The 57,671-nt window shown below is 45.0% G+C and carries 58 protein-coding genes (2 of these 58 cut by a window edge); 43 read left to right on the top strand and 15 right to left on the bottom strand.

The genetic code is table 11. The features are described 5' to 3' along the window. The 8 genes from rplO to rplQ all read left to right on the top strand — a co-directional run. Positions 1–351 carry the 3' portion of a 50S ribosomal protein L15 gene (gene rplO / locus A3739_RS15670; protein ID WP_068475231.1) on the top strand. It extends 84 nt beyond the left edge of the window, so the window shows 351 of its 435 coding nt (coding positions 85–435); its start codon lies beyond the left edge, outside the window; its stop codon occupies positions 349–351. A 6-nt stretch (positions 352–357) separates the two neighbouring features. Continuing rightward, positions 358–1,689, top strand: coding sequence for a preprotein translocase subunit SecY (gene secY, locus A3739_RS15665; RefSeq protein WP_068475234.1), 1,332 nt, complete (start codon positions 358–360; stop codon positions 1,687–1,689). A 36-nt stretch (positions 1,690–1,725) separates the two neighbouring features. Next, positions 1,726–1,839: a 50S ribosomal protein L36 gene (gene rpmJ / locus A3739_RS28170; protein WP_082862969.1), complete on the top strand. Its 114-nt coding sequence runs from the start codon at positions 1,726–1,728 to the stop codon at positions 1,837–1,839. Between the two features lie 137 nt (positions 1,840–1,976). Beyond that, complete coding sequence (gene rpsM, locus A3739_RS15660; protein ID WP_068475237.1) at positions 1,977–2,333, top strand: 30S ribosomal protein S13; 357 nt, start codon at positions 1,977–1,979, stop codon at positions 2,331–2,333. A gap of 13 nt (positions 2,334–2,346) precedes the next feature. Then, positions 2,347–2,736: a 30S ribosomal protein S11 gene (gene rpsK, locus A3739_RS15655; protein ID WP_068475240.1), complete on the top strand. Its 390-nt coding sequence runs from the start codon at positions 2,347–2,349 to the stop codon at positions 2,734–2,736. Positions 2,737–2,750: 14 nt separating this feature from the next. Next, the gene (gene rpsD / locus A3739_RS15650; RefSeq protein ID WP_068475243.1) at positions 2,751–3,371 is read left to right on the top strand and encodes a 30S ribosomal protein S4; all 621 of its coding nucleotides are present in this window, start codon (positions 2,751–2,753) and stop codon (positions 3,369–3,371) included. A gap of 35 nt (positions 3,372–3,406) precedes the next feature. Next, a complete protein-coding gene (gene rpoA / locus A3739_RS15645; protein ID WP_068475246.1) occupies positions 3,407–4,411 on the top strand; it encodes a DNA-directed RNA polymerase subunit alpha in 1,005 nt (334 codons plus the stop codon). A gap of 33 nt (positions 4,412–4,444) precedes the next feature. Then, positions 4,445–4,834 carry a 50S ribosomal protein L17 gene (gene rplQ / locus A3739_RS15640; RefSeq protein WP_068475250.1) on the top strand — a complete coding sequence of 130 codons (390 nt, stop codon included), beginning with the start codon at positions 4,445–4,447 and terminating at the stop codon, positions 4,832–4,834. 189 nt (positions 4,835–5,023) lie between these two features. Here the strand turns inward: rplQ and uvrA are convergent, their stop codons facing one another. Beyond that, positions 5,024–7,849: an excinuclease ABC subunit UvrA gene (uvrA, locus tag A3739_RS15635; protein WP_068475253.1), complete on the bottom strand. Its 2,826-nt coding sequence runs from the start codon at positions 7,847–7,849 to the stop codon at positions 5,024–5,026. Positions 7,850–8,002: 153 nt separating this feature from the next. Between uvrA and A3739_RS15630 the strand changes: the two genes are divergently transcribed. From A3739_RS15630 to A3739_RS15570, 13 genes are all read left to right on the top strand, one after another. Then, entirely contained in the window at positions 8,003–9,370 is a 1,368-nt protein-coding gene (locus A3739_RS15630; RefSeq protein ID WP_068475256.1) for an MFS transporter, read from the top strand. A gap of 126 nt (positions 9,371–9,496) precedes the next feature. Continuing rightward, a complete protein-coding gene (gene ssb / locus A3739_RS15625) occupies positions 9,497–10,057 on the top strand; it encodes a single-stranded DNA-binding protein (RefSeq protein WP_068475259.1) in 561 nt (186 codons plus the stop codon). Positions 10,058–10,218: 161 nt separating this feature from the next. Continuing rightward, a complete protein-coding gene (locus tag A3739_RS15620) occupies positions 10,219–11,148 on the top strand; it encodes a hypothetical protein (protein ID WP_068475261.1) in 930 nt (309 codons plus the stop codon). Beyond that, entirely contained in the window at positions 11,145–11,630 is a 486-nt protein-coding gene (locus tag A3739_RS15615; protein ID WP_068475263.1) for a hypothetical protein, read from the top strand. Before A3739_RS15620 ends, A3739_RS15615 begins: the two co-directional genes overlap by 4 nt. Continuing rightward, positions 11,623–12,153 (top strand): hypothetical protein, encoded by a 531-nt coding sequence (locus A3739_RS15610; protein WP_068475265.1) that lies wholly within the window; start codon positions 11,623–11,625, stop codon positions 12,151–12,153. The genes A3739_RS15615 and A3739_RS15610 overlap by 8 nt, the downstream gene beginning before the upstream one ends. Beyond that, positions 12,143–13,861, top strand: coding sequence for a GspE/PulE family protein (locus A3739_RS15605; RefSeq protein ID WP_068475267.1), 1,719 nt, complete (start codon positions 12,143–12,145; stop codon positions 13,859–13,861). The genes A3739_RS15610 and A3739_RS15605 overlap by 11 nt, the downstream gene beginning before the upstream one ends. After that, positions 13,848–15,071: a type II secretion system F family protein gene (locus tag A3739_RS15600; RefSeq protein ID WP_068475269.1), complete on the top strand. Its 1,224-nt coding sequence runs from the start codon at positions 13,848–13,850 to the stop codon at positions 15,069–15,071. The genes A3739_RS15605 and A3739_RS15600 overlap by 14 nt, the downstream gene beginning before the upstream one ends. Before the next feature lie 120 nt (positions 15,072–15,191). After that, complete coding sequence (locus A3739_RS15595) at positions 15,192–15,428, top strand: hypothetical protein (protein ID WP_068474827.1); 237 nt, start codon at positions 15,192–15,194, stop codon at positions 15,426–15,428. A gap of 67 nt (positions 15,429–15,495) precedes the next feature. Further along, a complete protein-coding gene (locus A3739_RS31240; RefSeq protein WP_304439251.1) occupies positions 15,496–15,990 on the top strand; it encodes a type II secretion system protein in 495 nt (164 codons plus the stop codon). Continuing rightward, positions 15,965–16,486: a type II secretion system protein gene (locus A3739_RS15585; protein WP_082868885.1), complete on the top strand. Its 522-nt coding sequence runs from the start codon at positions 15,965–15,967 to the stop codon at positions 16,484–16,486. Before A3739_RS31240 ends, A3739_RS15585 begins: the two co-directional genes overlap by 26 nt. After that, positions 16,483–16,965 (top strand): prepilin-type N-terminal cleavage/methylation domain-containing protein, encoded by a 483-nt coding sequence (locus tag A3739_RS15580; RefSeq protein WP_068475274.1) that lies wholly within the window; start codon positions 16,483–16,485, stop codon positions 16,963–16,965. The genes A3739_RS15585 and A3739_RS15580 overlap by 4 nt, the downstream gene beginning before the upstream one ends. Then, a complete protein-coding gene (locus A3739_RS15575; RefSeq protein ID WP_068475276.1) occupies positions 16,955–17,416 on the top strand; it encodes a PilW family protein in 462 nt (153 codons plus the stop codon). Before A3739_RS15580 ends, A3739_RS15575 begins: the two co-directional genes overlap by 11 nt. 2 nt (positions 17,417–17,418) lie before the next feature. Then, positions 17,419–17,760 (top strand): hypothetical protein, encoded by a 342-nt coding sequence (locus A3739_RS15570; RefSeq protein ID WP_068475278.1) that lies wholly within the window; start codon positions 17,419–17,421, stop codon positions 17,758–17,760. A gap of 7 nt (positions 17,761–17,767) precedes the next feature. On the opposite strand, the gene glnG is transcribed toward A3739_RS15570, so the two are convergent. From glnG to glnA, 4 genes are all read right to left on the bottom strand, one after another. Then, positions 17,768–19,204, bottom strand: a complete 1,437-nt coding sequence (glnG, locus tag A3739_RS15565; protein WP_068475279.1) for a nitrogen regulation protein NR(I) — start codon at positions 19,202–19,204, stop codon at positions 17,768–17,770. Position 19,205: 1 nt separating this feature from the next. Then, positions 19,206–20,279 carry a nitrogen regulation protein NR(II) gene (gene glnL, locus A3739_RS15560; protein WP_068475281.1) on the bottom strand — a complete coding sequence of 358 codons (1,074 nt, stop codon included), beginning with the start codon at positions 20,277–20,279 and terminating at the stop codon, positions 19,206–19,208. Positions 20,280–20,485: 206 nt separating this feature from the next. Beyond that, positions 20,486–21,004: a DUF4124 domain-containing protein gene (locus tag A3739_RS15555; protein ID WP_082868883.1), complete on the bottom strand. Its 519-nt coding sequence runs from the start codon at positions 21,002–21,004 to the stop codon at positions 20,486–20,488. Positions 21,005–21,102: 98 nt separating this feature from the next. Beyond that, a complete protein-coding gene (glnA, locus tag A3739_RS15550) occupies positions 21,103–22,509 on the bottom strand; it encodes a glutamate--ammonia ligase (protein WP_068475283.1) in 1,407 nt (468 codons plus the stop codon). Between the two features lie 494 nt (positions 22,510–23,003). Between glnA and typA the strand changes: the two genes are divergently transcribed. The 8 genes from typA (at position 23,004) to waaF (ending at position 33,709) form a co-directional block, all read left to right on the top strand. After that, positions 23,004–24,809 carry a translational GTPase TypA gene (gene typA / locus A3739_RS15545; protein ID WP_197472355.1) on the top strand — a complete coding sequence of 602 codons (1,806 nt, stop codon included), beginning with the start codon at positions 23,004–23,006 and terminating at the stop codon, positions 24,807–24,809. 126 nt (positions 24,810–24,935) lie between these two features. Continuing rightward, positions 24,936–25,373: a D-aminoacyl-tRNA deacylase gene (dtd, locus tag A3739_RS15540; RefSeq protein ID WP_068475285.1), complete on the top strand. Its 438-nt coding sequence runs from the start codon at positions 24,936–24,938 to the stop codon at positions 25,371–25,373. Positions 25,374–25,950: 577 nt separating this feature from the next. Next, positions 25,951–26,901 (top strand): porin, encoded by a 951-nt coding sequence (locus tag A3739_RS15535; protein ID WP_068475287.1) that lies wholly within the window; start codon positions 25,951–25,953, stop codon positions 26,899–26,901. Between the two features lie 103 nt (positions 26,902–27,004). Further along, complete coding sequence (locus A3739_RS15530; RefSeq protein WP_068475289.1) at positions 27,005–27,667, top strand: CYTH domain-containing protein; 663 nt, start codon at positions 27,005–27,007, stop codon at positions 27,665–27,667. A gap of 3 nt (positions 27,668–27,670) precedes the next feature. Beyond that, positions 27,671–28,582, top strand: coding sequence for a DUF547 domain-containing protein (locus A3739_RS15525; protein WP_068475291.1), 912 nt, complete (start codon positions 27,671–27,673; stop codon positions 28,580–28,582). 115 nt (positions 28,583–28,697) lie between these two features. Beyond that, the gene (gene glnE, locus A3739_RS15520; RefSeq protein WP_068475293.1) at positions 28,698–31,601 is read left to right on the top strand and encodes a bifunctional [glutamate--ammonia ligase]-adenylyl-L-tyrosine phosphorylase/[glutamate--ammonia-ligase] adenylyltransferase; all 2,904 of its coding nucleotides are present in this window, start codon (positions 28,698–28,700) and stop codon (positions 31,599–31,601) included. 147 nt (positions 31,602–31,748) lie between these two features. Next, on the top strand, positions 31,749–32,669 hold the full coding sequence (locus tag A3739_RS15515) for a branched-chain amino acid transaminase (RefSeq protein WP_068475295.1): 921 nt from the start codon (positions 31,749–31,751) through the stop codon (positions 32,667–32,669). Between the two features lie 29 nt (positions 32,670–32,698). Then, entirely contained in the window at positions 32,699–33,709 is a 1,011-nt protein-coding gene (gene waaF, locus A3739_RS15510) for a lipopolysaccharide heptosyltransferase II (RefSeq protein ID WP_068475297.1), read from the top strand. 239 nt (positions 33,710–33,948) lie between these two features. Here waaF and A3739_RS15505 read toward each other — a convergent pair whose 3' ends face one another. The 3 genes from A3739_RS15505 to A3739_RS28165 are packed head-to-tail and all read right to left on the bottom strand — an operon-like array spanning position 33,949 to position 36,846. After that, positions 33,949–34,536, bottom strand: coding sequence for an SIS domain-containing protein (locus A3739_RS15505; RefSeq protein ID WP_068475299.1), 588 nt, complete (start codon positions 34,534–34,536; stop codon positions 33,949–33,951). Between the two features lie 43 nt (positions 34,537–34,579). After that, on the bottom strand, positions 34,580–35,149 hold the full coding sequence (locus tag A3739_RS15500; RefSeq protein ID WP_068475301.1) for a D-glycero-beta-D-manno-heptose 1,7-bisphosphate 7-phosphatase: 570 nt from the start codon (positions 35,147–35,149) through the stop codon (positions 34,580–34,582). Further along, the gene (locus tag A3739_RS28165) at positions 35,146–36,846 is read right to left on the bottom strand and encodes a glycosyltransferase (RefSeq protein ID WP_082878444.1); all 1,701 of its coding nucleotides are present in this window, start codon (positions 36,844–36,846) and stop codon (positions 35,146–35,148) included. Before A3739_RS28165 ends, A3739_RS15500 begins: the two co-directional genes overlap by 4 nt. A 110-nt stretch (positions 36,847–36,956) precedes the next feature. Between A3739_RS28165 and A3739_RS15490 the strand changes: the two genes are divergently transcribed. Next, positions 36,957–37,850, top strand: coding sequence for a lysophospholipid acyltransferase family protein (locus A3739_RS15490; protein ID WP_068475303.1), 894 nt, complete (start codon positions 36,957–36,959; stop codon positions 37,848–37,850). 7 nt (positions 37,851–37,857) lie between these two features. Continuing rightward, on the top strand, positions 37,858–38,604 hold the full coding sequence (locus A3739_RS15485; protein WP_082869027.1) for a hypothetical protein: 747 nt from the start codon (positions 37,858–37,860) through the stop codon (positions 38,602–38,604). Here the strand turns inward: A3739_RS15485 and A3739_RS15480 are convergent. Then, entirely contained in the window at positions 38,589–39,293 is a 705-nt protein-coding gene (locus A3739_RS15480; RefSeq protein WP_197472354.1) for a 3-deoxy-D-manno-octulosonic acid kinase, read from the bottom strand. The two genes, A3739_RS15485 and A3739_RS15480, sit on opposite strands and share 16 nt — an antisense overlap. A 17-nt stretch (positions 39,294–39,310) precedes the next feature. After that, a complete protein-coding gene (locus tag A3739_RS15475) occupies positions 39,311–41,335 on the bottom strand; it encodes an ELM1/GtrOC1 family putative glycosyltransferase (RefSeq protein ID WP_068475307.1) in 2,025 nt (674 codons plus the stop codon). A gap of 87 nt (positions 41,336–41,422) precedes the next feature. Here A3739_RS15475 and waaA point away from each other — a divergent pair, with 87 nt between their 5' ends. Further along, positions 41,423–42,688: a lipid IV(A) 3-deoxy-D-manno-octulosonic acid transferase gene (waaA, locus tag A3739_RS15470; protein WP_068475309.1), complete on the top strand. Its 1,266-nt coding sequence runs from the start codon at positions 41,423–41,425 to the stop codon at positions 42,686–42,688. On the opposite strand, the gene A3739_RS15465 is transcribed toward waaA, so the two are convergent. After that, positions 42,685–44,037: a TolC family outer membrane protein gene (locus A3739_RS15465; RefSeq protein WP_068475311.1), complete on the bottom strand. Its 1,353-nt coding sequence runs from the start codon at positions 44,035–44,037 to the stop codon at positions 42,685–42,687. The two genes, waaA and A3739_RS15465, sit on opposite strands and share 4 nt — an antisense overlap. Positions 44,038–44,203: 166 nt before the next feature. Between A3739_RS15465 and A3739_RS15460 the strand changes: the two genes are divergently transcribed. The 9 genes from A3739_RS15460 to A3739_RS15420 all read left to right on the top strand — a co-directional run bounded on the left by A3739_RS15460 (position 44,204) and on the right by A3739_RS15420 (position 52,671). Continuing rightward, positions 44,204–44,818, top strand: coding sequence for an NUDIX domain-containing protein (locus tag A3739_RS15460; protein WP_068475313.1), 615 nt, complete (start codon positions 44,204–44,206; stop codon positions 44,816–44,818). Positions 44,819–44,821: 3 nt separating this feature from the next. Then, a complete protein-coding gene (locus A3739_RS15455) occupies positions 44,822–45,274 on the top strand; it encodes a DUF1249 domain-containing protein (protein ID WP_068475315.1) in 453 nt (150 codons plus the stop codon). 244 nt (positions 45,275–45,518) lie between these two features. After that, the gene (cpdA, locus tag A3739_RS15450; RefSeq protein ID WP_068475317.1) at positions 45,519–46,319 is read left to right on the top strand and encodes a 3',5'-cyclic-AMP phosphodiesterase; all 801 of its coding nucleotides are present in this window, start codon (positions 45,519–45,521) and stop codon (positions 46,317–46,319) included. Further along, on the top strand, positions 46,309–46,896 hold the full coding sequence (locus A3739_RS15445; RefSeq protein ID WP_068475320.1) for a YqiA/YcfP family alpha/beta fold hydrolase: 588 nt from the start codon (positions 46,309–46,311) through the stop codon (positions 46,894–46,896). Before cpdA ends, A3739_RS15445 begins: the two co-directional genes overlap by 11 nt. 62 nt (positions 46,897–46,958) lie before the next feature. After that, complete coding sequence (gcvT, locus tag A3739_RS15440) at positions 46,959–48,047, top strand: glycine cleavage system aminomethyltransferase GcvT (protein ID WP_068475321.1); 1,089 nt, start codon at positions 46,959–46,961, stop codon at positions 48,045–48,047. A gap of 46 nt (positions 48,048–48,093) precedes the next feature. Then, positions 48,094–48,492, top strand: a complete 399-nt coding sequence (gene gcvH, locus A3739_RS15435) for a glycine cleavage system protein GcvH (RefSeq protein WP_068475323.1) — start codon at positions 48,094–48,096, stop codon at positions 48,490–48,492. Between the two features lie 96 nt (positions 48,493–48,588). Further along, complete coding sequence (gcvPA, locus tag A3739_RS15430) at positions 48,589–49,959, top strand: aminomethyl-transferring glycine dehydrogenase subunit GcvPA (RefSeq protein WP_068475325.1); 1,371 nt, start codon at positions 48,589–48,591, stop codon at positions 49,957–49,959. After that, complete coding sequence (gene gcvPB / locus A3739_RS15425; RefSeq protein ID WP_068475327.1) at positions 49,959–51,407, top strand: aminomethyl-transferring glycine dehydrogenase subunit GcvPB; 1,449 nt, start codon at positions 49,959–49,961, stop codon at positions 51,405–51,407. The genes gcvPA and gcvPB overlap by 1 nt, the downstream gene beginning before the upstream one ends. A 76-nt stretch (positions 51,408–51,483) precedes the next feature. Next, positions 51,484–52,671, top strand: coding sequence for a class I SAM-dependent rRNA methyltransferase (locus A3739_RS15420; RefSeq protein ID WP_068475329.1), 1,188 nt, complete (start codon positions 51,484–51,486; stop codon positions 52,669–52,671). Here the strand turns inward: A3739_RS15420 and A3739_RS15415 are convergent. Beyond that, a complete protein-coding gene (locus A3739_RS15415) occupies positions 52,649–53,491 on the bottom strand; it encodes an imelysin family protein (protein WP_197472353.1) in 843 nt (280 codons plus the stop codon). The genes A3739_RS15420 and A3739_RS15415 overlap by 23 nt on opposite strands. Before the next feature lie 21 nt (positions 53,492–53,512). Beyond that, positions 53,513–54,172, bottom strand: a complete 660-nt coding sequence (locus A3739_RS15410; RefSeq protein ID WP_068475334.1) for an HAD family phosphatase — start codon at positions 54,170–54,172, stop codon at positions 53,513–53,515. A 215-nt stretch (positions 54,173–54,387) separates the two neighbouring features. On the opposite strand from A3739_RS15410, the gene rppH reads away from it, so the two are divergent. Both rppH and ptsP read left to right on the top strand, forming a co-directional pair. After that, a complete protein-coding gene (gene rppH / locus A3739_RS15405; protein ID WP_068475386.1) occupies positions 54,388–54,867 on the top strand; it encodes an RNA pyrophosphohydrolase in 480 nt (159 codons plus the stop codon). Between the two features lie 23 nt (positions 54,868–54,890). Then, on the top strand, positions 54,891–57,191 hold the full coding sequence (gene ptsP / locus A3739_RS15400; RefSeq protein WP_068475336.1) for a phosphoenolpyruvate--protein phosphotransferase: 2,301 nt from the start codon (positions 54,891–54,893) through the stop codon (positions 57,189–57,191). Between the two features lie 14 nt (positions 57,192–57,205). On the opposite strand, the gene A3739_RS15395 is transcribed toward ptsP, so the two are convergent. After that, entirely contained in the window at positions 57,206–57,544 is a 339-nt protein-coding gene (locus tag A3739_RS15395) for a gamma-butyrobetaine hydroxylase-like domain-containing protein (protein WP_068473934.1), read from the bottom strand. 16 nt (positions 57,545–57,560) lie between these two features. Further along, positions 57,561–57,671: the final stretch of an ATP-dependent protease ATPase subunit HslU gene (hslU, locus tag A3739_RS15390; RefSeq protein WP_068475338.1), read on the bottom strand. 1,227 nt of this gene lie beyond the right edge of the window; the window shows 111 of its 1,338 coding nt (coding positions 1,228–1,338); its start codon lies off the right edge, out of view — the gene reads right to left on this strand; it ends in the stop codon at positions 57,561–57,563.

The following is a 57,671-nucleotide window of genomic DNA, read 5'->3' as shown; positions in this document are numbered from 1 at the left end:
AAGACTGGTGGCCGTGGTCACAAAGGTTTGAAGTCACGTTCAGGTGGTTCAGTAGCACCAGGTTTTGAAGGTGGTCAACAACCTCTAGCGCGTCGTTTGCCAAAGTTTGGTTTTTCGTCGCGTCAAGCTAAGTATGTAGCAGAGATTCGCCTTAATGAGTTAGAGCTCGTTGAAGGCAACGTTGTCGATCTAGATGCGCTTAAAAATGCAAATCTAGTTCGTCGAGATTCGAAATCTGCAAAAGTTATCCTTTCTGGCGAAATTAAGTCAGCAGTTACTGTTCAAGGTTTGAGAGTAACTAAAGGTGCTCAAGCTGCTATTGAAGCAGCCGGTGGTAAAGTCGAGGAATAATAAGTAATGGCTAAGTCTCCAGCGATGCAAGGCGGATTCGGAAAGGGGCTTGATGAACTCAAGTCTCGTTTGTGGTTCGTTTTTCTTGCAATCATTGTTTACCGTATCGGGGCACATATTCCCGTACCAGGAATTAACCCAGAACGGTTGGCGGCACTGTTTGAGCAAAACCAAGGCACGATCTTGAGCTTGTTCAACATGTTCTCAGGCGGCGCGCTTGAACGCATGAGTATCTTTGCCTTGGGGATTATGCCTTACATTTCAGCCTCGATTATTATGCAGTTAATGACTGCGGTTACACCGAGTTTGGAACAGCTTAAGAAAGAAGGTGAAGCGGGACGTCGTAAGATCTCCCAAATGACGCGCTATGGTACGGTGGCTTTGGCCTTCGTTCAGGCGTCAGGTATGTCAGTAGGTTTAGCATCACAAGGTGTTACGTTTACGGATGGCTTTAGCTTTTACTTTTTAGCGGTAACAACTTTTGTTTGTGGTGCTGTTTTCCTAATGTGGTTAGGCGAGCAAATCACTGAGCGTGGAATTGGTAATGGTATTTCATTATTGATCTTCGCAGGCATTGTCGCAGGTTTACCAGGTGCATTTGGCCAGTCGTTTGAAGCGGCGCGTCAAGGCGAACTGAATATTCTTGCGCTCTTGCTCATTGGTGTGTTTGCTGTACTAACGGTCGGTTTTGTTGTGTTCATCGAACGTGGACAACGTCGACTAACTGTCAATTACGCCAAGCGTCAGACAGCTCGTGGTGGTTACAGCCAGCAATCTAGCCATTTGCCTCTTAAGGTCAATATGGCAGGTGTAATTCCGCCAATCTTCGCGTCGAGCATACTACTGTTCCCAGCATCTATGGGTCAGTGGTTCGGTCAGAGCGAAGGTATGGAATGGCTTGCGGATATTTCGCAAGCATTAGGCCCAAGTCAGCCTCTTTACATCATCCTGTTTGCAGCGGCAGTTGTTTTCTTCTGCTTCTTCTATACAGCGTTAATGTATAACCCTCGTGAAGTAGCAGAGAATCTTAAGCGCTCTGGTGCATATCTGGCTGGTAACATTCGTCCTGGCGAGCAAACTGCAAATTACATCGATAACGTACTTACGCGTTTAACAATATTCGGTGCTGCTTATATTACAGCAGTATCATTACTGCCACAGTTTATGGTTGTTTGGTTCAATGTACCGTTTTATTTCGGCGGAACCTCACTTCTTATTGCGGTAGTTGTGGTGATGGACTTTATGGCTCAAGTGCAGTCGCACCTGATGTCTCATCAATATGAGTCTGTTATGAAGAAATCAAACCTTAAAGGTTACGGTAACAGCGGAATGCTGTGATAACCGGTAGGTTTTAGCAAATAGTTGGAGCAGATAATGAAAGTTCGTGCTTCGGTAAAGAAGATTTGCCGTAACTGTAAAATTATTCGTCGCAATGGCTCAGTTCGAGTCATTTGCTCAGAACCTCGTCATAAGCAACGCCAGGGTTAAACCAGGCTTGTAAAAGGGCGTGACATTCCCTTGATTTATTTTTGATCAAGGTATATGATTCGCGCCCTTTTTAATGACGGTAACAAATATGGCCAAGGGAAATCCCTAAGGTCATTGAATTAAGCGGAGTTAGATGAATGGCACGTATAGCCGGTGTCAACATACCTGACAATAAGCACGCAGTGATTTCACTGACGTACATTTATGGTGTAGGTAGAACGACAGCATACAAACTTTGCGACGCAACAGGCGTTACTCCAACAGCTAAAGTTAGCTCGCTAACTGAAGAACAGTTGGATTCGCTTCGTACTGAGGTCACTAAACTGACCGTTGAAGGTGATTTGCGCCGTGAAGTACAAATGAACATTAAACGTTTGAAGGATCTTGGTTGCTTCCGTGGTCTTCGCCACCGCCACAGTTTGCCTGTGCGTGGTCAGCGTAGTAAGACTAACGCTCGCACTCGTAAGGGTCCACGCAAACCAATTCGTAAATAAGTAGGAAACAGTAATGGCAAAGCCAGGTACACGTACCCGTAAAAAGGTGAAAAAGACTGTTGTTGACGGAATGGCGCATATCCACGCTTCATTCAACAACACTATCGTGACCATTACAGATCGCCAAGGTAACGCTCTTTCATGGGCAACTGCAGGTGGTTCTGGATTCCGTGGTTCACGTAAGAGCACACCTTTTGCTGCGCAGGTAGCAGCTGAAAGAGCCGGTAACGCGGCTGCTGAATACGGCCTCAAAAACCTAGAAGTTATGGTTAAAGGGCCTGGGCCAGGACGCGAGTCCGCTGTTCGAGCACTAAACGCTTGTGGTTACAAAATCACAAACATCACTGACGTAACGCCGATTCCACACAACGGCTGTCGTCCATCGAAGAAACGTCGCGTTTAGGGGAGAACAGATAAATGGCTCGTTATATTGGACCAAAATGTAAACTGTCTCGTCGTGAAGGGACAGATCTGTTTTTGAAGAGCGGTGCTAAGGCACTAGACCAAAAATGTAATCTTGAAACTGCACCAGGCATGCACGGCGCTCGTCGTGGTCGTTTGTCTGAGTACGGTACTCAGCTCCGTGAGAAACAGAAAGTTCGTCGTTTATACGGCGTATTAGAGAAGCAGTTCCGTGGCTATTACAAAGAAGCAGCGCGCCGTAAGGGTGCGACTGGTGAGAACTTGCTTCAGCTTTTAGAACAACGCCTAGACAATGTTGTATACCGTATGGGTTTTGGATCTACTCGTGCAGAAGCACGTCAGTTAGTTTCGCACAAAGCGATCCTTGTAAATGACAATGTTGTAAACATTGCTTCATATCAAGTGAAAGCGGGCGATACTATCTCTGTTCGTGAAAAAGCAAAGAACCAATTGCGTGTTAAAAACGCAGTTGAATTGGCGGGCAACCGTGCGCCAGTTGAGTGGGTCGAAGTTGATACAAGCAAGCTTGCTGGTACATTTAAGTCAGTACCAGAGCGTAGCGACCTAACAGCTGAAATCAACGAAAACCTAATCGTCGAGCTTTACTCTAAGTAAGCTTTGTATCTACAACATAACGTATAGGGGCGTATATGCAGCGTTCAGTAAATGAATTCTTGAACCCACGTAACATTGAAGTTCAGGAATTAAGTGCAACACATGCGAAGGTGGTTCTAGAACCATTAGAAAGGGGTTTCGGGCACACTCTTGGTAGTGCGCTTCGTCGTATCCTTCTGTCTTCAATGCCTGGTTGTGCGGTAGTAGAAGCTGAAATCGACGGTGTATTGCATGAATATAGTGCCATTGAAGGCGTACAAGAAGATGTGATTGAAATTCTTCTTAACCTCAAAGGCCTAGCAATTGTTATGCATGCTAAGGATGAGGCGACTTTGACGCTCACTAAGAAAGGATCGGGTCCGGTTCTAGCTAGTGACATCCAGGTAGATCACGATGTAGAGGTTCTTAACCCTGATCACGTGATCTGTAATTTAGGTGACAACGGCGAAGTGAACATGAAGCTTAAAGTTTCACGTGGTCGCGGCTATGAGCCTGCGGATCAGCGTAACTTGGGTGAAGATGAAACTCGCGCGATTGGTCGTCTACAATTGGATGCGTCTTACAGCCCAGTAGCACGTGTTGCTTACTCTGTTGAGAATGCACGTGTTGAGCAGCGCACCGACTTGGATAAGTTGGTTATTGATTTAGAGACAAACGGCACGATTGATCCTGAGGAATCGATTCGTCGCGCGGCGACAATCCTTCAGCAGCAACTTGCTGTGTTTGTTGACTTTGATAACGAGAAAGAACCTGTGCAAGAGGAAGAAGAGGAAGAAGTCGATCCTATTCTTCTGCGTCCTGTGGATGACCTTGAACTTACGGTTCGTTCTGCGAACTGTTTGAAAGCAGAGAACATCTACTATATCGGTGATTTGATTCAACGCACTGAAGTAGAACTGCTTAAAACACCTAATTTAGGTAAGAAGTCCCTTACCGAGATTAAGGATGTTCTAGCGTCTCGTGGTCTTTCTTTAGGTATGCGTCTTGAAAACTGGCCGCCAGCTAGTTTAAAGGGCGATGATCGAGTGTTGGCTCACTAAGCCGCCTCGACTAGACAGGTAAGGAATTAGAAAATGCGTCATCGTAAAAGTGGTCGTAAATTCAACCGCAACAGCTCGCACCGTAAGGCGATGTTTAAAAACATGGCTGCATCTTTGGTCGAGCACGAGTTGATCAAAACGACATTGCCGAAAGCAAAAGAGCTTCGCCGTGTGGCTGAGCCTTTGATTACTCTAGCTAAGAATGATTCTGTAGCTAACCGTCGTTTAGCGTTCGCTCGCGTTCGTAATGACGAAGTTGTTGCTAAGTTGTTTGATGAACTAGGCCCACGCTACAAAGAGCGTCCTGGCGGCTATATTCGCATCCTTAAGTGCGGTTTCCGTACTGGTGATGCTGCGCCAATGGCTTACGTAGAGTTGGTTGACCGTCCTATCGTTGATGAGATCGACGAAGACGAAGAGTAAGCTTTTCAGAGTTACCGCTCAACGAAAAAACCCAGTCTACTGACTGGGTTTTTTTATGCCTGAATTTCGCCTGCAAGCACATTTTAGGCGAAGGTAAGATGGTTAAAAGTATGAAACACGTAATATTCAGTGATCGCTAGCACAAGGTGCGATTACGACTCAATGAATGTTGGTGTGTGGCTAAGCTTATTACAGCATTGGTTTAAGAAATTGTCCTGTAAACGAGCCGGGTATTTCAGCAACTTGTTCTGGTGTGCCCTCAGCAATGATATTTCCTCCACGCGTACCACCTTCGGGGCCAAGGTCAACGATCCAGTCAGCCGTCTTTATCACATCAAGATTGTGTTCAATTACCACAACGGTATTACCGTGGTCCCGTAAACGATGTAGTACGGTGAGTAATTGTTGTATGTCGTAGAAGTGCAAGCCCGTCGTTGGTTCGTCGAGGATATACAGAGTTTTGCCTGTATCCCGCTTAGATAATTCTTTGGCAAGCTTTACTCTTTGCGCTTCGCCACCTGAGAGTGTGACAGCGCTTTGTCCTAAGCGAATATAGGACAGTCCTACATCGATGAGTGTTTGGAGTTTTCTTGCGATGAACGGGACGGCATCGAAAAATTCTCGGGCATCCTCGATCGTAAGATCGAGCACCTCGTTGATGTTTAATCCTTTGTACTTGATATCGAGTGTTTCGCGATTGTAGCGCTTGCCCTTACATACATCGCATGGAACGTATACGTCAGGCAAGAAGTGCATTTCTACTTTGATTACGCCATCGCCCTGACATGCCTCACAACGACCGCCCTTTACGTTAAAGCTAAAGCGTCCTGGTTTATAGCCTCGGCTTCTTGCTTCTTGGGTGCCTGAGAATAACTCACGAATCGGAGTAAACAGTCCAGTGTATGTGGCGGGGTTAGAGCGCGGTGTTCTTCCGATAGGGCTTTGATCTATGTCGATGACTTTATCGAAGAGGTCTAGCCCCTTAATTTGATCGTACGATGCCGCCTCTAATGTCGTTGCCTTGTTAAGTTCTGTCGCAGCGAGCGGGTAAAGCGTTGAGTTGATCAGGGTCGATTTCCCAGAGCCTGAAACGCCTGTGATACATGTTAACAAGCCTTCTGGGATGTTGAGTGTGACGTCATTTAGATTGTTTCCATTCGCGCCGATTAAGCTCAATTGTTTTTTCGGATTTGGAGCTGTGCGTTGTCGAGGTATTTCAATTTTTTTCGTTCCGCTCAAATATGCGCCAGTAAGTGAGTTCTCGTCACGCATGACTTGCTCAGGAGTGCCTTGGGAGACAATCTCACCGCCGTGTACGCCAGCGCCTGGCCCGATATCGATAACATAATCTGCGAGTCTGATGGCGTCTTCATCGTGCTCGACAACGATAACGGTATTTCCAAGTTCTTTCAGATGAGTAAGAGTCTTAAGCAGGCGTTCATTATCTCTTTGATGAAGGCCTATAGAGGGTTCATCGAGTATGTACATAACGCCAACTAATCCAGCTCCAATTTGACTAGCCAATCGAATACGCTGCGCTTCGCCTCCTGATAAAGTATCCGCGCTGCGGTCGAGTGTCAGGTAGTCCAGGCCTACATTGACCAAAAACTCCAAGCGTAATTGGATTTCCTTCAGAATTTTTTCAGCAATTTCTCCTCGCTTACCGGTAAGAGATAACTCTTGATAATAAGTGAGTGCTTGGCCAATAGGCATTTTAATGACTTCGGGGAGCGTCGTTTCTTCAATGAATACGTGGCGAGCGCTTTCCCGCAGGCGTGAACCATGGCAACTTGGACACGCTTGCATGGTTAAGTAGCTTGCTAGCTCCTCACGTACCATTTGTGATTCTGTTTCTTTGTAACGACGCTCCATGTTGGGAATGACACCTTCAAAGGGATGCTGTCGTTGCATGGTGTCGCCACGAGAATTGACATAATTAAACGCAATCTCGTCAGAACCGCTGCCGTTTAATATGATGTCCTTGATGTGTTCGGGAATGTCCGCAAACTTCGTATCGATGTCTACCCCATAGTGCTGCATGACGCTCGATAATAATTGGAAGTAGTAGATGGTTCTGCGATCCCAACCTTTTATCGCGCCCTCTGCAATGGTGAGTGTGCCGTCTCTCACGACGCGAGACGGATCGAAAAACTGCTTAACCCCTAGTCCATCACATGTCTGACATGCGCCTGAAGGATTGTTAAAGGAGAACATTCTCGGCTCAAGTTCACTGATAGAGTATCCACAGACAGGGCAGGCAAAACGTGACGAGAAGATAAGCTCTTCCATCTGATCATCACTATCCATTGGGGCAATGACGGCGATACCATCGGTGAGCTCTAGGCAGGTTTCGAAGGACTCTGCGATACGCTGTTGAATGTCATCTCGGACTTTAAAGCGGTCAACGACGACCTCAATGGTGTGTTTCTTGTTCTTGTCGAGCGCTGGCGCATCATCGATATCCACTACGAGCCCGTTTATACGTGCGCGAATAAATCCCTGAGCTTGGAGCTCTTGAAATGTGTGTAAATGCTCCCCTTTACGGTTTTGAACAACCGGTGCAAGCATCATCAGCTTGCTGCCCTCTGGGAGTTCGCATACTTTATCAACCATTTGACTGACTGTTTGGGCGTCTAAGGGTAGGTTGTGAGTAGGGCAGCGTGGTTCGCCTGCGCGAGCGTATAGTAATCGCAGATAATCGTATATTTCTGTGATTGTACCGACGGTAGAGCGCGGATTATGGGATGTCGACTTTTGCTCAATCGATATGGCTGGCGATAAACCTTCAATATGGTCAACTTCGGGCTTGTCCATCATGGATAAAAACTGACGCGCATATGTCGAGAGTGATTCGACATATCGGCGCTGGCCTTCTGCATAAAGCGTATCGAAAGCGAGTGATGATTTGCCTGAACCAGACAGGCCTGTAATTACTATTAATTTGTCGCGAGGGATCTCTAAATCAATGTTTTTTAAGTTATGAGTTCGCGCTCCGCGGACAGTAATGTTTTCCATGTTGAAACTTCGTGACGCCAAAACATGCAATTATAGCGCTGAAACATCTTGTTAGGGCATTAATAAAATGATTTTGTCGGACAGTAAAGCGCTTAACTTCACATTCTTTGGTGATAGAATACGCGCCCTTTCTAATGTTTTGATGTTTATTTTATGAATTCAATTGAGCGTAAATCCGTTTTGTCTTTGGCGATGCTGTACGCCACACGGATGCTTGGTTTATTTATGGTATTGCCTGTTTTCGTTTTATACGGAAATGACTTGCACGGTGCAACGCCCGCTTTAATCGGTTTGGCTATTGGAGCTTATGGTCTCAGTCAGGCGCTTTTACAAATCCCATTTGGTGCGCTCTCTGATCGTTATGGGCGCAAGCCGCTTTTATATATAGGTTTAGTGATCTTTTGCCTTGGTAGCGTGGTAGCCGCATTAAGTGAATCGATATATGGCGTGATCATCGGCCGGTTTATTCAAGGTGCAGGTGCGATAGCCGCGGTCATCATGGCCCTGTTAAGTGATCTAACAAGCGTGGAGAGTCGCACGAAATCAATGGCATTCGTCGGTATGTCGATTGGCGTAAGTTTCACCATTGCGCTCATCCTTGGTCCTTTAGTCGCGAAGCTGGGTGGGTTACAGGCGATATTTTGGTTAACGGCAGCGCTCGCGGCATTCGCATTGATCTGGACAAAAGTGTCCATTCCAACGCCCGCGGTTCGCACCAGACATCGTGACACCCGCGTATTTTCAGATCAGATTCTTGATGTGCTGAAAGATAAAGAATTGTTGCGACTCGATTTTGGGATCTTGGTCTTACACCTTGTATTAACTGCGATGTTTATCGCTATCCCTGTGTCCTTGGTTGATAGTGTGGGCTTGTCGAGTGAGCAACATTGGTGGTTGTATTTACTCGTATTAGTAGGTTCCTTTATTGCGATGATTCCGCTAATCATCGTTGGTGAGACGAAGCAAAAGATGAAGCCTATATTCTGCGTGGCAATCATCTTGGTGTTGATAGGTGCGTTGGCAATGTCGTCTTTTCAAACGGCATTAAGTGGATTTATTGTTTCGTTGTTTGTGTTTTTTATGGGCTTCAATTTACTGGAAGCCAGTTTGCCTTCGCTCGTCAGTAAAATAAGCCCTGCAGGTTCAAAAGGCACTGCAATGGGCGTCTACTCTACTAGCCAATTCTTCGGTGCTTTCTGTGGTGGTTTGTTAGGGGGCGTAGTCTTATCTGAATATGGCGTAAACGGCGTTTATTACTTTTCTGCAGCATTACTCACTGTTTGGTTTTTTGTCGCAGCAACAATGAAAAAACCAAAGCACGAAAGAACAGTGACTGTCTTTTTTAAATCGGATCTCGATCAAAATGAAATTGATGATCTGGGCGATGCACTTATCTCAATACAGGGCGTTGAAGATGCAGTCGTTGTGTCAGAGGGAGTAGCCTACTTGAAAGTGATTTCAACGAAGTTTGAAGAAGCTTCGCTAGAGCCTCTGAAAAAACAATATCCTTATCAATCCTAGGCGCTATTTCCGTTCAAGTTGATGGTAAAACTAGGGTAGTCGTGAGACAATGCGACACATATTTAGACGCATTTAATTATTAATTTAAGACGCAAAGGACGGCGTTAATATTGGAAGGGGAATAGCATGGCCAGAGGCATTAACAAGGTAATTTTAATTGGTAATCTTGGGCAGGACCCAGATGTTCGTATGAGCGCTCAAGGTTCAGCCATTACAAACCTTAATCTCGCAACAGATGAAAGTTATAAAGATAAGCAAACTGGTCAAATGGTTCCTAAAACTGAATGGCACAGAGTTGTGTTGTTTAACCGCCTAGCAGAGATCGGTCGTGACTATTTGCGCAAAGGCTCAAAAGTTTATATTGAAGGTCGTCTACAAACGCGTAAGTGGCAAGATCAAAATGGCCAAGATCGCTATACCACTGAAATTGTAGGTAATGAGCTTCAAATGTTGGATTCTCGTGGTGCTGGCATGGATCAACCCGGGCAACAGCAGGGTGGTTATGCACCACAGCAGCAAGCTGCTCCTCAGCAAAGAGCGCCGCAACAAGCAGCCCCTCAAGCTAATTACCAACAGCAACAACAGGCTCCGGTTCAACAGGCCTATAATCAGGCTCCTCAAGCCGCACCGGCTCCAGCACCAATGGCGCCAGCGATGGATGATTTTGATGACGATATTCCGTTTTAATATCGTATGATCAACAACAAGTAATAAGATCGAAAAGCCCTGCAGTAGCGGGGCTTTTGCGTTAATCAGTATGACAAAACGCTCATGCATGATCCGTTTACAAGCACTTACATACTCTTTATTCTGCTGTTCAAATAATAACTACTGTTAGGCATTTTTTGGTGCGTTCTTTAATCCTTTCTCGAACTGCTCATACCCGAGTTGGCCTTGAGTTTCGTACAGATGGTTTAGCAATCGCTCTAACGCGCTCCGCACGTTATCCATCCTTAAAATTGATGGAATCATACTGGTTACCCTCTGCGCCTAATAAACGCCTACAAAACCTTCGAAATTTTGTTAGAGAACAAGGTTTGAAAGGTGTCTCTTGCGATATCGTGCTTCCTCGAAATGATTACCAACGCATTGAACTCGATGCTCCTAATGTGCCTGAGACCGAATTAGAGTCAGCTGTTCATTGGGCTGTGCAAGCGCTAATGGATGACGCTGCGATGGACGCGCAAGTTGAGTATTTTGATTATCCCAAAGAAGCCTTAAGAAACCGCCCTCCGAGGTTGCATGCTCGTGTCGCACGACAAGCTTTGATCGATACATTAACGCAGTCTGCAATAGCGGTTGGTCTAAAGCCAAAGCGAATTACAGTAAGTGATTTAGCCTTAAAGAATCTATCCGAAACGATTGAACCAAGTAATGAGCTTCAATTGACGCTTAAGTGCGAAAATGATTTCGGATTGATTACTATCCACAAATCGTCGCAGCTGTATTTCTCGCGTGACTTTGCTATTTCTCGGCGTGCCACTTTGTCTGCCGATGAAGAGATGGCGCAAGTTGCCATTGAAGTTCAGCGCAGTATCGACTTCTTTGAAGGCCAAACTGGTTTAGCGTTGCCTCGACAAATAAGATTGTTGAGTAGTTTTAGTGAATCAGATCGGGTTGCTTTGGAAATGCTCCTTGGTAGTGCTGTGATTCGTCTTCCATTGCAATCAAAATTAAAAGCCGTAGACGCGTATACCGATACTTCTGGCGATGCACTGTTGAAAACACAAAACGCCGTGGCTGTTTTGTGTGCCTCTAACTCGGAGGCTAATGCATGAAGACCGATATTAACTTTATAAAGCATGGCTCGGTGAAAGAAGTTCGTTATTCTTTCAGGGTGTTTGTTGGCGTTCTTTTGCTAGCCATGTTGGGTTGTTTGATTCATTTTTATTCTCAATCTTTCGACGGGCTTCCTGAAAAGGTTCGTATTTCAAATACGCTTATTCAAGAAGAGAAAGCACCTGATTGGTTCAATCAACTTTCGCAAGATCAAGCTTTTCATCGTAAAGCAAAAGATCTTTTAGCCGATCTAAGTAATCGGAGTGAGGTAACGATTGATACGATATTGTTTAGCGCTAATACGCAATCAATAGAACTGTCGTTACAAGCTAATAGCCAAGCACCTATGGTTGAATGGCTTGCTCAGACTGTTAACACCGAGAGCACTATTACCTTGGCAGGGTTCGCGATTGAAAAGCGTTCTGACGCATGGAATGCATCGATTAAGCTGAATATAGCCGCAGGAGTTACGTATGAATAACTTCAATACGCTTACCCTGCGCGAACGGATACTAACGACTTTTGCGTTGTTGGCGGTTTTGATTCTTGCTTATGTGTCTTTTGTGGTGCCTCACAAGAGTGCGCCACAGGTGTTCAATATCGAACTGCCTCAAACTGAGGCCTCTTCCTTATCTGATAATTCAAAAACCACAGAACTTGCGAATTCTTTGCTTCAAGCACCGCCGGGTAGTCAAATACTTAGCCAGGTCATCGGCGAGTTATTGAATGAAGTTCAAAAGGTTCAGTATCTAGGCTCTCAGTTTTTATTTGAAGCACCGGCATCTGACGTTGAGTTCTATCAGCATCGTTTCCGTATCTCGGCAGATGCAAGTCAGTCTGATTTAGCACGTGTTATGACTTATGTTGAGAACAAGTCTTACTTGGACTTACAGGTATTAGATTGGCAGTCGCAAACAGATTCAGGCGCCTTAAATTTTGAGTTGGCGGTGATTAACACTGAGCCTCGTTGGCTAACAGTCAAGGAGCCTAGTCATGCTAGATAAAAGAAAGCAGCCATTAGGTGAGTTACTGATTCAAGAGGGATTTATCTCCCAGGATCACCTTGATCAAGCACTCGCGAGTCAGAAAAAATCAGGCGTTAGGCTCGGCAAAATCCTAATTGAAAAACAGTTTATATCTGAAACGGATTTGCTCGCGTTACTGTCTCGCCAGCTTAAGCTCCAGTTTGTTGATCTTAATCAGCAAGGAATGAATCTCGAGTTAAGCATGCAGCTGCCTGAAACGATGGCGAGACGATTACGCGCGATTGTTTTATCTGATAATGGGCGTACAAGTCTAATCGGAATGGCTGATCCTATGGATTTAGCCGCAGTTGATGAGATAGCCAAAAAGCTTGGTCACGATGTTGAAGTGGCGGTAATTCGCGAGTCTCAGTTACTTGTTGCGTTCGATGAGGTCTACAAGCAGAACGAAGAGATCTCAACCATCGCTACCGAGTTAGATTCGGAGTTATCCGCGCAGGTTTTTGATATCGCGCAATTGAGCCAAGCCGATGTTGACGATAGTGATGCGCCCGTTGTTCGTTTGCTGCAAACTATTTTTGAAGATGCAGTATTAGCGCGTGCTTCGGATGTCCATATAGAGCCAGAAGAAACCGTGATCCGTATTCGCCGTCGTGTAGATGGTGTGCTCAGTGAAACAGTGATGCGTGAAACAAGAGTTGGAGCGGCGCTAGTGCTTCGACTTAAGTTAATGTGCGGCTTAAATATATCTGAAAAGCGTCTGCCTCAAGACGGGCGTTTCAATATTCTCGTTAATGGACGTTCGATTGACGTGCGTCTTGCGACACTTCCGACACAGTTTGGTGAAACCGCTGTATTGCGTCTCTTAGATCAAAGCCAGCAAGTTCTGAATCTGTCTGACACAGGTATGCCTCCTGAGATTGAAGTGCGATTCAAACAAGCTCTGGCACAACCGCATGGCATGATTCTGGTAACTGGGCCAACCGGTAGCGGAAAAACCACAACGCTCTATGGGGCTCTGAAGTTTTTAAATAAACCTGAGCTCAAAATAGTGACTGTAGAAGACCCTATTGAGTACCGGATGAGCCGACTTACGCAAATTCAGGTGAACCCCAAAATAGGATTAGATTTTGCCTCTGTTGCGAGAGCGAGTCTTCGTCATGACCCAGACGTGCTTTTAGTCGGTGAAATGCGGGATGAAGAGACCGTCGATATCGGCTTAAGGTCGGCGATGACGGGACACCTAGTATTGTCCACGCTTCATACCAATGATGCGATTTCGAGTGCACTGCGTTTAATGGATATGAAAGCAGAGCCCTACATGATTGCGGGTTCTATCTATGGGGTATTAGCACAACGCTTAGTAAGACGTTTGTGTGAGCAATGTGCTCAAGAAACTCATTTAGATGAGCATGAGAAGGTTCTAGTTGAAGAGCTTTTAAAGAATGACAATGGGCTATCTGATGAAGACCTTTCATTCAAAGCTCCTCAAGGTTGTCCGGCATGTTCGAATACTGGTTATAAAGGTCGTGTCGGGGTGTTTGAATGGCTCGAGTTGGATGAACCATGTTTAGAAGCTTTAAGGCAAAATGAGACACGGACCTTCATTCAACATGCTCGACAGGCTAAACACTATCAGCCTCTCGCTGTATCTGCCTTGCATCTCGCTATGAATGGTGTCACTTCTTTAGAAGAAGCACTGAAGGTTGCTGGTTATGCCGAGCTTTGAGTATCGAGCCCGAGATCAAAAAGGTGCGTTGCACCACGGTGTAATGGAAGCAGCGCACGGAGCAGATGTTGCGCGCGCGATGAAGCAAAGAGATCTGCTACCGGTCTCGATTGAGGTGCTCGAGACGCGTCGCAAAGAGCTCGCTTTACCTTCAAGAAAAAAGGTGTCGAGTGAAATCTTAATTATGTTTTCGCGCCAAATGTATGCCTTGCTTGCAGCGGGTGTGCCGATTACGAAAGCAATATTGGGATTAGCAGAGGCAAGTCGTTCTTCTACATTTATGCGAACTTTATTAGATGTGAGTCAGCGACTCGAATCTGGAACAGAGTTGAACTTGGCGTTTCAGGCTCACAGGGAAGTATTTAGTGATTTATATATCACCATGGTGCGTGTGGGAGAGAGTACCGGAAAGTTAGAAGAGTCGTTTCACAAATTGGCTGAGCACTTGGAGCGAGAGCGAGAAGCAAAAAGGCGTTTTAAGCAGGTAACACGTTATCCATTGTTTTTATTCTTAGCCATCATTGCTGCGCTTTTGTTTATCAACGTTTGGGTGATTCCTGAGTTTCAGGGGCTATTTTCAAAATTTGATTCTGACTTGCCGTTTGCAACCCAAGTATTAGTCAGTTCCGCAGAGTTTTTCCATGATTATGCATGGCTTCTTGTATTGTTTGCTCTGATTTCAGGTGCTGTATTTTGGCAGTGGGTGAATACGACAGAAGGGGCGCTTCGATGGAGTCGCTTTGTGCTGAAAGTGCCAGTGCTCGGCACCTTGCTCCGTTACATCGCGTTGTCTCGTTTTGTGCATAGTTTTGCCATGGTTGTGCGCGCAGGTATGCCGATCACAGAAGGGTTGAGTATCTCAGGTTACGCAAGCGGGAACCCATGGATCGCCAAGCGTATATCGCGTATGAGAACAGCGATAGAGCGAGGTGAGTCTCTTTATCCGGCTGCTTTAATTAGTGGTGTTTTTACTAGTTTGGTGTTGCAGATGCTTGCCGTGGGTGAAGAGTCCGGAAATCTGGATGTTTTGTTAGAAGAAGTGGCTCAATTTTACGATGAAGAGGTCGATTATAGTCTAAAGACATTAACGGATGTCATTGAGCCGATTTTAATTATTGCGATGGGCTTGGTCGTTTTGATGTTAGCGCTAGGGGTGGCGTTACCTATTTGGGACCTTGGTCAGGCAGCAATGGGCGGCAACGTAAGTTAAAAATTATAACAACGATAATACTCAAGTAATGAAACGCTAAAGTCGAACTATTCAAAATAACGACTACGCTAACGCGCATTGAGTAAGTTTCTAATCATATAAAATAAAGGCAACAAGCCAATGAAAAAAACGATTGGACAACTAGGGACGGATGTAAATCAGAAAGGGTATCGAAAATCAGGCCGATCTTGGGTGCTGGTGTCGAGTGTAGTGATCGCAAGTTTGCTGGCAGTAAATGCTGTCGCGAAATACGCGGATTTTCATGAAGTCGCTCGCGATTACCACCATGCTATGCAAGATGATGCGAATCAACGCATGCAAGTGTTGAGCTTGGTCACATCGGAACGAGAAAAATAAGGTCGGCGCTAGTCAATAAGCCTAGTCCGTCTATAGTTAATAATAACAAATTAACGAATATCGAATTATGCAGAAGTACAGTCTAATGCGTGCACGTCAGTCGCGCGGTTTTACCCTTATTGAATTAGTGATGGTTATTGTCATCTTAGGTATTTTGTCTGCCTTTGCAATTCCACGATTTGCAGATCTTGGAAAAGAAGCGCGTGAGGCTTCGCTTGCCGGTGTCGCAGGTGCCATCAAATCTGCAGCAGCAATTGCTCATGCGGAGCAATTAGTGAAAGGTGCAAGCTTAGGCGAAGCCGTCACATTGGATGGTGCTCGTATTACCATGGTGAACGGATATCCGACGGCTAATATAGCCGGCATTGCTATTGCTGCGGGTGTTGAACAAAACAAAGACTTTATTGTTCAAAGCGAGGGTGCTCGAGGTGGTGATGTCTTGCGTCTAGAGCTTCAAAAAGATTGTTATGTTGATTACACAGCGGCGAAAGCTGATCTTGATAACACTGCTCCAATTCGCGTTAGTTATGGCGTGAATGTTGTCGCCACTGGTTGTGGCTAGTTTTAAAGCGAATCGTGCGCGGCAACGAGGATTTACCTTAGTAGAACTTATTGCCGTCATTCTTATTCTATCGAGCCTTGTCTGGCTCTCTGTTCGCTCTTTTTCTCCAAGTTTATTTCATACCTACTCGTATACTCAGGTCTTGAATCAATATATTGCTAGGGCGCAATCCTTGGCACTTGCTAACCAAGATAAGGCAGGCGTTTATGTTGAGCTCAATGCCTTAGAAGAAAAGCCAGTGATATTGCTTCTGATATCTGATCGGCATGTATCTCGCTTTGAGTCAAAAGAGCGTTTTTCCGTTCGTTCCTTAGAAGGAGAGTTATCTTCTAAACCTCTTCGTTTAGCTTGGCGTAAAGACGGTCAGCTTGATGCTGCGCGTCCTCAGCCTTTGAAGCTATCTGTTGATAAAGAGAGTAAGCTGATTTGTATAATGCTTAATGGTGAAGTTATCGAAGATCAGACGATCGCTGCGTCTGAATGTGGTGGGCTATGAGAACGTTTAACACAATACGTGGGTTTACCTTAGTAGAAGTCTTAATTGCCTTGCTCGTTTTGACTGTCAGTGTCTCTAGCCTTTTTTATGCTTATCGCCTTGCTTTATCGGGTGTCGGTAAAAGCATTGAAGCACAGCAGTCCATCATGCTGTCGAATAGCTATTATTCTGATCTCAATCACCAATCACCTAGCCAGTTAAAGAAAAACCTCGAAGAAAAGTGCAAAGCGCTTACGGCACGAAATGAAAGTGTGAGTATCGTGCATCAACCTCCTATGTTGGCAGGTTCGCTTTATCTTGGTTTGAACAACATTTATGAATCATATTCCGTCGAGATCACTTTTCCTTGCACGGGTTTAACGGACTCTCGTTTATTAGCAAACTTGACCATTATGCCGCCATCTGGCCAAAAATATGAATTTGATATGGCTATGAGTAAGTTGTTAAGTGAACCGGTGAGTAAGTCCAATGCTCTCTAAACAGAAAGGTGTCACGTTGATCGAGCTAGTGCTAGCGATCGTTGTTGGTGCGGCGGTGATTGCAATGCTGATCCCTGTGTTGAAATTTATGTTTAGTGTGCCAGAAAAGGCCCAAGCAGCTGATAGAGCCTCGCATAAAGCATTCATAGTGAGTGAAAATATCGTTCGAGCACTTCGTAACGCTAGTGAGGTGCAGATAGAGTCAGAGCAATGCCTAACAGGAGAGAGCAAGGCGCAATCATTCTCTTTTTGTTTTGAGGGTGGAGAGCTAATCCGGACAGACGCTTTTGGAAACAAGAATGTCTTAATGCGAAGTATCTCTGGTCGCTTTGATAAGGTTGCGAACGCAAGCGCGATTAACCTTGCTTTTGTCATTTCTGAATCACAAGCACGCTATTCGTTCTCTCAAGCTCACTTCATGCAAAACAATGATACTTTGGGGCGAGATTAAATATGTATGCACGTGCGGAGCAAGGCTTTATGTTATTGAGTGCAGTGTTTGTTCTGTTGCTTTGTGCTGTATTATCGCTGACACTCGTGGAACGGACTATTAATGTGAGTGAGCGAAGCGCTACCAACATGCTTTCTGCGCAAGCATATTTTTATGCCGATTCCGTACTCGTCGAAGCAGATGATTCGGGGGCTTGTGATGTAAATAGCTCTCATGTCTTGGCAAAACATGATGCACTGTCTTGTCAGGTAAGAGTTGAGTGTAATGAATCTGAAATGAGGTCTGCCGTGGCGGTATGTAAAACGCGCGACGGCATCCCTATTGTTCGAAAGGCAATGAAATAAGGTCTATTTAGGCTTCTTCGACAACGTCTTCAGAAGACTCCATGCCTAATTCTTTGATTTTTCTTGTTAAGGTATTTCTGCCCCAGCCCAATAGTAACGATGCGTCGCGACGACGACCGCTCGTGTGGCTTAATGCCGTCTCAATCATGATTCGCTCGAACTCAGGAACAGCTGTATCAAGAATGGCGTCTTTGCCTTTTTTAAGTTCTTGGTCAGCCCATTGACGAAGCCCTTCTTGCCACGTGACGCCAGTTGCTTGAATCTCTTTGCTTTCAAGCAACTCAGGAGGGAGGTCTGATACATGAAGCTCCCTACCGCTCGCCATTACCGTAAGCCAGCGACAGGTGTTTTCGAGTTGTCGAACATTACCTGGCCATGGCATTGCGCTCAGATATTCCTCGGTTTCGGGTCTTAGTATTTTAGGTTCTACCGCGAGCTCGTCTGCAGCACGCTTTAAGAAAAAGTGCGTGAGTTTCGGTATGTCTTCTCGACGATCGCTTAAGCGAGGTAAGTGCACACGAATGACATTCAAGCGATGAAATAAATCTTCTCTGAACGAGCCATCTGATACGAGGCCTTCTAGATTTTGGTGTGTCGCAGCAATAATTCGGACATCTACTTTGACCGGTGTGTGTCCACCAACGCGGTAAAATTCGCCGTCAGCAAGCACGCGTAACAGCCGTGTTTGCGTATCTGCAGGCATGTCACCAATTTCATCTAAGAACAGTGTGCCGCCGTTCGCTTGTTCAAACCGTCCAGTTCGCTGGCCGCCTGCTCCTGTAAATGCGCCTTTTTCGTGACCGAATAGTTCAGATTCAATCAAATCTTTCGGTATAGCGGCCATATTAAGTGCAATAAATGGCTCTTTCGCTCGAGGACTATGTTGGTGCAAAGCTTTAGCGACGAGCTCCTTACCTGTTCCCGATTCCCCGTTAATGAGAACCGTAATATTTGAATGAGAAAGACGGCCGATAGCACGGAAAACTTCCTGCATTGCTGGTGCTTCACCAATAATGACAGTGCTTTCTTCAATGTTATTAACTTGTGTGTCGCCATTTTTTGCACGTAGCTCTTGCGAGTGAGCAATTGCGCGCTTCGCAAGTGCGACGGCATCTTCGAGATCAAAGGGCTTTGGCAGGTAGTCAAAAGCACCTTTTTGGTAGGATGTGACGGCACTGTCTAGGTCTGAATGAGCCGTCATTATGATCACAGGGATATCAGGATCATGTTGATGGATGCCAGTGAGTAACTCTAAGCCATCAATGCCCGGCATACGGATATCGCTAATCACGGCGTCAGGCGTTTCTCTCGTTAAGCTATCCAGAACGCCATCCGCGCTTTCGAATGAACGAATAGTGTAGTTTTCCTTTGCTAGGGCTTTTTCTAGTACCCATCGAATTGATCTATCGTCGTCAATTATCCATACGAGTGGTTGGGAACTCATGTTACATCTCCAAAGGAAGGTAAACGATAAAGTCAGTACGGCCAGGTTGGCTCTCGCACTCTACTAAACCATTATGTTTGGTAAAAATACTTTGTGTGATTGACAGTCCAAGGCCCGTGCCTTCAGCGCGACCGCTAATCATTGGGTAGAAAATGTTCTGAATGAAGTTTTTATCAATGCCGGGACCATTATCGATAAGCTCGATACGAGCAACGATTCGATGGCGTGTTTGACCAATCGTAAATTGTCTTAGCGCACGCGTACGAATAGTGATACTCGCGTCTTCACCAGATTGCGCTTGCGGCTCTAATGCTTGCAGCGCATTTTTTGCGATATTTAGGAAGCCTTGAATGAGTTGGCTTTTATCTCCTTGTATCTCAGGAATACTTGGGTCGTAGTCTTTGACGATGCGAATTGCATTACCTGACTCGGCTCGAATGAGCGCACATACGCGCTCCAAGATTTCGTGCACGTTAAGAGGGCTCAGATTGAGCGCTTTGTGGGTGCCTAACATGCGGTCCACAAGATCACGTAAACGATCCGTTTCTTCTATGATTACCTGCGTATACTCGCTTTGCTCATCGCTTAGTTCCGATGACAGGAGCTGTGCCGCACCACGAATTCCTCCAAGAGGATTCTTGATTTCATGTGCAAGGCCTCTAATGAGGATTTTCGCTGTTTCTTGATTTTCTTGTAGCTGTTCTTCTCGGCTGATTCTAAGTAATCGATCTTTTGCTTGTATCTCAACAAGTAAACAAGGCGCATTATTAGCGATCAGACTAGAAACAGTGCAGTCAACGAGAATGTGTTCGCCATTTAATAAGGTCATCTTACATTCGCGTTGAGTGTAAGAGTGCCCCGTTTTAAGGATCTCTTTCATCTCGTCGATGAGATTACTTTCAATGTCACTAAATAGTTCAGGAAATTTCGCGGCTTCCAAGCGTTTTTGGCTTACTTGGGTCAACATTTCAGCAGCAGGGTTGTAATCAAGCACCGTCAAGTCTTCCGCTAAAACGAGAACGGATGTCGATAGGTTGTCTAGGATCACTGATTGCTGAATGTTTTGGTTTTTCATTCGTCTTTTCTGGCTTTATATGATGGTTTCGCACCGTTTAAGACAACTAGCAATAATTAAACCATTTGCGGTGCATTCATTTTGATAAGAGCTAAGTTATTGAATTTACCAAGATTGTTATTCTGTTAATCGCTCGATAACAATCCTTCGCACTTGAGGAGAGCACAATGAAGATTTTACATGCACCATGGTGGTGCATCAAGAGTTTAGTTTAGCTTTGAAGGTCGGTGCATTGTGAAAGATATGGAGGAGGATTTGATGATTTTACCGCTAGCATCGCTAATCTGAACGCTAAGTTGGTGCGTTCCGCGAAATACGTTATCAACAATCAACGATGTGGTGCGTTGTTCGCCTACGAGTTGGTTATCGATGAAGATTTTATATATGTGGCTCGGTCTTAATTCTGGGAATGAGGTAAAAGAAATGTTTACTGTGCCAGAGCCGCTGTGGAATGCACTGTCATTGCTAGGGCTTAGTATCTTTAAGGATTGATAGAGTTCTTTTGTTGTTGTGTCAGCTTGTTGAGTGTTCGTTGAGCTAGGAGGTAGTTTAAGTGCGGGTACTGTAGCGACATCTTGCACTTCTATTGTTTCAGAGCGTTCGCTTGGTTCGTCTGAGAAAGAGATGCTGCCATCAGGGTTAATGGTTTTGTAGACCTTGGTAGCGCCACTTAGGCCAATTGTTAAAGCCAAAAGGAAGAGGGAAGAAATGATTGATTTTGTCATGGCTTCGGGCAGCTCCGTTGCGTATTAGGCTGCTACTAGTATGAACCTCAGATATAAAAAAGCCCAGCATTTGCTGGGCTTTTCTTTAAAACAAAGTCTTAAACTGAGTAGTACATGTCGAACTCAACTGGGTGAGTTGTCATGTTCAATGTCTCAACTTCTTCACGCTTAAGTTCAAGGTAGCCTTGAATCATATCTTCAGTGAACACGCCGCCTTTTGTAAGGAATTCGTGATCAGCTTCAAGAGCGTCAAGTGCAACGTCAAACGTTTCAGCAACAGTTGGGATCTCAGCCGCTTCTTCAGCTGGAAGATCGTACAAGTCTTTATCTGCTGGATCGCCAGGGTGGATCTTGTTCTGGATACCGTCAAGACCAGCCATCATCAATGCAGAGAACGCCAAGTATGGGTTTGCAGATGGGTCAGGGAAACGAGCTTCCATACGACGCGCTTTTGGCGAGTTAACGAATGGAATACGGATAGAAGCTGAACGGTTACGTGCAGAGTATGCAAGCATAACTGGAGCTTCGAAACCTGGAACCAAACGCTTATAAGAGTTTGTAGAAGCGTTAGTGAATGCGTTGATCGCGCGAGCATGCTTGATGATACCGCCGATGTAGTACAAACACTCGTCTGAAAGACCTGCGTAGCCGTCACCAGCGAAGATGTTGTTGCCATCTTTTGCTAGAGACATGTGTACGTGCATACCAGAACCGTTGTCACCTACAAGAGGCTTAGGCATGAATGTCGCAGTCTTGCCGTAAGCGTGTGCAACGTTGTGTACACAGTACTTAAGAATTTGAACTTCGTCGGCTTTGTTTACAAGTGTGTTCGCACCAACGCCGATTTCACACTGACCAGCAGTACCTACTTCGTGGTGGTGTACTTCGATCACTAGTCCCATTGCTTCCATTGCAGCACACATTGCGCCACGAAGATCGTGCAAAGAGTCAACTGGTGGTACTGGGAAGTAACCGCCTTTAACGCCAGGACGGTGACCAGTGTTGCCGCCTTCGATGCTTGCGTCGCTAGACCATGCAGCTTCTTCAGAGTTGATTTGGTACATCGCACCGCTGATGTCAGCTTTCCACTTAACATCGTCAAATACGAAGAACTCTGGCTCTGGACCAAACAATGCGCTGTCTGCGATGCCAGTAGACTTCAAGTATTCTTCTGCGCGCTTAGCAACAGAGCGTGGGTCACGCTCGTAGCCTTGCATAGTTGCAGGCTCAACGATGTCACAACGCAAGATAAGAGTGGTTTCTTCAGTGAAAGGATCAAGAACTGAAGTAGAGTCGTCAGGCATAAGGATCATGTCTGATTCGTTGATGCCTTTCCAGCCAGCGATAGATGAACCGTCAAACATTTTGCCTTCTTCGAAGAAGTCTTCGTCAACTTCAGATGAAGGGATGCTTACGTGCTGCTCTTTACCACGTGTGTCTGTGAAGCGAAGGTCTACCCACGTTACTTCATTTTCTTGGATCAGGCCCAGAGTTTTCTCTGACATTATATTTACTCCATTTAACGGATGTTTTCGAACACCAAAGAGGTCGTTCTTGTATTTCGGTCTGCGACGATTGTTATCACCTTTGCAGATGTTTGTTGTCGCAAACTGTTGTTTTATTGACGCAATAAGCGTTCTTTGGGGCTTATTTCGTACTCGCGCCTATAAAATTGGCAGCAGCGTAACACGCTAGGCAACCTATTTATAGGGTTTCACGGGGTGTGCCCGCTTTTGGTTCACTAGATATGCAAGCATCTTGCCAAAAGTTAAGAGGCTCTATTTTTTGAGTATAAACAACGAATTAGGAATTTCTTGGAATTTTACAAAGGTTTTTATTGCGCCTTAATGGTGCGCATGGCTTCTTGCAGGGTCAATTTGGTGCATTCGTTGTTTTGGGTAGGATTGCAAATAAATGTACATTTGATGTCCATCTTCATTTGCTTGCTGTATACTCCGCGTCCGATTTTTTAACCCTCAAATTTTTGGGAATTGCTGTTGTGATTGAGAACCTTAGAAATATCGCCATTATCGCGCACGTTGACCATGGTAAGACTACCCTGGTTGATGGCTTGTTAGGTCAGTCCGGTACCTTAGATCGTAAAGATGAAGGTGCTGAGCGAATTATGGACTCGAACGATCAAGAGAAGGAGCGTGGCATTACCATTCTTGCTAAGAACACAGCAATTACATGGAATGATTACCGTATTAATATTGTGGACACTCCTGGGCACGCCGACTTCGGTGGTGAGGTAGAGCGTGTTCTTTCTATGGTTGATTCTGTACTACTTCTTGTTGATGCAGTAGACGGACCGATGCCACAGACGCGTTTTGTAACGTCAAAGGCGTTTGAGAAAGGTTTGAACCCGATTGTTGTTATCAACAAGATTGACCGTCCGGGTGCGCGTCCTGATTGGGTAATGGATCAGGTGTTCGACTTGTTTGATCGACTCGGTGCAACCGATGAGCAGTTAGACTTCCCTGTGATTTATGCGTCTGCATTGAATGGTATTGCGGGAGATGATCCGGAAGAAATGGCAGAAGACATGACGCCATTGTTTCAAATGATCGTTGATCAAGTTCCAGCGCCAAAAGTTGACCCTGAGGGTTCTTTCCAAATGCAAATCTCTGCATTGGATTATGATTCATATGTAGGTGTTATTGGTATTGGACGCATCACGCGCGGAACGCTGTCGCCTAATCAGCAAGTTATTGTTAAGCAAGCAGATGGCAACGAGCGTAAAGGTAAGGTTCTTAACGTGAAGGGTTATCATGGTCTTGATCGTGTGGATACTGATTTGGCGAGTGCGGGCGATATTGTGTGTATTAATGGTATCGACGGATTAAGCATTTCAGATACTTTATGTGATCCAGCAAATGTTGAAGCATTGCCGGCGCTAAGTGTTGATGAGCCAACAGTAAGCATGACCTTCCAAGTAAACGATTCGCCGTTTGCTGGTCTCGAAGGCAAGTTCGTAACTTCACGAAATATCAAAGATCGTTTAGATCAAGAGCTTATCCATAATGTAGCATTGCGTGTTGAGCAGGGCGATACAGCTGATAAGTTTGTTGTGAGCGGTCGTGGTGAGCTTCACCTTTCAGTTTTGATCGAAACAATGCGTCGTGAAGGCTTTGAACTAGCAGTATCTCGTCCAGAAGTTATCGAGAAAGAAATCGATGGCGTGATGATGGAGCCCTACGAGAACGTAGTAATTGATGTTGAAGATCAGCATCAGGGTTCGATCATGGAAGAGCTTGGTTTGCGTAAGGCTGAGTTGACTAACATGGAGCCAGACGGCAAAGGTCGCGTAAAACTCGAGTTCTCAGTGCCGTCGCGCGGTTTGATTGGTTTCCGTGGTCAGTTCCTTACGCTTACATCAGGTAGCGGTATCATGACATCTGTATTTGATCGTTATGATGTAGTTAAAGCTGGTGAAGTTGTATCACGTCAAAATGGTGTATTGATTTCAATGGTGAAAGGCAAGACCTTGTCTTACTCTTTATTCAATCTTCAGGATCGTGGTCGTTTATTCTTGGGTCACGCTGTAGATGTATATGAAGGCCAGATTATCGGTATTCACTCTCGTTCTAACGATTTGGCAGTTAACCCTACAAAAGGTAAGCAGCTAACGAACGTACGTGCATCTGGCACAGATGAAGCGTTAACGCTGGTTCCACCTATTCGTCACACGCTAGAGCAAGCGCTTGAATTCATCGAAGATGATGAGCTAGTTGAGGTAACGCCTGAAAGCATTCGTTTGCGTAAAAAGCTATTGACTGAAAACGAACGTAAGCGCGCGAAGTAAGTTTTTCAGTAAAGTTTAGAAAGCCGAAGCATGTCTTCGGCTTTTTTTATATCTTGAGAAAGTAAACATATACTGGAGTCAGAGTACTTTTACTCTGACCTCTAATTGGTTTTGGAAAGTGAGGCGATGAAAGCACTTATTCAAAGAGTAAAAAATGCATCGGTTGAAGTGAATGGGCAAATTGTCGGAGCTATTGATGAGGGTATTCTTCTGCTGCTAGGCGTTGAGAAAGATGACGATCAGCTGGTTTCAGACCGTATGCTCAAAAAAATTCTCGCTTATAGAATCTTTGATGATGAGAACGGAAGAATGGGGAGAAGTCTTGCTGATATAAATGGCGGTTTGTTGGTTGTGTCACAGTTCACCTTAGTGGCTGATACTAAAAAAGGAACCAAGCCGAGCTTTTCTTCAGCGGCGCCGCCGGAGCATGGTGAGTTGATATATAACCACTTTGTGGCACAAGCGTACGAATCGCACCAAAATATTGCGACCGGTCAATTCGGCGCAGATATGCAGGTAAGCCTCTTAAACGACGGGCCTGTGACCTTTATGTTAGAGCTCTAATCTTGCATTTATTGCCTTATTTTCCCTGAAATATGACAAAAATAAGAATTTTTGCACTAAAAAATTGCGTAGTGTAACAAAGTGTACTAAACAGAATACAAGGGAATGCATTAAGTTATTGCTCTAACACGCTGTTTTGACTATAAAAATGAACATTTTGTAGGTTTTTGTGGGTGCCATTGGAAATCTGGCACGGTTCTAGCTAAATGCTTAAGCGTTAGGAAATGGAGTAACTTGCCATTAGTAAGCGGCGATACTCTTGTTTAGAAACGAGTGCTGACAAAGCGCATATTTTCTAAACAAGCTGTAACGTGCGAAATGTGAACTTTTTGGCTTAAGATACTTTTGGTCAAACCAACGAGCATACTTTTGGTGCACTCAGTGTTCGAAAGTATGGCAGTCGTGAAAGAAATTGCTCGGTCATTTCGGTTGTAATATTTCTGTCATGGGTGTGAAATTAAATGGGCACCACTTTGGGGTTTCCCATTGAAACTATAAAAAACAATTTAATAGCTATTAAATTAACTAAGAACGAGCGGGCAAGGCCCAATCTTCAATTAGCAATAAGGAAGACGAAATGAAAAAGACTCTGATCGCTTCAGCTGTAGCAGCAGCTGCACTATCTTCAAACGCATTCGCGATGGATCATGCATCTGATCTTGCTGAAAAGCTTGATTTAATGCCAACTATCTACGGTAACATTCAGTTAGTTAACGACACTACTGATGACTCGCTTACAGATGATACTACTTCTGAGTTCGCAGATAACGGTTCTACGCTTGGCTTCAAGCACGAGCACGAGATCGCTTCAGGTATCTCAGGTTATTTCAAAGCTGAGCTTGAGTTCGATGCTGATGACAAAGAAGGTAACGGCGGCCTTAACGGTTTTGACGAAGCTTACATCGGTGTAAAAGGTGATTTCGGTAGCGTTCAGTTTGGTTCTGACGATACTGTTGCTGAAGATTTCGACGTTATGGACTTCGAAGAAGTTTATGGTATCGGAACTGGTAACTTGGTTGGTATGTCTGAAGGTGACAACATCCAATACCGATCTCCAGATTTCAACGGTTTGACTTTTGGTGTTACTCAAAAAGCTGATCAAAAGCCTACTGACACTGTATTGACTTCTGCTTCTGTTGGTTACTCTGCAGATGCATTCGGTGCAACTCTTTCTTACGCAGTTGGTCGTGGCGATGCAGAAGATGCATTCGGTCTTGGTGGTACTTTCGCTATTGAAGACTTAACTTTGATGGCTTCTTACGAAGATCAAGATAAAGCTTCATACGCTGCGATTGGTGCATTGTACACAATGGGTGCTGCTCAATTTGCTGCTCAATACGGTACTGGTGACAACGGCTTGGACGGTGCTGCTGAAGAAACTGTTGACGAGTTCTGGTTGCAAGCGCTTTATAACATCAGCGACAACATGTACACGTACATTGAATACGTTGATGCAGAAGAAGAAACTGGTTCTACTACTACTAAGGATCAGTCTAACTTCTCAATCGGTGCTACATACTATTTCTAAGTCTAACTTAGTAAGCTAGTTAAAAAGAACCGGCCTATTGGCCGGTTTTTTTGTGTCTGTTGTTTAGTAAAATTTTACTGTTGTTAAGGTGTTGGATTAGAAAATGGCAAGAGAATTGGAATTGAAGCTGCGTTGTCGCGAGCAGATTGATTTGCAGGCTGTAATACAGTGTTGTGAAGATCTTGGTGCTACTTTTGCTTCTAAAGATCAGGCGCTCACTGAATCGAAGAATCTGCGCAATATTTACTTTGATACGGATTCTCTATTGCTGCACAAACAGCGCATGGCTTTGCGGGTGCGAAATAAAGCTGGATATTACATTCAAACACTTAAAACATCTGGAACAAGTATTGATGGAATCAGTCAGCGGGGTGAGTGGGAGTGGTCGCTGGATCAGAGCGAGTTAGATATGCCTTTGTTGAATGAAGCGCCTGTCTGGAGTGCGCAGTTGCGTGATCAAGAATATCGTGCTGTGTTTGAAACGAACTTCTTACGCGAAGCGTGTGAGTTTGATTATCAGGGTTACGCTTTTGAGCTGGTATTAGATGTCGGAGAGATTGTATCTCAAGCTCGCACTAATACGGTGTCTATCAATGAAATTGAGATTGAGCTGAAGGTCAGTCATTCTGCCGAGTCGGCTGGTATGGGAACTGGAAAGGCTGTTTCGGTTTTACAAAGTTTATCGCATGCACTGTGTCAGAACTTGCCATCAGAGCAATATGATGTAAGCAAGGCGGAACGTGGGTACGCCTTGTTTTTAGGCTAAAGAATGATGTTTGGCGGTATTAAGAAGATGAAGTTAGTTGTTGCATGTAAAGCTTGCTTGCTATGTCTTATTCTGAGTTTGTATGCCTCTGTTTCTTTTGCTGATCTCCCAATTGAAAACGCGACAGAAAAAGCAGCTGAGCAAGCGCCTGGCGGCGTGGATGCAATTCAGCATAGCGATGTGAAGTTGGCCGAGTTTTACGTGCTTTATCAGTCAGTGCTGTCTGATTACCTTGTGCCGGGTGAGAAGAATGGTGTTGAACTTAATTTAGTCAATTATGCCGATCTTCGTTCTGACGATCGGTTAGATACGCTCATGCAGTTTTTGGCTGAATACGATTATGATCAACTAACGAATAAGACGGAGCGTATTGCCTACTTCTTGAATGCGTACAACATTATGGCGATCAATATGGTTGTCGAAAATTGGCCCCTGAAAAGTCTTCGCGGTTTAGGGAATATGTTTCGTCCTGTGTGGACGCATAGTTGCGGCACATTTAATAACGAGCACATGACCCTGCGAAAGCTTGAGCATGATATTTTGCGAAAACAAAATGAGCCTCGCATTCATTTCGCTTTAAATTGCGCTTCTGTTTCATGTCCTGATTTGCGATCTGAGCCCTATGTTGGCGAGAGGCTCGAGCAACAGTTGTCTGAGCAAACTTTTGGCTTCTTTAAACAATCGGGAAAGGGCGTGGTTGTTGATGGCAATCAGATCAAGGTGACACCTTTGCTTGATTGGTTCGAGGAGGATTTTGAACCGGTAGGTGGGGTGACTGCTTTTCTTCATACATATCTGCCAAAAGATAGTGTTCCTGCTGATTGGCAGCTTCAAGGTTTTCTTCCGTACGATTGGGAGGTCAATGCGCATCTCTCGGGATCAGAAAAACGCCAAATTAGAATGCGAGATAAGTAAGTCTTTCGGTTTCCTCTTCCGGCTTAAAACTTGATGCAGGGCAGCATTTTGTTGAGATGCTTTGCTACACTTCTTCGCATTACTCGTATTCTTTATCGTTTCATTGGTATCCACTATGTCGTTCGCACATTTTGTCGTTGAGCAACCATCCTCTTTACGCGCAAACGCTACCCGTTTTTTAGATCATGTTCAGGAAAGTGATTCTTATGAATTGCTGTCTGATGATTTCAAAGCAACGTTGACGCGAGCTTGTGCGCTCAGCCCTTTTGTCGCTGAGTTTGTCTCTAAGTACCCTGAAGTATTAGTTGATTGGCAGTCACCGGATTCGGCTTTGTTTTTAGGGCGATCTGAAAAATTGATGACTCAGCTCTTAGCTCAGAAGCTAGACGAGTGTAATGATGAAACTCAAGCAATGGCTGTGTTACGCGTGTTTCGGAACACTGAGCAGGCAAGGATTATATGGCGAGACATGAATGGTCTTGGCAATCTTGATCAGACGCTCGCCGAGGCGAGTGCGTTGGCTGATGTGTGTATTCAGCAATGTTTGATTTGGTTGCACGCACGTTTTATTGCGCGATATGGAACACCGCGCAACGCTGATGGCGAAGAGCAGAGAATGATTGTGCTCGGCATGGGTAAATTAGGTGCGCGCGAGCTCAATGTGTCTTCTGATATCGACTTAATTTTTGCCTTTCCTGAAAAGGGCGAGACAGACCATCCAAAAAAGCCCATTGATAATCATCAATTTTTCTCAAAGTTGGGGCAGAAGCTGATTCATATGTTGGATGCTCAAACGGCAGAGGGTTTTGTATTTCGCGTTGATATGCGTCTGCGGCCTTATGGAACTAGCGGTGCCTTGGCTTTGAATCTGCGCGGTTTTGAAGATTACTTCCAAACACAAGGTCGTGAATGGGAGCGTTTTGCCATGCTGAAGGCGCGTGCAATCACCGGTACCAAAAATGACCGAGCAGTGTTGCTGAAGAGTATCATTCAGCCATTTGTGTATCGTAAATATCCCGACTATTCGAGCTTTCAAGCTTTGCGAGATATGAAGCGACTTATTATGTCTGAGGTGCATCGCAAAGGTGGCGATAGAAACATTAAGCTGGGTAGCGGTGGGATTCGTGAGATTGAATTTATTGCGCAAGCCGCGCAGCTCATATACGGAGGTCGTGACTTAAGACTCCAAGACACTGGTCTGCAAAGCGCTTATCAAACACTTGCTGAACAAGATTATCTGCCTAGTGAGTGGGTTGATCGTTTGTTAGAGGCATATTGTTACCTGCGCGATTTAGAGCACGCAATACAGGGGTATAAAGATCAGCAGACTCAGCAATTGCCTGATGAAGAAGCTGCACAAGATGCCGTTGTGCTGGCTATGAATGAAGAAAGTTGGGGCGCGTTAGTTGCCAGGCAAGCCAAGTTGCGGGCAAATGTATCGGCTATTTTTGAAGAGTTCCTGCAAGAAGATGCACAAAGCGAAGAGCATGAGGATGCTGGTGCTTATGAGTGGCTTCAGATCTGGCAGGTCGAAGACGATGAGCAGGGAAGTCGCACAGAGGCTTGGGCCAAGGAATTTGAACGGGCAGGGTATGATGATCCAGTTCTAGCCGCTCAGGCGATGGTTCAATTCAAAGACTTACCGCGTTTTCGCTCGATGACGCCAGCTGCGTATAAACGATTCGAAGAATTTTTGCCTCGCTTGCTTAATACGCTGGCAGTTGGCGAAGCGCCGAGCCTGACGTTAAAGCGCGTTTTGAAAGTAGTTCAAGCCGTCTTAGGGCGTTCTATCTATTTGGTTCTTCTTATTGAAAATGAGCAGGCGCTTCAACAGCTTTGTAAGTTGTGTTCAGAGAGTGAATGGTTCGCTGAACATATTTCGGCCACGCCAGTTGTACTCGATGACTTACTAAAGCCGGAGTTGCTGTATACGCCGCCTAAACGCGAAGAGTTAAGTGATGAGTTGCGTCAGTCCTTGTTACGTATTCCTGAGGAAGATCTTGAAGCGCAGATGGATTGTTTGAGGAATTTCAAACAGTCACATATGTTGCGTGTCGCAGCCGCTGAGATAAGCGGTGTCTTGCCTGTGATGAAAGTAAGTGATTACTTAACATGGTTGGCTGAAGCCTGTGTCGATTCGGCATTATCGATCGCTTTGCACAACTTAAGTCAGAAACATGGTTTCCCAGAAGGGGACGAATTAGAAGGTGGCTATTCTGGGTTTGCTGTGGTCGGTTACGGCAAGCTTGGTGGTATTGAGCTGGGCTATAGTTCAGACCTCGATATGGTATTTATTTACGATGCCAATGACTTCGGCTCAACGGATGGCGATAAGCCAATTAATAATCAGCTTTTTTATACTCGTTTAGGTCAGCGCTTGGTGCATATTTTGGGAGCCCAAACCTCTCAAGGGATATGTTATGAAGTGGACATGCGTTTGCGCCCCTCTGGTAATTCTGGAATGTTGGTGTCTTCGATTAAAGCCTTTGAAAAATACCAAAGAGAAGATGCTTGGACGTGGGAGCATCAGGCCTTAGTTCGTGCTCGCTGTGTTGCTGGTGATGAGCGGGTAATGGCTAAATTTGATGCAGTACGCGATGCAATTTTGAGTATGCCAAGAGAGCGCGCCAAGTTGCTTGAAGAAGTCCGAGTGATGAGAGAGAAGATGCATACGGCTGCAGCAGATAAGCTCGGCTCGATCGACATGGCAGAAAAAAATATCAAGCAAGGTCGAGGTGGATTGATTGATATTGAGTTCTTAACGCAGTTCTTGGTATTGGCCAATGCGCATGAGCATCCATCACTAACAGTTTGGTCAGATAATGTGCGCTTGTTGGAGGCACTTTCGTCAACCATTGATGAAAAACTTTCGTATCAAGCTTTGGATGATGCGTATAGAGCCTTACGATCTGCGTTGCACAGAAAAAGTTTGTCAGGTGTTAGTTATCCTGAAGGATTGAAAGAGTTTCCGGTTGAGCGCGATGTGGCGCACGATGCGTTTGTAAAAATCTTCGGTTAATCACCATGTTGATATCAAGGATTTATCTTTCAGCTCAACTTATTCGTAGGCGAAAACGCTTGTCTTTGGTAGAATGCCCAACCTTTTATTTTTATTATTGAAACTCAAGCTAGCTAAGGCGCTAGCCACTGTAAGGAGTGAAGCACGATGTCGATGGCTGATAGAGATGGCCTGATTTGGTTTGACGGAAAAATGGTACCTTGGCGTGATGCTCAGGTGCACGTACTCACGCATACATTGCACTATGGTATGGGTGTGTTTGAAGGCGTCCGTGCTTATGAAACTTCTGAAGGTACAGCGATCTTTAAGCTTCAGGATCACACTGATCGTCTTTTCCGTTCTGCGCACATCATGCACATGGAAATGCCTTATACCAAAGAAGAAATCAATGAAGCGCAGAAAGCTGTTGTTCGCGAGAACAATCTGAAAGAAGCGTATTTGCGTCCAATGGTGTTCTTTGGTTCTGAAGGCATGGGTTTGCGTGCTGATAACTTAAAAGTACACGTGATTGTTGCTGCTTGGGAGTGGCCATCATATATGTCACCTGAGCTTCGCGAGCAGGGTATTAAAGTACGTACTTCTTCTTACACGCGTCATCATGTGAACATCAGCATGTGTAAAGCGAAGGCTAACGGACATTACATCAATTCTATGTTGGCTTTGCGTGAAGCATTAGATAGCGGTTGTGATGAAGCATTGCTTTTGGATAACGAAGGTTACGTTGCAGAAGGTTCTGGCGAGAACATCTTTATTATCCGTGAAGGTAAGATGTTCACACCTGAGCTTACTTCATGCTTGGATGGCTTAACGCGTCGTACTATCTTTGCTTTTGCGGAAGAGCTAGGCGTTGAGATCATTGAGAAGCGTATTACACGTGATGAAGTATATGTGGCTGACGAAGCATTCTTTACCGGAACTGCTGCGGAAGTTCTTCCAATTCGTGAATTGGATGGACGTAAGATTGGTAATGGCGCACGTGGTCCATTGACCGAGAAGTTCCAAACTATGTACTTTGACGCAGTTAAAGGTAAGCGTGAGCAAAACCAAGACTGGCTGACGCTAGTTTAATTGCGTTTTACGGTATCGGAGATACTGATTTGAAAATTTTTATCGTAGGCCCGTCCTGGGTTGGCGATATGGTGATGGCGCAGAGTTTATTTATTGCTTTGCGTCGACTCCACCCATCTGTACAAATAGATGTTCTTGCTCCAGCTTGGAGTCGCCCCATAATTGAAGCAATGCCTGAAGTGAATAAAGCCATTGATATGCCTTTAGGGCATGGTGTGCTTGATATTAAATCTCGCAGAATGCTTGGGCATAGTTTGCGCTCAGAGCAATACGACTGGGCGATTGTCCTTCCAAATTCGTTTAAGTCGGCATTGATTCCGTGGTTTGCGAAGATTCCTCGACGTACTGCCTGGAAAGGTGAAATGCGCTATGGCGTGGTCAATGATTTGCGTCAGCTAGATAAAAGCGTTTTTTCATTGATGGTGCATAAGTATGTTGGGCTCGCTTATGACAAGGGAACAACGCCAGATGCATTTGAGTGTCCGGCTCCCTTGCTTGTTCCTGCGACAGAGAATATTGCTAAAGCGATGACGAAGTTCGGTTTGGACAAGAGTAAGTCGGTGCTAGCGCTATGTCCGGGTGCGGAGTTTGGGCGTGCTAAGAAGTGGCCAGAGAGGCACTATGCAGAGATCGCACGTCGCCATATTGCTGAAGGTGGACAAGTTTGGTTATTTGGGTCTCAGAATGATGTGCCCGCATGTGGGGCTATTGCCGATTCTATCGATCAAGATTGTGTTAGTTTGCTGGCAGGCAATACCAGCCTAGAAGAGGCGGTTGCGTTAATGTCTCAAGCTGATTTGGCCTTAGCCAATGACTCAGGCTTGATGCACGTAGCGGCCGCATTGAATGTCCCAACGCTTGGCTTGTTTGGTTCGACCTCTCCAGATTACACACCGCCACTCAGTGAGAAGTCTGCGGTTATAAAAGCTAGCATAGACTGTAGTCCATGTTTCAAGCGTGATTGCCCATTTGGTCACTATAAGTGTTTGGAGGAGATGATGCCGGATAGGGTTTGGACGGCTTTGCAGGGTTTAAAATAGCTACTGCGACAACTTGGGCAGTGTTGAAAGCGAGCTCAAAATGCTCATTTATTCGCATATAAACTCTGCGTTCTCGCAACGCTTTCGCCTTGCCCACGTTTCTCTCGTAACGCTATTTGCCTCAATTTCATTTGGTTGAAAGTTAAAGTTTGCTCTCTTGTTCTCTTAGTACATTGGTTTAGTAATATTGGGGTCAGAGTACTTTTACTCTGACCCCGATCTATGAGCGTCCAGCGTTCTCAATCCTTGGGAAGCTCTGGGCATAGCGCTTGTTCAATTCCATCGCAAAGAATATGACCTAACATAATGTGTGCTTCTTGGATTGTTGCAGTAAGCGGCGCAGGAACCGCTAAGCAAGTGTCCGATATTTCCTTAAGCTGGCCTTTTTCGCCACTCATACCAATCACTTTGATGCCTTTTTTACGCGCTACATCGATGGCCTTGATTACGTTTCCAGAGTTACCAGATGTTGAGATAGCGACAAGTACATCGCCTGCTTGACCAAGTCCTGATAGTTGTCTTGCAAAGACTTCGTCATAGCCATAGTCATTACCGATCGCGGTTAAGGCTGAGGTGTCAGTGGTTAGTGCGATGGCTGGCAATGATTCACGATCAAAGCGATAGCGGCCAACGAGTTCAGCAGCAAGATGTTGAGCATCCGAGGCGCTTCCTCCGTTACCAATAAACAGTACTTTTTTACCTGCACGTATCGCTTCAACACAAAGTTGAATGGAGGTTTCTAGCTGCTCGAGGATGGCAGCATCATTTGAAATACGTGTTTTTGCTTCGATGCTGCGTTCAATATGCGCTTTGATGCGTTGACTCATATGATTATCCAATTAGTTCGCGAGTATTTTCTTGGGGCGTAGTTTACAACAGTCTTGTGACGCTGCTAAGGCTTCGTGTCTTGTAAAATCGTTTAGATTTTTCCAAATAAAGCTCTGGGAATATGCGGCTTCGGTGCGCGCTGTGCACATTTGGATCTTTGAATAAGACGGCTTTGCCGACGCCGGCAGTACGAGCTACTGAGACATCAGAGCTGCTATCGCCAACCAAAATGCTTTCAGCCAATCGTAATTTGAAGTCGCGCGTTGCTTTTGTGATCATGCCTGGTCTTGGTTTTCTGCATGTACAAGGTTGAGAAAACTTTGGATGATGCGGGCAGTGATAAGTATGCTGAACGCGAATTCCCTGCTTAGAAAACATGGATTCTATCCAATGTGTAAAAGATTGGAACGTCGCTTCGTCGTAGTATTTGCGTGCGATGCCGCTCTGATTTGTCACGATAATAATGGCATAGCTTTTTCGTTGCGCCTCTTTGCAAAGATCGAAAATGCCATCAACAAAATCGCAGTCTTCTTGGCGATGCACGTAGCCATGGTTCACGTTAATAACGCCATCTCTATCGAGTAAAAGTGCTTTGCGCGTTGGCGTTGTCATGCTGTTGTTTTATCCATTTCTTTCAAGATTTGTTCTGCAAGTAATTGATGCCCCTCTGCTGAAAAATGCGTTGGGTCGTCGTAGTGTGTTTGCATATTGCGTTCAAATACGTCGTAGCATTTTATGAGAGAGGTCTTGCTGTGTTTTTGAGCCAGTTCGGCGAGAGCGACATTATAAGCTTTAATCGCTTGGTTGCGAGATTTATCGTGATTGGGGGCTGTTTCGATCAACACCACGGAGGACTGCGTTTTATTGATGATGGTTTCTATATTTTCTTTGTATTCGTTCAAAGGAACTTGGTTTTGCATGCCAAATAGTTTGCCTATCCCTATTTTTCGACCGTATTTCTTCCATTTTTTTACCCAGCGTCGAAGAAATCTACGAGTGGATGAGTCAGGGTAATACAGCACATAAGGCGCGGCTTTGATTGTCAGCCAGCTATCGACAAGGCCATATTGAATGAAAATAATTTCGATCTTCGGGTGTTCGTAGTCTTTGAAAAACTCGAGCGCTTCACGCGTAGTAGACATGGTCAGTCCGCAATTCTGTATTGAACGCTCAAAGTGGCGCCCAACTATGTCGGCATATACTGGTGCCTTGAGTTGCTCTGTACCACAGGTATTGCAGTCGCCTAAAAACAGAAACTGAGCTTGAGTCTCTGTTAGAGAGGCGTACTTGTCTTGATATGCGTTTAGCATGCGCGTGCTCGTGAGTTGTGTTTTTGCATACTCAAATGCATCGTTTTCCATACTCGCTAATCGCCTGACCTTATGACTATTGCCAAGTTTTGCAGAGATTTCACTGCGTAACTCTTCCACCGAGTTCGCTTGAATAATTGCTTCGTTCGGAAGCAGTGAGGCTGCGCCTGATACTTTAGTTGATAGTACGGGTGTATCTGCTTGCAGCGCTTCGATCATGCTTAAACTCAATCCCTCCCGGGTCGAGTTAATAACAAGTGCATCGGCTCCGTAGAGAAATCGTCGCGCGTTATGTTGGTGGCCGATAAGCTTAATATGTTCTGACTCGTATTCTTTTAACGCTTTTTTTTCTGGGCCATCGCCAACAATGATTAGATTAACGGGCAAAGTCTGGCAGGCTTTCATCACGTTTGAATATGCTTTGACCTTTGCAAGCCTTCCAATGCAAATCAGTATTGGCCAATCAGGGGTCAAATCATAATTGGCTATTAGTTCGGCCCGCAAGATGCCTGAATCCCCGCTAAAAAGATCTATGCCATTCTCAATGCAGGTGCTGGTGACGGCTTGTTTTTGTAGTTGTGTTTGAATGTCACGACTAACTGCGATCACTGCATCAACGTGTTTCACTGAAGGATAGTTTTCTTTGAAACCGTGGATAGTGACAAGTTTTTTGATGCTTCTAGAGAGCCTTAAGGCATTGATCAGTTCGACAGACTTTAATCCATGACAGTGAATGATATCGGGTTTGAAAGCGTCAATGGCTTCTTGTACGGATTGAGAAAGTTGGGGGTTTTTGCGTGAAAGCGTGCTGTCAACAGAGAAGGTTTGTTGGGGCACTTGTTCACACAATGCTTGGTGCGCAACAAGACTGAGGATCGAATCATTATGCGAATTGAAGTATGCGATCAACTTGAGTATTTGCTGCTCCATGCCACCTTGTAACAAACCGTTTTGATTAGGCTTTGATAGGCAGAGTAAGAGAATGCGTGTTTGACTCATAAAGAAATTCGAATTATCACGGTTGCGTTGACTATAGGCTGTAATTCAATGGTATATGCTCTAAACTGCACAGCCAATTTCTTGTTTCTATCTGTCTGTTTCTCAATTATATGAAAGATAAACTCATCGCTTGGTTAGTGACGCGCATTTTGAAGTTGCTGTCGTTACTGTCTTACTCATCAACGCAAAAGCTTGGGCGTGTCATTGGACGAGCGTTGTGGCTCGGTGACTCTAGTCTTACGCGGGTGACTAAAGTCAATGTAGAGCTTGCATTCCCAGACTTAGAACAAGAACAGCAACAAGCACTCATCAAAGCTAGCTTAACAGAAACCGCAAAGCTTTTTGCTGAGTTTGGCGCAATGTGGGAATGGCCTACAGAGAAAGCGCTAGGTTTAGTTAAGTCTGTTCGGGGCAAAGAGTTATTCGATATGGCGTCAGAGCAAAACAAAGGGTTGATCGTTCTTGCGCCGCACCATGGCAATTGGGAATTGGTTGGTTTGTATTTATCTACATTACGCCCCATGGCTGCCTTATATCGCCCCCCTAAAATAAAGCCTTTAGAAGACTACATGTCTAAAGTGCGTGGTCGTCATGGCTCAGAGTTAGTGCCCACCACGAAACGTGGGGTGATTCGTTTGTTCTCGATTTTGCGTGAGCAAGGAATGGTTGGTGTATTACCTGATCAGGTTCCTCAAGGCAGCGGCGGTATTTTCGCACCATTCATGGGGGTCGAAGCGAATTCTGTCAAGCTGGTGTCGCGTTTGATCGAAAAGACAGATTGCTTGGTATTAAGTCTGGTTGCGATGCGCCGTGAGGACGGTACGGGATTTGACTTGATCTTTAGAAAGGCAGATCCGGATATTTATAGTGATGACTTATATACCTCGGTTGCTGCTATGAATCGAACAGTAGAGACCTGTGTGCGTGATAGACCCGAACAATATCAATGGGAATATAAGCGTTTCAAAGACGCACGAAAGGGAAGTCGACATACCTACGGATAGCTCGCGTATGCAACGAACAATTGTCTGTTTGAAGTGGGGTGAGATGTACGGCCCTCAATACGTCAACAATCTCTACGCAATGATTAGGCGTAATCTACAGGGCGATTTTCGCTTTGTTTGTCTAACGGATAATTCGACCGGCATTCGATCCGAAGTTGATTGCCAGCCTTTGCCAGATTTTCCAGAACCTGAATGGAAGTATGCGAGATACTGCTCAGCATGGCGCAAATTAGCCTTGTTTGATGCGGGTAAGTTGGGCCTAAACGGCCGTATTTTATTCTTAGATTTAGACCTTGTTATATTGAGTGCCATTGATGAGCTCTTTGAGGGTGATGCGCCTTTTTTGATGCTAGAAAATTGGTATCAACCTGGTAATGGTCAGGCGTCTTTAATGCGTTATGACAGTGACTTTGCCAAACCTGTATTAGACGAGTACTTGTCTGATTCTGAGACGATATTGAAGACTTACGTAACTGAGCAAGCGTTTATTGCGGAGCGTTTGTGCGTTAATGGCGCTTACTTTGACCCAAGTTATTGCGTGAGCTTTAAAAAACATGTGATGCATAGTGATTGGCGTCGTTTTACGAGCAAGCCCTATGATAAACCCGAGGGGGCCAAGGTCATTGTGTTTCATGGTCGGCCAAACCCGCCGGATGCGATTAAAGGTGATTGGGGGAAGTCATTACCTGCATTAAAACGCTGGTGGAAGGGTTTAAAGCCTTGTCCTTGGATTGCCGATTATTGGCGTGAGTGAGCGTACTCGTAGTGCTCCATAAACTGGGTCCAGTTTGCTTCGGTCCAAATAATTCCATGTCGAACATGTTCTTTGATGAAGCTGCGCTCTAGACGTTCGATCATGCGCATTCGGTGTCGTTCTTTCAGTTTAAAGATTTTAGCTTGATCAAAGTCGATGACCCAAACCTTTTTCTGAGCATCTACCAGAATGTTCTGAATATTTAGGTCGGGGTGGAAGACGCCATGCTTGTGCAGGTCTGCAATGCAATAGGCCAAGTCTTTAATAAGTTGGTTGCTTGCAGGTTCTTGCAGTACTTTGAGAAGGTCTTCTGCTGTGTCGATGCGTTTCGTGAGAAGGTCTGCCGTATAGTGACGTCCTCTTTTAATAACGCGCGCGCCCGCAGGCTCTGGAACGGGTAGTCCTGCATCATGGAGTTTCTGTAGTATTCGGAACTCTTTGATAGATCGTGTTTTATCAAACGAAAAGAATAAATAGTGATCACGATTAAAGCGGCTAATTAGCCCGCCTCGATAATAGTGACGCAACACAAGTGCATACTCGTTATGGCGCACAAACCAGGTTGTTCCTCTGCCAGATTCATGACCTTCAACTGCATGAATACTTTGCCAATACTTAGGGTCAAAGTATTCGGTTTTTTGTTCATGGAAAATTCCATGATTAACTTTAATGAAGGTGTTTTTCAGCATGTACGTCATTTATCGATTTAAAGCTTGCTAACCATAGCGGATTTTTGCCAAAGCTCTTTATAAAGTTGCAATGTTTTTTGTGTGGTTTGGCTTTTTTCAAAGTGCGTTTGAACGAATGCGTGAGCATTGTCTCCTACAAGACTTCGTTTGTCAGTTGAGAGAGTGTAAATTTTTTGTAGCGCAGCAATGAAAGATGACTCATTTTGCGCTTTATATAATGCGTACGGAATTAGCTCTGGAGCAATGATGTCTCTACTTGTTCCGTGATCAGGCGCTAGAACGAATGTTTTCATCGCTTGTGCTTCTATGATGGTTCGCCCAAATGATTCTGGTTTGGTCGTAGCGGACAGTACAACATCCGCGTTTTCATAAAACGGCTGCAGATTTTTCTGATGCTCTACAAAACGCACGGTATGACAAGAGCTTTCAGACAGCTTCTGAATCTCTTTGTAGTAATCATCCTTTCCTGTTTTGTCACCAATAAAAATTAGCTCGACTCGTGTGTTATTAAATTGTTCAAGTGCTTTTAAGACAAATGCATGTCCTTTTAATCGGGTAAATCTCGCAGGCATCAAGAGAGTAAATACTTCTTTTTCTTTTGGTTGGCTTTGTTCTTGAGCAGGTTTAAAAAAATGCGTATCAACCCCGCGATTAATCGTCACAATGTGATTGGCAAGTGCTGGATAGGTGCTTTGTATATGCCTTTCAACAAACTGAGAAACTGCGATTGTTCTGACTCCACGTAGCATTGCGGAGTTATAGAAACGCTTTGCAGCGGGTTGATGTCCATAGACTCCATGGAAAGTCGCAACGTAGGGTACGCCGCTCAGCTTAGACGCCAATAGGGTGCTCCACGCTGGGGCCCTAGAGCGAACATGTAACAAGTTTATGCCGTGTTCTTTGATTAATCGCACCATTGCGAAAGCATTGAGTATGATGCGGACAGGATTCTTGCTGTGAACGGGCAGAGTATGGTGTCTGACATTGAACAGATTCAGTTCCTTAGTCAGCTTTCCGCCGGATGAAATGACGCTCGACTTGATGTGATTTGAGGACAAATGTTCAGCCAGCTCTATCGTTCCGCGTTCTACACCTCCGCCGTGTAATGCCGGAAGAATTTGCGCAACATGCGGCGCGGCTTTTCTTTGTTCCACTTTTTTTAAAAGCCAGTGTACGGCGCGTTCAGCTTCGTTGATGATCGCGCTCTGTGCTTCTGAGCTTGGTGCGTGTGAACTTTGGTGTTTTGAGTTGTGAGAGGGTGCAGGCGCTTTGTCTTCAATATATCGAAAGATGAGATTTTCTTGCTCGAGTGTTTTTAGTTCGTTGAGAACCTTGTTACGTCTCAATATTCGTCGTTTGGATTTCAAATGAAGCACGCCCACAGGCTCTTGAGTATTGAGAGTCTCATACATCATATTTATGCTATCGGGGCTGACCCAAATCGATTTGGCGCTTGCCAGTATTGGTTCAATGTCAGCTGTTGCCTCAATGATTTTGATATGACTTAGCTGTTGTTGAATAGCCTGAGCAGTGCTAACAGGAGTGCGTCGAGAACAAGAGACTGACCATGGTAATGAGTCGTCTTGTGAGATAGTCGTAATCTGCTTGATGATTTTTTCTTCATCCCAAATGAAGTGTTTGGATTGTCCGCCTAATAAAATCAGACCTTCTGATCTTGTGTCCGATGCAATTGCGGATTTCTTGATTAACGGCCCTTTTGTAGTGAGTACGCGCTCACTATTTTTAAGTTTGTCATGTCTTGGTGCGATGATCGCATCAAATAAACCATGAGGAAGAGAGGGTGACATAACAGAGCAGGATAAAGCCTGATACTGTTTTGCGAGCGAGAGTACTGCCTTGTGCGTGCTATGGCCTGCACCAATCAAAATATCAAAAGTTGATTCAGAGCTTGGTTGCTGATCTGTATTTATATCGATCCATGATGTGGCGATTGGAACTTGTTCTTTAAAGGCGCACTCTAGGGCCTCAAGTTGTTTGCGGTGGCCTGTTTTGTTGTCAGTCACGAAACAAATTGAAATCATGGAAGCAGTCGCTTTATTACGTATATTGATTGGGCAGTTTTTCGCACTAAGGTATACTCGCGAGCTGTTCGATGAGGCGCTTTGTATATGGTCCGGTTAGTTTACTCAATTATTATTGCGATCTGCATTCCTTTTGTGCTGTTGCACTTATTGCTTCGAGGGATTCGCTCGCCTGAGTATCGATCACGTCGCTTGGAGCGTTTAGGCTTTTTTAAGGCCCCAGAACAAGCTCAAGATTTTTGGATTCATGCTGTTTCCGTCGGAGAGTTGCTTGCGGCCGAACCTATTATTCGAGAGCTGCAAACTCGTTATCCTGCAAAGCGTATTACTGTCACGACAATGACGCCTACGAGCTCTGCATTGGTGAGTAAGCTATTTGGTGACTCTGTTTATCATGTATATGCCCCATATGATTTTCCGTTGTTTGTCGGTGCGTTTCTTAAGCGTATTCGTCCCAAGTTTGTAATCATCATGGAAACTGAGCTTTGGCCGAATATGCTGCATGGTGCGCAGAAGGCGGGTTGTTCTGTGGTACTAGCTAATGCTCGCTTATCTGAGCGTTCTGCGCGAGGTTATAAGCGCTTTTTGCTACTGCTTTCGTGGCTTTTTGATAGTTTGCAGCTGGTGCTATGTCAGTTTAAACCGGATGCCGAACGGTTTGAGCGGTTAGGTATTTCACCAGATCGTATTCGCGTCACCGGAAGCCTAAAATTCGATATGCAATTTGACGCAGAACTCGCCGAAAAAGGTCTGATCTTGAGAGAGGGACTCGATTCTGAGCAAATGATTTGGATCGCGGCGAGCACGCATGAGGGTGAAGATGCCAAGGTTCTAGCTGTGCATCAGGAATTAAAGCAGCGTTACCCTGATTTGCTATTGATATTGGTGCCACGACATCCAGTGCGTTTTGATTCTGCATATCGTTTAGCCCATGAGATGGGGTTTCGTGTCGGCAGGTACAGTGAGCGAGAAAGTTTGTTGCCCGATGAGGATGTTTACGTCTTAGATGTTATGGGGCAGTTGATGCGTTTTTATGCGGCGAGCGACATTGTTTTTATCGGAGGTTCTCTAACGGAAGTTGGTGGCCATAATCCGATAGAGCCCGGAGCATTGGGTAAGCCTATGCTGATTGGCCCTCACTATTTTAATTTTGAAATGATATGTCGAGAGTTCATGGCATCCAGCTCGTTAAGTGTTGTGCAGGATGATGCTGATTTGAAGGTGCAATTGAGCCGATTACTTCAGGATCCAAAAATGGCCGCTGAGTTAGGAAATGCTGCGTTTGACGTGGTGGAGAAGGGTAAGGGCGCAATCGCTAGGGTTGTCGATGCAATTGCGCCAGAACTAGATTAGTTAGCTTGCAAGATCAGGCTTTCGTTGATCGCAGCGAGATCTTCTTCATGAAGCGTACCGGCAGCTTGTTTTAGCTTGAGACTGCTGATGATGAAATCAAACCGCGCACTCGCATAATCACGCAATGCTGTGAAGTAATTTCTTTCCGCATCGAGTACTTCAACAATATTACGTGTTCCAACGTTATAGCCTTCACGTGTTGCTTCGAGAGCGCTCTCACGAGAGATAATATTCTGTTTCAAAGAGTCAACGGTTTGAGAGTTTGTACGCAAGTTAATGAACTCTGAGCGTGTTTCAATTTCAGCCGAGCGTTGCGCTGCTGTGAGTTGATGCATTGCTTGCTCGGAGAGTAAGCGAGCACGTTTTGACGCTGCACTTGTTCCGCCGCCAGCATATATAGGGAGGTTCAGATTTATAAAAACCGTACCTCTTTCCGCTTCTGTTTCAACATTGTTATTGAAAATACCTGATTTCACCTCATCAAGATTTGTGTTATCAAAGCCAGCTGTGAGAGTCAGAGTTGGATAATGTACTGCGCGCTTGGATTTGTAACCCATTTCTAATGCCTTGGCGTTAAAGTGGGCAGCAATTACAGAAGGGTTATTTTCGATAGCGCTATTTACCCATGACTCAATACTATCTGTTGGATCAATTGTTGTTTCGTAGGTGTCTGAAAGTGTTTTTAGATCTATTGCGTATTGGCCAGTGATGCGTGACAGCGTCTCGCGGGCAATCGTCAATGCGCCTTCTGCGCGAATTCGTGTCGTTTGGGATGAGTCGTAAGATGCTTTTGCCTCGTGCACATCGGTGATCGCAATCAATCCAACCTCAAATTGTTCTTTCGCTTGCTCATATTGACGTTTAACGGCTGTTTCTAAGGCTTGGCTAGCAATCAAATCTTCTTCTGCGCGAAGCACGTTAAAATAAGCTTCGGATACTTTAAGAATGAGATTTTGTTGCGCTGTTAAGAACTCAGCTTCTGCGCGTGATGATCCATATTCTGAAGCAGAAAGATCGTACCATCGAGGCATGTTAAACAAAGGTTGCGTTAAGCTCACGCCGTAAGTTGTACTTTTATAGGAGTCCGATACGTTTGGACCTTTTTTGATCTCGTCATTGGTATGACCAATGCTTGCGTCAGCGTCGATTTGAGGAAGAAGATTAGCTAATGCTATGTTTTCTTGTTCTTGCTCTGCTACGTAAGCTGATTCGGCAGCAGCAATGTCGGCATCGTAGGTGAGAGCACTTTGATATAACTCTACTAAGTCATAAGTGTCTGCTAGAGCGGAGCCTACGCTAGCTAAACAGCTAATAGCGATACATAGAACTAGTTTTTTAATTGATATCATGAGTAGACAAAATCCTTATGCATTTCAAAAAAACACGTGTAACTGAGTATAAGGTAGCAGTTGCTAGGCATTCTGGACAATATTTTTGCGTAACTTTACACTTGCGCCGCTATTTGCGGTGCCTTCGATGGGATGGCCTGCTTCAAAAACTTTTAAAGAGTAACGAATGGCAAACTTTACGCACGAACACTGGAGCATGGTTCAAGAAGAGTCTTGTTATGAGGGCTTTTTCAAACTTATTCGATATCACTTTAAACATCGCCTGTTTGAGGGTGGTGAGAGCCCGGTGTTGTCGCGTGAAATTTTTGTGCGTGGTGATGCGAGTTGTGTCTTGCTCTATGACCCAGATAAGGATTCGATTGTGCTCGTTGAGCAATTTCGTATTGGTGGACTTCATCATTCAGACTCACCTTGGATGCTTGAGCTTGTTGCCGGTATCAACGAAGAATCAGAGTTGCCAGCTGATGTTGTGGTGCGTGAAGCGCAAGAAGAAGCGGGTGCAGATGTATTGGATTTGATGCATATCTATGAGTTTTATCCGTCTCCAGGAGGCTCTACCGAGCGCATTCACTTATTTGTTGGCTTGGTTCATAGCGAAGGTCTTGGTGGTGTGCATGGCCTTGAAGAAGAAGGTGAAGACATAAAGGTGCATGTTATAGGGTTTGATAAAGCTATGGAGATGCTCAAAGATAATAAAATTGATAATTCCCCAGCGATCATTGCCTTGCAATGGTTGGCGTTAAACAAACAAGACGTTAACGAGCATTGGTCAGGTAAATAGTTCGTGGTTAGAAAATACGTTCCAGATATCTCTCATCTGAATGCTTTGTTTGAAAGCAACTATCGCCGCTTAATGAAATTACTGCATCTTGTTGATGAAGGTGATGAGCTAAATATTTCTTTGTATAACGGATCTCATTTTATTGGGACGGTTCATGCTCAAAATATCGAGACCTCAAAATACACCGACACAATTTTACTAGAGCAAGTCTCCTCAGCAGGGCCTTGGCTGAATAATCCATCTTTAATGGTTCGTCTTTATCATGATGCGGCTGTTGCGGAGGTCATTAGTCGTAAAGGGTATCGAGCACTTTCTGGTGTGAACTCTTACCCAAATAAAGATATGAATCTGCCGGATGAGAAAACGCAGCTGAATCGTTTTTTATCAGAATGGTTGAGTTTTTGTTTGCGCTACGGGATTTGTGATACACACCCGTTTAACCCGAGTAAACTGTGAAGCTCGTGCTAGACGCGCCATCAAGTTCGCTTTAACTTTATTGTGTGTGAAACATAGCGTCTTATCTTTAAGGGCATAGAAACAGCATAAAAATGAATACAATAAATAGCTGTCACCCTTAAAGCGCAATACGAGACAGAACGACTAGTTTGTCTATACTAATTTGTCATCGTACTGTCGAATGATTGAATAAAACGTTATTTGCACTGAGCGTGTAAGCATTAACAACTAGAGCCGAACTCCAATGCACCAGAAGGACTATGCAGTGAAGGTGCTGCATATCACAGATTGCCATCTTAATGCAGACAGAAGTAGAGACCTGTTAGGTATCAATACTTTTGATAGCTTGAATGCCGTGTTAAATGACATCAAGGCAGATGGTCAGCAGCCAGATTGTATTCTCGTGACTGGCGATATTTCTCAAGATGGATCTGTCGAAGCCTACCAAACGATGAAAGAGATGCTGTCTGATTTCACCTGTCCAATTCGTTGGTTTGCAGGTAACCATGATGCACGTTCAAATATGTCATCGGTGATCGGCGAGGGCGAAGAGCTCCAGAAAACCTTGGTTGTCGGTGATTGGGAAATCATTCTTTTAGATTCTTTATCCCCAGGGAATGTTCATGGTGAGTTGAGCGACTCAGAGCTGAACTTACTGGAGACTTCTTTAGCTTCTTCCTCTGCGAACAATACGATGGTGTGTTTGCATCATCACCCAATTCCTATTGGTGCAAAGTGGCTCGATAACATCGGCTTGCATCGTCCTGAAGCATTTTTAGATGCGGTCTCGAAAGATCAGTCAGTAAAAGCTGTTTTGTGGGGGCATATACATCAGGAATTTGATCAGAGTATTGATGGAAAGCGCTGGTTGGCTTCTCCTTCAACATGCATACAGTTTAAACCGCAGTCTGAAGACTTTGCTTTAGATAAGTTGGCTCCAGGGTATCGTTGGCTGACTTTACATTCTGATGGTTCCTTCGAAACGGAAGTGAAGCGAGCAAATGAGTTTGAGTTTGAGCTAGATCTTCAAAGTAATGGCTACTAAGCGACTTTTATATCTTCACGGTTTTAATAGCTCCCCTGCTTCTGAAAAAGCGAATCAAACCTGTAGTTATTTTGCTGAGAACGATCTTTTCCGAATCGACATTCCTGCTCTTCCTGCTGAACCGTCCAAAGCAATCGACTTGCTAGAGAATAAGCTCCAAGTTGCCGAGTATTCTGGTTTGATTGGTAGCAGTTTGGGAGGGTTTTATAGTCTTTATCTTCATGTTAACTATGCATTGCCGGCTGTTTTGATCAATCCAGCGGTGCGGCCGTATGAGTTGTTGTCGGATTACATTGGCATAAATAAAAATATGTATACCGGCGTGGAGTATGAAGTAAAGTCTGAGCATATGGAGCAATTACTTGCTTTAGATGTTGATCGGACGTCTTTAAAATTGTCGCAGTTATTTCTCTTAACAGAGAGCGAAGACGAAACACTCAATTATCAAGAAGCCGCGCTTAAATTGCTTGGTGCTAAAATGTATTTAAGTCGTGGTGGTGATCATTCTTATACATCATTCACAAAACACTTACCCACCATAGAACATTTCTTCAACAGAATTTCTTCTAAAAGCTAGTTTTTCTAGCTTTTGTTTCGGTAAAATGCGGCCCAATACTAATAAGCTTGTGGAGCTGTTAAGTGGGTAATAAAACATCCTTGTACCAAGCGCACCTTGATTCAGGCGCAAAGATCGTCGATTTTGGTGGTTGGGATATGCCAATCCACTATGGCTCTCAGGTTCAAGAGCACCATTTTGTCCGCAAAGACGCAGGCATGTTTGACGTGTCACATATGACTATCGTCGACTTGTCTGGTGCAGATGCTCAAGCGTATCTGCAACGCTTACTAGCAAATGACGTTGCTAAGCTAAAGTCAGTCGGTAAAGCGCTATACACCGGTATGCTTAATGAAAACGGTGGCGTGATTGATGACTTGATCGTATACCGTATGCCTGAAGGCTTTCGGCTTGTTGTGAATTGCGCAACAAGAGAGAAAGATCTTGCTTGGATGGAAAAGCAAATCCAAGGTTTTGATGCCTCATTAAATGAACGTCCAGAGCTCTCTATGGTCGCTGTTCAAGGGCCAAATGCTTTAGCGAAAGTTTCTGAAGTGCGTGCGGATGCAGCATCTTTGATTGAGTCTTTGAATGTATTTCAAGGTTTGGAAGACGGCCAGTGGATGTATTGCCGTACTGGATATACAGGTGAAGATGGCCTAGAAGTTATTGTTCCTGAAGCTGAAGCGGAAAAGTTTTGGAAAGATCTTGAGGCTGCTGGTGTAAAACCATGCGGACTCGGCGCAAGAGATACACTTCGCTTAGAAGCTGGTATGAACTTGTATGGATCAGATATGGATGAGGAAGTGTCTCCGCTTGAAGCGAATATGGGCTGGACGATTGCTTGGTCAGAAGATCGTGACTTTATCGGTAAGTCTGCACTCGTTGCACAGAAAGAGCAGGGCTTAAAATTCAAACAAGTTGGTTTGGTACTTGAAGCTCGCGGTGTATTGCGCGGGCATCAGAAGGTGTTGGTTGAGCATGAAGGGCAAACTCTCGAAGGTGAGATTACTAGTGGAACATTTAGCCCAACGCTAGGTTATTCCGTCGCGTTAGCGCGAGTTCCTGTTCAAGCTCAAGAAGAATGTGATGTGGAGATGCGAAACAAGCGCGTCCCAGTCAAAATAGTTAAAGCGCCTTTCGTGAGAAATGGCGAACGTGTTTACAAATAAAATATAAAGTCACCAGTGGTTAAGCGCTGATGAAAAGGAGATAGGTATGAGCAATATTCCAAGTGAACTTAAGTACTTGTCGAGCCACGAGTGGGTTCGTGTTGAAGCTGACGGTGAGACAGCTGTGATCGGTATTACAGATCACGCTCAAGAGCTTCTTGGCGATGTTGTTTTCGTTGAGTTACCTGAGTTAGGTAACGAATTAGCCTCGGGTGATGAGGCTGGTGTCGTAGAGTCTGTAAAAGCAGCTTCTGATATCTTTGCACCAGTAAGTGGTGAAGTTATTGCGATTAATGAGAGCTTAGAAGACGCTCCTGAAACGGTAAATAGCGAGCCTTATGACGAAGGTTGGTTCTTCAAAGTTAAATTGTCTGACTCGTCTGAACTTGAAGCCTTACTTGATGCAGATGCTTATGCAGACGTGTGTGAGGCTGACGACCACTAAATCTAAATAAAAGCGCATTGATGCGCTTTTTTTGTTTTATACGTATTGTTGTTTAGCCCCGACTAATAGGGGGCTTTTTGTTTCGTAGGAGCGAGCATGCCTTTTGTGCCTCATACCGACGCTGACGTAGAGAAAATGCTGGGAACTATCGGCGTTGAATCAATCGATCAGTTATTTGATGAAATTCCAGAACATTTACGAGCAAAGCCTTTAGCTGTTCCAGCTGGTTTGTCTGAAATGGAAATGATGCGCCGTATGAACGAGCGTGCTCAGCAAGATAGCGGAGCGCTTTGTTTTATTGGTGCGGGTGCTTATGAACACCATGTTCCTGCTGCTGTTTGGGATGTGACTACTCGTGGTGAATTCATGACGGCTTATACGCCTTATCAGGCAGAGGCAAGTCAGGGTACGTTGCAATTGATTTATGAGTACCAGTCGATGATGTCGGCACTGACAGATATGGATGTATCTAATGCTTCTTTGTATGACGGTGCTTCTGGATTAGCTGAAGCTGTTTTGATGGCGATTCGTGCGAATCGTAAGTCAAAGAGTAAGAAAGTACTAGTAGCCAAAACAACGCATCCTCTATATCGCAAAGCCGCGCAATGCATCGTTGAGAATCAAGGAATTATGCTTGATGAGCTAGCAATGGATGCGCAGGCTTTAGTGACGGATCAGTCAGCCTTGGCCGAATATGAAGGTCAAGACTATGCCGCGCTTGTTATTTCTCAACCGAACTTTTTTGGAAGTTTGGAGCAGGTTGATGCGCTAACTGATTGGGCGCATGCGCAAGGTATGCTGGTGATTGCGGTTGTTAACCCTACGGCTCTTGCAGTGCTGACGCCTCCAGGGCAGTGGGGTGAAACGGGTGCTGATATTGCTGTTGGCGAAGGTCAGCCTTTAGGTGTTCCTCTTGCTTCAGGTGGTCCTTACTTTGGGTTTATTTGTTGTACCAATAAACTCGTGCGCCAGATGCCAGGCCGTATTATTGGTAAAACAGTTGATACAGAGGGTGTTGATGGATATGCCTTGACGCTACAAGCGCGTGAACAGCACATTCGACGATCGAAAGCGACATCGAATATTTGTACCAACCAAGGTTTGGCGGTTACTGCTGCAACGATTTATATGTCCTTACTTGGCGCGGAAGGTTTAAGTCGTGTTGCCGCGAATAGCCATTCGAACACACAAAGTTTGGCTCAAAGTATTGAGCAGTTAGATGGCGTTACATTGGCTAAGCAAATAGCTAGCTTTCATGAGCGTGTTGCATTGCTTGATAAGTCTGCAGAGCAAGTACTTGCAGCGATGGCGAACCAGCAAGTGTTAGGTGGGATTGATCTCGCGCCTTATTACCCAGAGCTTGGCAACGCTATTTTGTTCTGCGCGACAGAAACAAAGACACAAACAGATTTAGATAAATATCGCGATGCCATGCAACAGGCACTATTAGAAACGGAGGCTGTGTAATGTTGATTTTTGAAAAGAGTTCTCCGGGTCGTCGAGCGACCGCTCAAGCGCCAAGTAATAAGGCTGAGCTTTCTGGCATTCCTGCAGAATTTCGTCGTAAAGATGCGGCTAAATTACCTGAGGCATCTGAACTGCAAGTTGTTCGTCATTTTACGAATCTATCGCGTAAAAACTTTTCCATCGATACGCAGTTCTATCCTTTAGGCTCCTGTACGATGAAATACAATCCTCGCGGTGCACATAAAGCTGCAAGTTTGCCGGGGCATCTGGCTCGTCACCCTTTAGCGCCTCAATCGCACAGCCAAGGCTATCTTTCTTGCATTTACGAGTTGCAAGAGATTCTTAAAGAAGTAACCGGCATGGCAGGCGTTTCGTTAACACCAATGGCGGGAGCGCAGGGCGAGTTTGCGGGTGTTGCGATGATCAAGGCGTATCATGATGCACGTGGCGATACAGCTCGTCAGGAAATTATCGTTCCTGAAGCGGCGCATGGTACTAACCCTGCGACAGCGGTTATGTGTGGTTACAAGGTTCGTGAGATTCCTGTACTACCGGACGGTGATGTCGATCTTGATGCCTTGAAAGAAGCTGTGGGTCCTCAAACCGCAGGGATCATGATGACCAACCCATCGACTTGTGGAGTGTTTGAACGTCAAATCGAAGCGATTTCGAAAACGGTGCATGAAGCAGGTGGTTTGCTTTATTACGATGGTGCGAACTTGAATGCTATTTTAGGTAAGGTTCGCCCTGGAGATATGGGGTTTGATGTTTTGCACATGAACCTGCATAAAACTTTCGCTACGCCGCATGGTGGTGGCGGTCCCGGTGCTGGCCCTGTTGCTGTTGGTGAACGTTTGTTGCCGTACCTACCAACACCGATTGCAGGCAAAAAAGACGATCAGTACGTTTGGATTGATGATGACGAGTTGCCAGACAGTATTGGTCGTTTGAGTGCCTTTATGGGAAATGCTGGAATTTTGCTTCGTGCTTATGTGTACGCAGTATTGCTGGGTAGAGATGGTTTGCATCGTGTTGGTGAATATTCAACGCTTAATGCTAATTACATGGCGAAATTAATGTCCGATGCTGGTTTCAAGCTTGCTTATCCCGAGCGTCGTGCAACGCATGAATTCATTATCACCTTAAGCGAACAAGCGAAAGGCTTGGGCGTTAATGCTATGGATTTTGCGAAGCGCTTGTTGGATAAAGGCTATCATGCGCCGACCACTTATTTCCCATTATTGGTGCCTGAGTGTTTCTTAATCGAGCCGACTGAAACTGAGTCGATCGAAGAATTAGAGGGCTTCGTTCAAGCAATGGTTGAGATACAACAAGAGGCGGAAGAAAATGCTGATCTTGTTAAGCATGCACCTTACACGCAACCAGTAAAACGACTCGATGATGTGAAAGCAGCACGTGAGCTCGACGTCAACTACTGGGCAGACTAAAGTACATTTCAAATAATAACGCACACACTGATGTTAGGTGTGTGCGTTTTTTTTCGCCTAAACAGAGGCACTTTTCATGCAAACAATGATTTTACGAAAAGGCGCTGAAAAGCGTCTTAAGCAAGGCCACCTTTGGATTTACAGTAACGAGGTGGACGTCAAACAAAGCCCGCTAAAGCAATTCAGTGCGGGTGAGCAATGCCATGTGCAATCGCACTCGGGTCAGTTTTTGGGTGTTGCATTTGTAAATCCAAATACTTTGATTTGCGGCCGTTTATTCAGTCGAGATAAAAAAGCGATTTTTGACCGCTCTCTTTTTGCACATCGTTTAAATATTGCGTTGAGCTTGCGCGAAAAGCGCTTCGATGATGAGAGTTATCGGCTTGTGTACGGTGATAGTGATGGCATGCCAGGGCTTGCGATTGATCGATTTCAAGACGTACTCGTCGTGCAGATCTCAAGTGCTGGAATGGAACAGTTGAAAGCGGATATTACTGAAGTTCTTGAGAAGAAGTTAAAGCCGCGAGCCATTGTTTTTAAGAACGATGGGAAAATGCGAGAGAGCGAGGGTCTAGAGAGTTACGTTGAGCATGCTTTAGGTGATATCACTGAAGCAGAGTTGAGAGAAAATGGTGTTCGTTTTGTCGCCCCAGTTGTTGAAGGGCAAAAGACCGGATACTTTTATGATCATCGGCTAGGAAGAGCTGCATTAGCGCACTATGTGAAAGGCAAGACGGTTCTTGATCTGTTTAGCTATATTGGTGGCTGGGGTGTTCAAGCTGCAATGTTTGGAGCGAAGGAGGTGACCTGTGTTGATGCCTCAACGCTTGCTCTGGATTATGTGCATAAAAATGCAGAGTTAAATGGTGTTGGTGATATTGTTTCCAGCATTGAAGGTGACGTGTTTGAAATCTGCAAAGCGTTGAAGGAAGAAGGTGAGCGCTTTGATGTGGTGATTGTTGACCCGCCAGCGTTTATTCCTCGCAGAAAAGATCAGAAAGCAGGTGAGGTCGCTTATCAACGTTTGAATCAGATGGCGATGCGTTTGTTGAGTAAAGATGGTGTGCTTGTTTCAGGATCTTGCTCAATGCATTTGGCTGAGCCAACATTGTTAGATATTGTTCGTAAAACAGCGCGTACGCTCGAGAAGGAGTTGCAGTTGATTGAGCGTTTTCCGCAAGGCCCTGACCATCCTATTGTTCCCGCGATCGCAGAAACAAACTATCTCAAAGCCATGTTCTTTAGAGTGCTTCCTCAGTCTTAAGTTGCTCTACAGCAGCCCATTGTTCAGATATCTTTTGTACAAGAGATTGATCAAAACGGGCTGCTTCAGCTTCTAGATAAGCCTGTTTGAAGGCATCGTCTTGCAGTAAATGTAGATTAAGTATGCCGAGTTGTTCGAACTGCAGTTTCTGTTTTTTAAATTCAGAGACCAAGTGTTCACTCAGCAAGCTTAGGTATTGACGTCTGCGCTCTGCGGTGTGTTTATTTTTATCAGTTCCTTCGTCATTGAATCGTCGCCATGGAGCTACAGGTGAGTCAGGGTCCCCGTTGAGTATGAAAGCGAACGCTTCAAATCCTAAAGTTAAATACATTGAATCGCTAAACTGGAATTCGTCTTCCAATGTAGAAACGTTTAAAGGGATTTCTGAATGAATGATTCCACTGTTTGGATAGCCTTCAACGCTGTCTAAATAGCCTGGCAGTAAAGGGTAGCTATCCAAAAACTTCGAGGCTTCATGAGCAGGACTGAGCGCTAAAAAAGCACTGCTCACACGATAGGCGTTGTGCGCTTGGGTCAAACGCGCTTGGGTTGCGTTAAAGAGCTGCTCATTGGGTGTGTCTGTGAACTGGGTTACGGCAAGAGACAGTGCGTCGAGAGCAGTGAGCGTATCTAAAAACGCTTTGTTGGCGAATTCTGTCTGCGCTTTCGTGTTGTTTAAAGGGGCGTCTGATAATTGAGAGTGGTCATCCGTCGTTGTGCTGTTTTGTACTGGTTCTTCTAACTTTGGTGCGTCATTTTCACTGCAAGCCAGCAGTATGGAAGCAGATAATACTAATACGAAATTTTTTAACGCAATCATGGCACCGCGGTTCAGCATCACTTAGTTATCTCTTAATGAAATGCATTTCCAGTTATTTGTTTTTGCATGTTTCAGAAGTTGATCGTCGCCATCAACGACAACAGGATGATCAACCTTTGCAAGCAAAGGAATATCGTTGTGCGAGTCGCTATAAAAATAAGCGCCTTCGAGAGATAGCGTGTTTTCAGCCAGCCAGTCATTTAAACGGGTTACTTTTCCTTCCTTAAAGCTTGGTACACCAAAGCTCTTTCCTGTGTATTGGCCATCGACGACTTCGACCTCGATAGCAAGAAGGTTTTCAATGCCAAATGCTTCGACAATAGGAGCAGTTACAAAGCGATTTGTAGCAGTGATGACAAGTAATGTGTCGCCTTTGTCTCTATGTGATTCAATCAGCGCTTTTGCCTTAGGCAGCATGATGGGCTGGATGTGGCTTTCCATAAACTGCTGGTGTAACTCGTCAAGCTTAGTCATGGAGTGCTGAGTAAGTGGAGACAATGAAAATTCAATGTACTTGTAGATGTCGAGATTACCTTCAACATAGTCTTGGTAGAATTCATCGTTTTTTTGCTTGAAATACTCTGCATCAACCAGTTTGTTTTCAACTAAAAATTCACCCCATAGGTGATCGCTATCGCCTGCGATAAGGGTGTTGTCTAGATCAAAAATTGCCAGTGCCACGCATCTTACTCCATTGCGAAATTGAACGTTGGCGCAGCATAACAGGTTATACGACAGAGGAAATAAAAAACTGAAGTGCGACCAATAGTGTGTCTAATGTTTAAGGAAATGAAGGTCTTTATGTGTGTGATAGCTCGTATTTACCGAGCCTTACGATTGCTGCATTTTGCTTTTTCTGGAACAATGGCTGAAACGAAATTTTATTAGGAATGGTTGTGATTGATTCTGACGGTTTTAGATCGAATGTCGGAATTATTCTTGCTAACCAACAGAATGAGGTGCTATGGGCGCGTAGAATTGGACAAACTTCTTGGCAGTTTCCTCAGGGGGGAATAAAACCTCACGAAACGCCAGAACAAGCATTGTATCGAGAGCTTTATGAAGAGATCGGTTTAGTGCAAAAAGATGTTCAGATTGTTGCGCAGACTGAGGGCTGGTTACGATATCGCTTGCCAAAACGCTTAGTCCGACATAACTCCCATCCGGTTTGTATTGGCCAAAAACAAAAATGGTTTTTGTTGAGAATGATCGGGCAGGACGAAAGCATCTCTTTGAGCAATGGCGAAACGCCAGAGTTTGATGGTTGGGATTGGGTGAGCTACTGGTATCCATTGGGTCAAGTAGTTTCCTTCAAGCGAGAAGTCTACCGACGTGCATTGAAAGATTTGTCTAGCCACTTATTTACTGTGGACTAGCGTCAAATAATAGGGGTTGAGCAATGCTGGCCACGCTTCGCGGCATAGTACAGGAAGTCAATGCAGCTGCAGATCTTAATGAAGCTCTTCAGCTGATTGTGGATCGAGTGCAGTCGTCTATGCAGACGGATGTATGCTCGATTTATCTTCTTGATAGCGTTGAAAACCGCTACGTACTGATGGCAACGAAGGGTTTGAACCTTGATGCGGTTGGGCAAGTCAGTCTTGGATATTCTGAGGGTCTGGTCGGGCTCGTTGGCGTTCGCCAAGAACCTATTAATTTAGAGCATGCTCAAAATCACCATCGTTATCGTTACTTTCCCGAAACGGGCGAGGAGCGATACGAAAGCTTTCTTGGTGTGCCAATCATTCACCACAAGAAAGTTCTCGGCGTTATTGTTGTTCAGCAAGCTTCAAACAGTCGTCATTTTGATGAAGGTGAAGAAGCTTTTCTTGTTACTGTTTCGGCTCAGCTTGCCGGCATTATTGCGCATTCAGAAGCGACAAGTGCGTTTGTTGGTCCCTCTTTAATTTCCAGCAAAGAACAAGATCTCGTCTTTAAAGGGGTCGCGGGTTCACCAGGGGTTGCGATTGGTCAAAGCATGGTGATGTTTCCCCCGGCGGACTTCGATAGCGTTCCTGAAAGAACTTCCGATGATATTGATGCAGATTTGGCGCTTTTTGATGGAGCCATCGAATCTGTGCGTGTCGATATATCCAAAGTAGGTGAGCGTTTAGCGGAGCAGCTTAGGCCTGAAGAACAGGCGCTGTTCGATGTATATATCGGGATGCTCGACGATAAAGCACTTGCGGGCGAAGTTCAGAACAAAATTAAAGCAGGATCATGTGCGCAGACAGCGTTGAAGCACGTGATAAAGGATTACGCGAGTCACTTTGAAATGATGAGTGATGCCTATTTGCGTGAGCGAGCTGTTGATATCAAAGACTTGGGTCGTCGTATTCTGAGTTATCTTCAAGAGCGCGAGACACAAACGCTAAACTTTCCCGAGCGCACTGTGTTGGTGAGTGACGAGTTGACGCCGACAATGCTAGGCGAGGTGCCGCGCGAGAATCTTGTTGGCTTAGTGTCCATTAAAGGTTCGGGTAGTTCGCACGTTGCGATTCTTGCGCGAGCAATGGGCATACCTACCGTTATGGGCCTAGTAGATGTTCCGTTATCCAAGCTTGACCGTTGTGAGATGGTCGTTGATGGTTATAACGGTGACATTTTAATTTCGCCTTCTGCAGAAATGCAGGCGCATTATGCGACGGTATTGAATGAAGACAAAGAGCTTGATGAAGACTTAAAAGAGATCATCGAGTTACCATGCGAGACAACTGACGGACATCGTATTCATTCTTGGGTAAATACTGGCTTAATGGCAGACGTGGTGCGTTCGCTTGATCATGGTGCAGAGGGTGTCGGTCTGTATCGAACCGAAGTGCCTTTCATGATTAACGAGCGTTTCCCAAGTGAATACGAGCAAATGCTGTATTATCGAGAGCAGCTCGAAGCGTTTGCTCCGAATCAAGTGACCATGCGCACACTCGATATTGGTGGAGATAAAGCCTTAACGTATTTTCCTATTGAAGAGGAAAATCCTTTCTTGGGTTGGCGTGGTATCCGCGTCACGCTAGATCACCCTGAAATCTTTTTGGTGCAAATGCGCGCCATGTTAAAAGCTAGCCAAGGCCTCAACAATTTACGCATCATGTTACCAATGGTGTCGAGTGTGAACGAGGTAGAAGAAGCCTTGCACCTTATTTATCGTGAGTATCACGAGGTTCGTGCAGAAGGCTATCAAGTCAATATGCCGCAAGTGGGAGTGATGGTTGAGGTCCCAGCAGCGGTCTATCAGGTGCGCGAGTTGGCTGAACGCGTCGACTTTTTATCGGTGGGTTCAAACGATTTGACGCAGTATTTGCTGGCTGTAGATCGTAACAATCCGCGTGTTGCGCCTTTATATCATTCATTCCATCCTGCAGTTCTTCAAGCTTTGTACAAGATCGCGCAAGATTCTAAGGGTATGCATGTTCAGTTAAGTATCTGTGGCGAGCTAGCGGGTGATCCGGCTGGCGCATTATTGCTTATGGCTATGGGTTATGACGCCCTTTCGATGAATGCTTCGAATCTATTACGCGTAAAAGCTGTGTTGCGAGGCGTGAGTTTGGAGTGGGCGCAAGACTTGTTGAAAGAGGTCTTGATGCTTGATTCTTCGTACATTGTTGAGAGTACATTAACGCTAGCACTAAAAGAGGCTGGTTTTGATAGATTCTTACGTAGGTCTCGTTTAGCTGAAGTGAAATCTTCCGCGGCCTTATAATCTCTCGAAAAGTCTTATTCTCGGCTTAATCCCGCATCGCTAAGTTGATCGAGATAATCCTGCCACAGACTTGTTTGTTCTAAAGCAAGTTTTCGTAAGTAGTCCCACGTGTACAATCCCGAGTCATGTCCGTCATCGAAGCTAAGCTTGAGGGCATAATTACCGGCTTGTTCTATGCCGACTAACTGCACTGACTTTTTACTGTGTTGTAGGATGGGTTTGCCATGGCCGCGCACTTCAGCAGAGGGCGATAATACGCGCAATAACTCAAAGCTCAGTGCATAGTCGCCATCGGCATAAGATAAGGCGAGTGTACGAGACTGTTTTTTGAGTTCAATGCGCGTTGGGATCATCTTAAGAGTTCGCCGTCTATAGAATGTATTGACTTAAGTCTTCGTCTTCTGCCACTTCGTTGAGCTGTTCGTCAACATACGCAGCGGTCACTTCAAACTGCTCTCTTACGCTGTCGCCCGCGTCGTA

The organism is Oleiphilus sp. HI0067 (genome assembly GCF_001635735.1).
This window is presented reverse-complemented; position numbering and strand designations above follow the sequence as displayed.

Excerpts from the sequence above, each read along its gene's own strand:
- cpdA (WP_068475317.1), top strand. The coding sequence starts at position 45,519 with ATGCACCAGAAGGACTATGCAGTGAAGGTGCTGCATATCACAGATTGC.
- A3739_RS15605 (WP_068475267.1), top strand. The coding sequence starts at position 12,143 with ATGCTAGATAAAAGAAAGCAGCCATTAGGTGAGTTACTGATTCAAGAG.
- rpsK (WP_068475240.1), top strand. The coding sequence starts at position 2,347 with ATGGCAAAGCCAGGTACACGTACCCGTAAAAAGGTGAAAAAGACTGTT.
- glnG (WP_068475279.1), bottom strand. The coding sequence starts at position 19,204 with ATGAGTTCCCAACCACTCGTATGGATAATTGACGACGATAGATCAATT.
- A3739_RS15460 (WP_068475313.1), top strand. The coding sequence starts at position 44,204 with ATGGCAAACTTTACGCACGAACACTGGAGCATGGTTCAAGAAGAGTCT.
- A3739_RS15515 (WP_068475295.1), top strand. The coding sequence starts at position 31,749 with ATGTCGATGGCTGATAGAGATGGCCTGATTTGGTTTGACGGAAAAATG.
- A3739_RS15525 (WP_068475291.1), top strand. The coding sequence starts at position 27,671 with ATGATGTTTGGCGGTATTAAGAAGATGAAGTTAGTTGTTGCATGTAAA.
- A3739_RS15505 (WP_068475299.1), bottom strand. The coding sequence starts at position 34,536 with ATGAGTCAACGCATCAAAGCGCATATTGAACGCAGCATCGAAGCAAAA.
- A3739_RS15555 (WP_082868883.1), bottom strand. The coding sequence starts at position 21,004 with ATGACAAAATCAATCATTTCTTCCCTCTTCCTTTTGGCTTTAACAATT.
- rpsD (WP_068475243.1), top strand. The coding sequence starts at position 2,751 with ATGGCTCGTTATATTGGACCAAAATGTAAACTGTCTCGTCGTGAAGGG.
- dtd (WP_068475285.1), top strand. The coding sequence starts at position 24,936 with ATGAAAGCACTTATTCAAAGAGTAAAAAATGCATCGGTTGAAGTGAAT.
- A3739_RS15445 (WP_068475320.1), top strand. The coding sequence starts at position 46,309 with ATGGCTACTAAGCGACTTTTATATCTTCACGGTTTTAATAGCTCCCCT.
- gcvH (WP_068475323.1), top strand. The coding sequence starts at position 48,094 with ATGAGCAATATTCCAAGTGAACTTAAGTACTTGTCGAGCCACGAGTGG.
- A3739_RS15500 (WP_068475301.1), bottom strand. The coding sequence starts at position 35,149 with ATGACAACGCCAACGCGCAAAGCACTTTTACTCGATAGAGATGGCGTT.
- ssb (WP_068475259.1), top strand. The coding sequence starts at position 9,497 with ATGGCCAGAGGCATTAACAAGGTAATTTTAATTGGTAATCTTGGGCAG.
- A3739_RS15570 (WP_068475278.1), top strand. The coding sequence starts at position 17,419 with ATGTATGCACGTGCGGAGCAAGGCTTTATGTTATTGAGTGCAGTGTTT.
- A3739_RS15535 (WP_068475287.1), top strand. The coding sequence starts at position 25,951 with ATGAAAAAGACTCTGATCGCTTCAGCTGTAGCAGCAGCTGCACTATCT.
- A3739_RS15595 (WP_068474827.1), top strand. The coding sequence starts at position 15,192 with ATGAAAAAAACGATTGGACAACTAGGGACGGATGTAAATCAGAAAGGG.
- glnA (WP_068475283.1), bottom strand. The coding sequence starts at position 22,509 with ATGTCAGAGAAAACTCTGGGCCTGATCCAAGAAAATGAAGTAACGTGG.
- A3739_RS15475 (WP_068475307.1), bottom strand. The coding sequence starts at position 41,335 with ATGATTTCAATTTGTTTCGTGACTGACAACAAAACAGGCCACCGCAAA.
- waaA (WP_068475309.1), top strand. The coding sequence starts at position 41,423 with ATGGTCCGGTTAGTTTACTCAATTATTATTGCGATCTGCATTCCTTTT.
- A3739_RS15465 (WP_068475311.1), bottom strand. The coding sequence starts at position 44,037 with ATGATATCAATTAAAAAACTAGTTCTATGTATCGCTATTAGCTGTTTA.
- rplQ (WP_068475250.1), top strand. The coding sequence starts at position 4,445 with ATGCGTCATCGTAAAAGTGGTCGTAAATTCAACCGCAACAGCTCGCAC.
- A3739_RS15600 (WP_068475269.1), top strand. The coding sequence starts at position 13,848 with ATGCCGAGCTTTGAGTATCGAGCCCGAGATCAAAAAGGTGCGTTGCAC.
- A3739_RS15580 (WP_068475274.1), top strand. The coding sequence starts at position 16,483 with ATGAGAACGTTTAACACAATACGTGGGTTTACCTTAGTAGAAGTCTTA.
- A3739_RS15610 (WP_068475265.1), top strand. The coding sequence starts at position 11,623 with ATGAATAACTTCAATACGCTTACCCTGCGCGAACGGATACTAACGACT.
- A3739_RS15585 (WP_082868885.1), top strand. The coding sequence starts at position 15,965 with ATGTTGTCGCCACTGGTTGTGGCTAGTTTTAAAGCGAATCGTGCGCGG.
- uvrA (WP_068475253.1), bottom strand. The coding sequence starts at position 7,849 with ATGGAAAACATTACTGTCCGCGGAGCGCGAACTCATAACTTAAAAAAC.
- glnE (WP_068475293.1), top strand. The coding sequence starts at position 28,698 with ATGTCGTTCGCACATTTTGTCGTTGAGCAACCATCCTCTTTACGCGCA.
- A3739_RS15480 (WP_197472354.1), bottom strand. The coding sequence starts at position 39,293 with ATGCTGAAAAACACCTTCATTAAAGTTAATCATGGAATTTTCCATGAA.
- rpsM (WP_068475237.1), top strand. The coding sequence starts at position 1,977 with ATGGCACGTATAGCCGGTGTCAACATACCTGACAATAAGCACGCAGTG.
- ptsP (WP_068475336.1), top strand. The coding sequence starts at position 54,891 with ATGCTGGCCACGCTTCGCGGCATAGTACAGGAAGTCAATGCAGCTGCA.
- A3739_RS15395 (WP_068473934.1), bottom strand. The coding sequence starts at position 57,544 with ATGATCCCAACGCGCATTGAACTCAAAAAACAGTCTCGTACACTCGCC.
- A3739_RS28165 (WP_082878444.1), bottom strand. The coding sequence starts at position 36,846 with ATGAGTCAAACACGCATTCTCTTACTCTGCCTATCAAAGCCTAATCAA.
- A3739_RS15420 (WP_068475329.1), top strand. The coding sequence starts at position 51,484 with ATGCAAACAATGATTTTACGAAAAGGCGCTGAAAAGCGTCTTAAGCAA.
- A3739_RS31240 (WP_304439251.1), top strand. The coding sequence starts at position 15,496 with ATGCAGAAGTACAGTCTAATGCGTGCACGTCAGTCGCGCGGTTTTACC.
- gcvPB (WP_068475327.1), top strand. The coding sequence starts at position 49,959 with ATGTTGATTTTTGAAAAGAGTTCTCCGGGTCGTCGAGCGACCGCTCAA.
- rpmJ (WP_082862969.1), top strand. The coding sequence starts at position 1,726 with ATGAAAGTTCGTGCTTCGGTAAAGAAGATTTGCCGTAACTGTAAAATT.
- A3739_RS15490 (WP_068475303.1), top strand. The coding sequence starts at position 36,957 with ATGAAAGATAAACTCATCGCTTGGTTAGTGACGCGCATTTTGAAGTTG.
- A3739_RS15630 (WP_068475256.1), top strand. The coding sequence starts at position 8,003 with ATGAATTCAATTGAGCGTAAATCCGTTTTGTCTTTGGCGATGCTGTAC.
- A3739_RS15615 (WP_068475263.1), top strand. The coding sequence starts at position 11,145 with ATGAAGACCGATATTAACTTTATAAAGCATGGCTCGGTGAAAGAAGTT.
- secY (WP_068475234.1), top strand. The coding sequence starts at position 358 with ATGGCTAAGTCTCCAGCGATGCAAGGCGGATTCGGAAAGGGGCTTGAT.
- A3739_RS15530 (WP_068475289.1), top strand. The coding sequence starts at position 27,005 with ATGGCAAGAGAATTGGAATTGAAGCTGCGTTGTCGCGAGCAGATTGAT.
- rpoA (WP_068475246.1), top strand. The coding sequence starts at position 3,407 with ATGCAGCGTTCAGTAAATGAATTCTTGAACCCACGTAACATTGAAGTT.
- A3739_RS15415 (WP_197472353.1), bottom strand. The coding sequence starts at position 53,491 with ATGATTGCGTTAAAAAATTTCGTATTAGTATTATCTGCTTCCATACTG.
- glnL (WP_068475281.1), bottom strand. The coding sequence starts at position 20,279 with ATGAAAAACCAAAACATTCAGCAATCAGTGATCCTAGACAACCTATCG.
- gcvPA (WP_068475325.1), top strand. The coding sequence starts at position 48,589 with ATGCCTTTTGTGCCTCATACCGACGCTGACGTAGAGAAAATGCTGGGA.
- A3739_RS15485 (WP_082869027.1), top strand. The coding sequence starts at position 37,858 with ATGCAACGAACAATTGTCTGTTTGAAGTGGGGTGAGATGTACGGCCCT.
- A3739_RS15575 (WP_068475276.1), top strand. The coding sequence starts at position 16,955 with ATGCTCTCTAAACAGAAAGGTGTCACGTTGATCGAGCTAGTGCTAGCG.